Below are 57,671 nucleotides of genomic sequence, written 5' to 3'. Positions count from 1 at the left end.
CTGAACACCTACGGCCGGACCTACGCCGACGAGGCCGGCATCCGGATCAAGGACACACCCCAGCCGCTGTATCAGCTGCTGGTGCTCTCGTGCCTGCTCAGCGCCCGCATCCAGGCCAATATCGCGGTGGCGGCGAGCCATGCGCTGTCCAAGGCCGGGATGCGGACCGCGCAGCGCATGAAGGACGCCACCTGGCAGCAGCGGGTGGACGCCCTCGGCGAGGGCGGATACCGCCGCTACGACGAACGCACCTCGACCCAACTGGGCGACGGCGCCGAGCTGTTGCTCGACAAGTACGGCGGCGACCTGCGCCGGATGCGGGACGCGGCGGACGGGGACACCGGCCGGCTGCGCTCACTGCTGCGCGAGGTCCCCGGCCTGGGGCCCGCCGGTACGGACATCTTCCTGCGGGAGGCCCAGGCCGTCTGGACGGACCTCGCGCCGTACCTGGACGCCAAGGCCATACAGGGCGCGGAGCGGGTCGGCCTGCCGTCCTCCCCCGACGCGCTGCTCAAGGCCGCCGGAAAGACGGACCCCGCCCTGCTGGCGGCGGCCCTGGTGCGCGCGGCGCTCGACAAGAAAGGCGCCGAGGAGATCCGTAAGGCCGGGTGAGCGGCCGGTGGCCCCGGTCCCGCAATGGGGACCGGGGCCACCGGCACCTGCCCCTACGCCTGCCCGCGTGTCTACGGCGTCTCGGTGAGCAGCCCGCGGGCCGTCGCCGCGATCGCCTGTGCGTCGATCCCGGCCGCCCGCAGCTGCTCCTCCGGCGACGCGGAGCCGGGCATGGTGCGCACCGCGAGCCGGGCCAGGCGGGGCACCGGGTGGCCGTCGGTGAAGGCGTCCAGCACCGCGTCGCCGAGGCCGCCCTCGGGGTGGTGGTCCTCGACGGTGATGATCCGCCCGGTGACCTCGGCGGCCTCCCGCAGCGTGGGCAGGTCCACCGGCTTGAGGGAGTACAGGTCGATGACCCGGGCGGCCACGCCCTCGCCGGCCAGGGTGTCGGCGGCGGCCAGCGCCTCGTGGACGGTGATGCCCGCGGCCACGATGGTGACCCGGTCCTCGGGCGTCGAACGCAGCGTCTTGCTGCCGCCGATCGGGAAGTCCTCCCCCGGTCCGTAGATGACCGGGCTCTCGCCCCGGGACGTGCGCAGATAGCGGATGCCGCGCGCGCCGGCCATGGCGGCGGTCAGCCGGGCCGCCTGGTTGGCGTCGCACGGGTACAGGACGGTGCTGCCGTGCACCGCGCGGAACGCGGCCAGGTCCTCCAGGCCCATCTGCGACGGCCCGTCCTCGCCGATGGCGACGCCCGCGTGCGACCCGACGAGGTTGAGGTCGGCCCGGCTGACGGCGGCCATCCGCACGAAGTCGTAGGCGCGGCTGAGGAAGGCGGCGAAGGTGGTGGCGTACGGCACCCAGCCGCGTACCTGCATGCCGACCGCGGCGGCCACCATCTGCTGCTCGGCGATGTAGCACTCGAAGTACCGGTCGCCGTGCGCGTCGGCGAAGAAGGCGGCGCGGGTGGAGTCGCCGACCTCGCCGTCCAGCGCGACCACGTCGCCGCGGGCGGCGCCGAGCGCGGCGAGCGCCTCGCCGAACGCGTTGCGGGTGGCGACCGCGTCGCCGACCTTGTAGTCCGGCAGCTCGGGCTCGCCGCCGCCGGACCGCAGCCGCGACTCGGCGTCCCGCGGCCCGTGCACCTGAACGCTCAGGTCGCGGACGCCGCCCAGCTCCTCGATCGCCTCGGCCGCGTCCTTCAGCGGCTTGCCGTGCTTGCCCTCCTGGTCGGCCACGGCCCGTACGCCCTGGCCCTTGCGGGTCCTGGCGATGATCGCGGTGGGCCGGTCGGTGGTGGCCTCCGCCTCGGCGTACGCGCGGTCCACCGCCGCCACGTCGTGGCCGTCCACCTCGATGGTGTGCCAGTCGAAGGCCCGGATGCGGCGCGCGTAGGCGTCCAGGTCCCAGCCGTGCCGGGTGGGTCCGCGCTGGCCGAGCCGGTTCACGTCGATGATCGCGGTGAGGTTGGCCAGCTTCTCGTACCCGGCGTGTTCGAACGCCTCCCACATCGAGCCCTCGGCCATCTCGCTGTCGCCGCACAGCACCCACACCCGGTACGGGACGCGGTCCAGGTCGCGGCCGGCCAGCGCGAGGCCGACGCCGATGGGCAGCCCCTGGCCGAGCGAGCCGGTGGCCACGTCCACCCACGGGATGCGCGGGGTGGGGTGCCCCTCCAGCAGGCTGCCGTTCTTGCGGAAGGTCAGCAGCTGCTCGTCGGTGAGCGCCCCGGCCGCCTTGCCCATCGAGTACACCAGGGGCGAGGCATGGCCCTTGGAGAAGATGAGGTGGTCGTTGCCGGGGTTCTCGGGGTCGGCGAAGTCGTAGCGCAGGTACTCGCTCAGCAGCACCGCGGCCAGGTCGGCCGCGGACATCGAGGAGGTCGGGTGGCCGGAGCCGGCCGCGTCGGCGGCGCGTACGGAGTCGACGCGCAGCTGTTGTCCCAGCTCGCGCAGCCGGTCGTACCGGGCGGTGTCCGCACCCGGGTCGTTCTGCTTGGTCATCAGCTTCCTTCCGCTTTTCGGGACTTTTCCGGCGCGGTCTCGGACGTTTCCTTCGGCGTTTCCTTGGGCGTGTCCTCGGGCGTCCCGTCCGCCGTCCGCTCCCCCTCGCGTCCGTCCACGGGTATCCGGGCCAGTTCGGGCGCCGCCGTGTCCAGCGGCACGGACCAGGAGCGCACCAGGCCGAGCTGCACGCCCTGGCGCGGCAGCGCCGCGTCCAGCAGCCAGTCGGCGGCGACCCGGACGCGGTTGCCGGGCATCGCCATCAGGTGGTAGCCGCGGGTCACCGCGTTGGCGACCGGGCCGGACAGCGGCACGTGCAGCGGGTTGGCGGCGGCCTGCACGCCACCGAGGTCGACCATGAAGCCCAGGTCGTGGTGCTTGTAGGCGCGGGGCTCGCCCTGCCCGTAGGAGGCGGCGACGTTGTGGGCCGCGACCTTGCCCTGGCGCTGTGCGTGCTGGGCGGTCATCGGCGTCACCTGGCCCGGCCGGGTCAGGTCCGGTACGGCGGCGGCGTCGCCGCAGGCGAGCACCTCGGGGTGGCCGGGCACGGCGAGGAACTCGTCCACGCACAGCCGGCCGCGTTCGGTGGGCAGTCCCAGCGACTCCACCAGCGGGTCGGGCCGCACGCCGACGCACCAGATCAGCGAGCGGGTGTCGACCGACGTGCCGTCGTCCAGCAGCACCCCGTCGGAGGTGGCCTCCTTGACAGAGGTCCTGGTACGGATCTCCACGCCGCGCTTGCTCAGCACCCGGTGCGCGGTGCGCGACAGCCGCTCGTCCAGCTCCGGGAGCACCCGGTCGGCGAGGTCCAGCAGGATCCAGCGGGGCTGCGGCTCACCGCGCAGCCCGGCGTTGTGGCGCGCCAGCGACCGGGTGAAGGTCACGCCGTGCGCGGCGACCTCGATGCCGGTGTAGCCCGCGCCGACCACGACGAAGGTGGTGCGCGCGGCCCGTTCGGCGGGGTCCTCGGCGGCGCCCGCCAGCTCGATCTGCCGGGTCATGTGGTCGCGCAGGTACAGCGCTTCGGGCATGCCGCGGAAGCCGTGCGCGTGCTCGGCGACGCCCGGGATGGGCAGCAGCTTGTTCACGCTGCCGACGGTCAGGACGAGGCGGTCGTAGCCCAGCGAGCCGGTGCGCCCCTCCGGGTCGGTGTACTCGACGCGGCGGCCCGCGAGGTCCACGCCGCCGACCTGGCCGAGGACCAGCCGGACGCCGGGCAGCGTGCCGGTCAGCGACACCGACACCCGGCGCGGCTCCAGGATCCCGGCCGAGACCTCGGGCAGCAGCGGCAGGTAGAGGAAGTAGTCGTTGGGGTTGATCAGCACGATCTCAGCGGCGCCGCGGGCCTTCTTGGCGAGCGTGCGGGCGCATTCGTACCCGGCGAAGCCCGCCCCCACGATCACCACGCGCGGCCGCCTCCCGTTACGGGCCTCCGCCACCATCTGCGTCTCCTCTCACCTCGGGGTCCTGCCCTGATCGGCCCGGGTGCCCGCATTCCGCGCGGGTATGTACGCCGTCCGGCCCAGCCGCGCGGTACCGGTCATCGCCCGGACGGCGGGTCCGACGGCGGGTCCGGCGCGGGCAGAAGGTCCCGCGCCGGCCGTTCAGTCCGGCAGCGCGAGCAGGACGCGGCCCGGGGCCCTCGGGTGCTCGACGGCCTCGTGGGCGGCGGCGATGGCGTCGAGCGGATGGACGGCCGCGACGGGATAACGCAGCGCGGCAGCGGCGGCCGCCGCCGTGATGTCCGGTACGGCCAGGCGCACCGCCTCGCGCGGAAAGTCGTCGTAGCCCAGCAGCCGTACGGTCGCGTTCTTGAAGGCCAGCGGCCAGAAGGGCAGCGCGGGGGCGGGGTCGCCGGTCGCGTAGGCGGCGATGGTGCCGCCGGGGGCGAGCAGCCGCGCGTCGAGGTCCGCGTCGGCGTCGAAGGCGACCTCGACGACGCGGTCGGCACCGCGTCCTCCGGTCAGCGCGAGCACGGCGTCCATCACGTCGTCCCCCGCGCTCGCCGCCCGGTCCACCCCCAGCTCCCGCAACTCGCCGAGCTGGTCCGGGCGCGTGACCGTGCCGATCACCAGGGCACCGGCCCGGCGCGCCAGGACGGCCGCCGCGCGGCCGACGCTGCCGAGCGCGCCCGCCACCACCACCGTCCGCCCGGTCATCGGACCGTCCGCGAACAGCGCGCGGTGCGCGGTGATACCGGGGATGCCCAGGCAGGCGCCCTGCTCGGCGGACACGCCCTCGGGCAGGGCGCCGACGCAGCCCTCGGGGACGACCGTGTACTGGGCGGCGGTCCCCTGCGGCCGGTAGCTCTGCGCGTACGAGCACCAGGCGCGGCGGCCCACCCAGGCGGCGGACACCCCGTCACCGACCGCGTCCACCACCCCCGCACCGTCGCTGTGCGGCACGGTCAGCGGGAAATCGGGCGTGGCGGCGCCCAGCCAGACCTGCCGTTTCTTGACGTCCCCGGGATTGATCCCGGAGAACGCCAGCCGGATGCGCAGTTCACCCGGGCCCGGCTCGGGAGTGGGCAGTTCCCCCACCCGGAACACCTTTCGCGCCGGGCCCCTTTTCTCGTACCAAGCGGCGCGCATACGAGGCACGATACGGCGTCCGCCGTCGGCGTGGACAACCCCCGACGCGCGCAATACGTTCAATGGCACTGGCACCGCACGACGTTCCCGGGGGTGCGCGGTGAAGACCGAGGTCATCGAGAAAGACGATCAGTACGTACTGAATCACTGCACGAAATACCTCGCCAGGGAGAGCCGGGACGCGCGCCATGATTTCGGGCAGTACGCGCCCGGTGACGACCGCGCGGCGATCTGCGAGGCGTGGCGCTTCCCGGTCGTGGACGCGCACTGGGACGGGGTGTCGGCGGCCGCCTCGTATCCGTACAACGACGTCACGTTCGTCTACGACGGCCGCCGCGCCGCCCCTGCCTCGGTGGCCGTACTGGGCACGTTCGGGCCGCTGCACGCGCCGGTCCCCTTGCGTCCGCTGGTCTTCGCGGGCGAGCCGACCGGCTTCTGGGCCGTCACCGTGCGGGTGCCCAAGGGGCAGGTGCACACATACAAGTTCGCGGTGGACGGGGCGTATGTGCTCGACCCGGTCAACCCGCAGCGCGCCGTGCTGGACAACGGCGAGCCGTGGTCCCGCTTCTTCACCGACGCCTGCACCGTGCCGCTGACGCTCAGCCGCACCGAGCGCGAACTGCTCGGCCGGCTGGTGCGCCATCTGCTGCCCTTCCGGCTCGACGAGAACCGGCGCTTCATCCGCGGGGTGTACGAGTCGCTGGACCGCGCGAGCCGGGACGAGGAATTCCCGCTGGCCTACCAACTGGACGACGAGGTGGGCACGGTCAACTACATCGACAAGCTGATCGCCCGCCAGGAACAGCACAACGCCGATGATTACCACACCTGCCTCAAAATCATCGGGGAAATCCTGCGGTCACGGTTCGGCGGGCTCGATCCGGCGACCGCGCCCCCGGAGATGTTCGCGGATCTCTACCGGCAGATGGAAACCGAGAAGGTGGACGGCTGGGACTACTCCCGCTACGGAAGTCCGCGGTACTTCCTGCTGCTCCTGCGCCGGCATGCGATGACCGGCGCGTTCGTGCACCCGAAACACGGCGGGAATTCCGGCGCGGCGGGCTGGATGTATCTGGAGAGCCGGTTCCGGGACGCGCGGGACGCCACGCTCTTCGACTGGCGGCGGGCGCTGGAGTCCCCGCTGGGCCACAACACCGACTACCGCGGCTGAGCGGGGGGACGGCATGGACGGGGAGAGTGCCACGGTCGTCGTCATCGGCAGTGGCGCGGGCGGCGCACCGCTCACCCACACACTGGTACGGGCCGGCCACCGGGTGGTCGTCCTGGAGAAGGGGCCGCTGCTGCGCACCCAGGCGCAGAGCCCCGGCGGCCTGTCGGACTTCAAGCGGGACGAGTGCTTCGCCACCGGCTCGGAGAAGCGCATCACCGTCCAGGGCGTGGCCAACACCGGCGAGCCGTTCTTCTCCAGCCATGTGGAGCCGGACCTGAACGACGAGCCGCACGTCTACCGCGACAGCGACGGCCGGGACCGCGTCACCATCGAGGGCTACACGGCCCAAGTGGTCGGCGGCGGAACGCAGTTGTACGGCGGGGTGTCGCCCCGCTTCACCCCCGAGGACCTGCGGCTGGCCACCCTGAACGCGTCGCGGGGCGACCTGCGCGACGACCCGGGCGGCGAGGTGCGCCGGGAGGCCCGCGACTGGCCGCTGGACTACGCCGCGCTGGAGCCGTACTACACGAAGGCCGAGGAACTGGTCGGCATCAACGGGACCTGGGAGGGCCAGGCCAAGATCCCGTCCCAGGACCGCTACCAGCCGCCGCTCGACCCCAACCCGATCAGCGCGTACGCCGCCGCCGGGATGGACGCGCTCGGGATGCGCCGCTACCGCACCCCGCTCGCGGTCATCACCCGCGACCACGCACCCAGCGGCCGTACGGTGCCCGCCGACGCCGACAGCATCAAGACGGCGTTCGTCAACCGCTACGGCGACCCGCTGGGCCTGAAGTCCAACGTCTGGGTGTCGCTGCTGGCGCCGCTGCGCGAGGTGAACGGCAGCGGCGGCCTGGACCTGCGGGCCAACTGCACCGTCACCCACCTGGAGGCGGACGGCCCGCGTGTGACGAAGGTCCACTACCGCGACCCGGGCGGCCGGCCCCGTACGATCGCCGCCGGGACCGTCGTCGTGGCCTGCTCGGCGATCGAGTCCGTACGGCTGCTCCAGCTCTCCGGCCTGCTGGACCAGGCCTTCGACAAGCGGGTCAACGCCAACGGTCTGCTGGGCCGCTACTTCCTGACGCACTGCTTCGGCGGCGCCCAGTGCATCGTCCCCGAGCGCGCCGACAAGTCCAGGACGCTGGACTCGGACTGGGCCACCGACCACTGCGCGCGCCCCGAGTGGTTCCGCGCCCAGGGACTGTGGGCAGGTGGCGTGATCTACAACAACACCTCCGACGGCGCCCTGCCCATCTCGCTCGCCCGCACCTGGCACGCGATGGACATGGACAACATGTGGAAGGGCTACCTCTACGACACCGGCCTGGTCGGCAACGGCTTCGAGGACTACCTGGAGGACAGCTTCGGGCGGCGCCTGTCGGTGGCGTTCATGGCCAACCAGGTGCCGCAGCGGGAGAACCGCATCGAGCTGCACCCGAGCGTGACCGACAAGTGGGGCCGCCCGGTCGCGTACATCATCAAGACCTGGCACCCGCACGACCGGGCGCTGATGGACACCCTCGCCGAGCAGTGCCGGCAGATCCTGGTGCGCGGCGGTGACGTGCGCGACGTCAGCGCGGGGTCGGTGGGCGGTTCGGTGGTACGGATCGCCAACCACGTGCTGGGCGGCGCCCGGTTCGGCACCGACGCCGCGGACTCCGTCCTCGACCCCGACTGCCGGGCCTGGAACTTCGACAACCTCTACGTCACCGACGGGGCGTTCATGCCGACCTCGGGCAGCGCCAACCCGACGCTGACCATCGAGGCGAACTCCTTCCGCGTCGGCGACGTGCTGCTGGACCGGCTCGGGAGGGCGTGACATGGACAGCCGCTTCGACGAGGTCTTCACCCACCCCGAGAACGAGATCTTCCGCGTCGTCTTCTACCCCGACCGCATCTACCACGCCCGCTACCTCAACGCGACCCGCTCCTCGCGCTACCGCTACTACGTCGCCGAGGTACGCGGTTCCGCCGACGGCACCGCCATCAAGGGCGACGTCTTCCTCGGCGGCACCAAACTCTGCCCGATGCTGCGCATCGAGTATTCCGGCATCCGCCTCGTGGAGCAGGCCAGGGAGTTCAACCGGCGCCTGGGGCCGCGGACGAAGGCGTGGCTGAAGGTCACCGGCGAGGACCCCGCGGACTCCGCCGAGGCCATCGTCACCCTGCACTGGGACCCGGTGATCGGCGCGTACGCGGCGGAGATCTGGGAAACGCTGGAGCCGCCGGACGGCACCGCCCACGACCACCGGGTGCTGCCGCTGATGGGCCGCAACGCGCCCATCACCCGGGTGCCGCAGCTGTCCCCGCTGCTCGGCTCGGTGACCGAGGTGGCGATGGCGTTCCGCGAGGACGGCGTGCTGTACCCGACGGGCCAGCGGCTGGGCAACCCGCAGTGGGACAACGCCTACCTCCGTTCCCACCAGGAACCACGCACCCAGGAGCCCAGCGACCCCCGCAACACCGTCGCGGACAGCAACTACCTGCTCGACTTCCGGCGCGGCTTCTTCATCCCCGACGCGTCGCAGATCCAGCCGGTCAACTACCGCAACGCCATGACCGACGAGGGCAATCCGGAGCGCCGGGAGGACAACATCGTGCAGATGCGCTGGCTGTTCCAGCGCGAACTCGGCAGCGACCTGGTGTTCTTCCACGAGGTGACGGTGCCGCCCGGCGCGGTGGAGGGCACCCACCGGCACATCGGCTCGGAGGAGCTGTACTACGTCGTCTCCGGCACCGGCACCGCGTACATGAGCGACGGCGACGACCCGACGACCGCCGCCTATCCGCTGGTCGAGCGGCCGGTCTTCGGCGTCGGCCCGGTCAAGTGCCGGGAGCTGCCGGTCAAGCCGGGCAGCGTCCTCTACACCAAGAGCGGCGGCGTGCACGGCATCCGCAACCCCGGTACCGAGCCGCTGAAGTTCGTCGCGTTCCTCTACCACACCACCTGAGGCGGTCCCGCGATGCCCAAGATCGTGCACACCGACTCGGTCTTCCGCGTCGACCCGGTCAAGCCCCCGGACTACGCGGAGGCCAACCCGCTGCTGAAGCTGCTGGGCCTGGTCGAGCGCACCCGGTTCGCCGCCGAGCGCGAGCACTACGAACCCGCCTCGCTCCAGCACCTGTTCCCGCTGCGCACGCTCCAGCTGTACGGGCCCACCTCGCCCGACCAGGACCAGCTCGCCCCGGAGCAGCAGGACAACAAGAACGACTTCCAGAAGCAGAACGTCCGCGACTTCACCCTGGCCGACACCCGGGCGGTACGCGGCTGGGCCGAGATCGGCGACTGGCGCGGCCCGTTCCTCCAGCTGTCCTACCGGGGCGGCCCGGACTCGGCGCTGTGGCGCGAGGCGGGCCGGCTCGGCGACGCCATCGGCTGCGTGCTCTCCGTCCAGGGCAGCCGCCCGCTACCGGTCCGTGTGCCGTACGACGAGGAAACCGACTTCTACACCATCGAACTGTGGGGCCGGGTCGGCGACGGCCTCCGCGACCTGCTGGGCCCACGTGGCCGGTCGGCCCTGGACGCCGGGCTGCTCCAACCCCGCCCGGACATCGTCACCGGCCTGGGCCAGGACTTCCACCGCGACCAGATGACCAACCAGGACCTGCGCCTGGTCGCCCCGCGGCACGCCATGCACCCCGTACTCCCCTGCTACATCGACCTGCGCTGGACCGCGAGCCCCGACGGCGCCGGCTCGGCCGACCCGCCCTCCGGATCCGTACGCCTGGGCTTCGAGATGAGGATCCGCGGCTGGGACAACTACCTCGGTGTCGGCACCAGCGCCAACCCGCACGGCGGCGTCGGCTTCCTCGAATACCGCACGCTCTTCAGCGAGTACGGCCGCTGGGCGGGCAGCGACGACCTGCGGCGCACCCTGGAGCCGTACAACCTCGACGCGTTCGGCCGCAAGGGCCACGCGAGCGGCGACGTGGAGCCCTTCCTCGCCGTCACGTACATGGACCTGCACGTCCTGGACCCGGCCTGCGGCATCGGCCTGCACCGGCACCGGGACAACCAGGAGGTCTTCCTGATGCTGGAGGGCGACGGGCTGATGGTGATCGGCGACTGGGCCGACTCCGGCAGCCGGGTCCGCTCCTTCGAGGTCCGCCGGCTGCCCGCCGGGCACCTCGCCCTCCTCAAGGGCGGCAACCTGCACGGGCTGATGAACCCGGCGGACCAGCGGGCGTCCCTCTTCATGTTCGGCGGTTACGACTGATGGCCGCTCCCCGCGCGAACCCCGTGCCCGGCGACCCGTACCGGCTCGGCGCCCACTGGGACGGCTCCGGCACATCCTTCGCCGTGTACTCCTCGGCGGGCGCGTACGGCGGCTCCGTCGAGCTGTGCCTGCTCGACGCGGGCGGTGAACGGCGGGTCCCGATGGCGGTGGACTGCGACATCTGGCACACGTACGTACCGGACGTGCGGCCGGGCCAGGGCTACGGCTACCGCGCGCACGGCCCGTACGCACCCGAACGGGGCCTGCGCTTCGACCCGTCCCGGCTGCTGCTCGACCCGTACGCGAAGATCCTGAAGCCGACGGGCCCCCGGACCCTCCTGCCCCTGGTCGCCGACACGGCGTACGACTGGGGCGACGACCGGCCGCCGCGCCACCCCTGGTCGCGGACGATCCTGTACGAGACACACGTCAAGGGCCTGACGGCTCGTCACCCCGACGTCCCGCCGACGCTACGGGGCACCTACGCCGGCCTGGCACACCCCGCCATGACCGGACACCTGACGCGCCTGGGCGTCACCGCGGTCGAGTTGATGCCTGTACACCAATTCCTCTCCGAACCGTTTCTCCTCGACCGCAACCTGACCAACTACTGGGGCTACGCCACCATCGGCTTCTTCGCGCCGCACGCCGCGTACAGCTCGACGGGCCACGAGGGCGGCCAGATCACCGATTTCCGGCACATGGTCAAGGCCCTCCACTCCGCCGGCATCGAAGTCATCCTCGACGTCGTCTACAACCACACCGCCGAGGGCCCGCCGGGCGACCCGACGCTGTGCTTCCGCGGCCTGGCCAACGAGATCTACTACCGGCTGGACCCCGCCGACCCGTCCCGCTACCTCGACACCACCGGCACCCGCAACACCCTCAACGCCGGCCGCCCCGAGGTACTGCGACTGATCATGGACTCGCTGCGCTACTGGGTCACCGAGATGCACGTGGACGGTTTCCGCTTCGACCTCGCCGCGACCCTGGCCCGCCAGTACGGCTACGTCGACCGCCTCGCCGCCTTCTTCGACCTGCTCTACCAGGACCCGGTCGTGAGCCGCGTCAAACTGATCGCCGAACCCTGGGACGTGGGCGCGCCCGACAGCTACCAGGTGGGCCGCTTCCCGCCCGGCTGGAACGAGTGGAACGACCGCTACCGGGACACCGTGCGCGACTTCTGGCGGGGCCGCCCAGCCGTCGCCGACCTGGCGAGCCGGATCGCCGGATCCTCCGACCTGTACGCCCCCGAACGGCGCGGCCCCGACGCCTCCATCAACTTCGTCACCTGCCACGACGGCATGACGCTGACGGACCTGGTGACGTACGCGCGCAAGCACAACGAGGCCAACGGCGAGAACAACCGGGACGGCACGGACGACAACCGCTCGGCCAACTACGGCGTCGAGGGCCCCACATCCGACCCCGCCATCGTCTCCGTCCGCGAACGCCAGCGCCGCAACCTCCTCGCCACACTGCTCCTGTCCCAGGGCTGTACGATGCTGTACGGCGGCGACGAACTCGGCCGTACGCAAGGCGGCAACAACAACGCGTACTGCCAGGACAACGGCACGAGTTGGTACGACTGGTCGTCCCCCACCCCCCTCACCGACTTCGTGAGCCGAGCCGTAGCCCTCCAGCGCGCACACCCGGTACTCCAGCGCACCACCTTCCTGACCGGCTCCGGCGACCCACCCGACATCGCCTGGTACGACCGCGACGGCCGCCCGATGAGTGTGTCCCGCTGGCAGGATCCGGCGACCCGCTTCCTGGCCTTCCTGCTGGCCGGAAACCACACCCTGGAACCGGGCACCGACGTCCTCGCACTGCTCAACTCCGGCGCGGACGCGGTGGCTTTCCCGGTGCCGGGGCGGTCCGGTGCGGTGTACGAGGTGGTGCTGGACACCACGGCGGCGGACGGCGCGCCGACGGCGTCGGCCACGCTGAAGGCGGGGGACGTGTGCACGGTGCCGGCTCGTACGGTACTGGTGGCCACCGCTTAGGGGCGGGCGGTTGACGGCCCTCGTAACCCTCGTAAAGTGCCTGCGACACCACTCCACCGCAGGCCAGGGAGACCGGAAATGCCCGCCACCAGACGACCGTTGCAACCCCTGCCGCTCGCGGCTACCGTGCTCACCGGCACGGTAGCGCTCTACATGGCACTCGTCGCGTTCGGCAACATCACCGACTTCGGCACCAACCAGGCGTTCGTGCAGCATGTCCTGGCTATGGACACCACGTTCAAGGACCCGGACCTGATGTGGCGCTCCATAGAATCGCCCACCCTCCAGAACATCGCCTACGTCCTGATCATTGTGTGGGAGACGGTGGCGGCGGTGCTGCTGATCGGGGGGACGGTGCTGTGGGCGCGGGAGGTGCGCGGGGGCGCCGGATATGCGGGGCCACGACGCTTGAGCACCATCGGCCTGCTGATGGTGCTGCTGCTTTTCGGCGCCGGGTTCATGGCGGTCGGCGGGGAGTGGTTCGCGATGTGGCAGTCGAAGAGCTGGAACGGGTTGGATGCGGCGGCGCGGAATGTGGTGCTGGCGGGGGTGGCGTTGGTGGTGGTGCAGCTTCGCGGTGCCGACGAAAGGTAGCGCCCGGCACTGTAAGGCACAGCCCTCTACTGCCCTCTTCCGAATGGTGTGCGGAGCCCTTGCACCGGGTCGCCGTTCACGTCATGCCCGACGCGCCAGTCCGATCCACCGGTCGTCCTGGAACTCCGCGGGAATCTCATCCTCGTCCGGATCGATCCCACGGCTTTCCAGTTCGGCGAACCAGTCGTCGCGCCGCGATGCGGGAAGCCGCCGCCCGCACCACGGGCAAAACCCGATCCTGACCTTGGCGCTGCCGCCATCATGGATGATCAACCCGTATTCCTGGAACTTGGGGATGAACAGGACCAGCGCATCCGGGCAATCGAAGGCGGAGGAGTGTTCATCGCAGGACCAGTTGACCTGGCTCCTCATCATCGCGCAGCAGTGCTCGGTCATTGCTGTCCTCTTCCTTGCATCGGGAGTCGGGTCCCGGCCCGGCCGCCCTGCCCCCACGCCAGGAGACAGTGAAGCGCCGAGTCGGGCTCCGGCCTGATGCCGGAACCCGACTCGGACAGACCTGCACGGGCAACCGGCCGATTCTAGCCCGCTACGGCTTCGATGAAATACTCGTAGCCGTCCGGATCGAATGTCTCTCCTGTGAGCCTCCTCAGAGAATCCAGCTGCTTCTCGTTCAAGGGATACACGTGAACGAACCTTTCGCCCGGGACACCCACCAGATCGGCGGCAGCCGACAGGCCGATATGCGTAACATCCATCTGCCGCTCCGGGAAATCGGAGTCCTTCCGGCATTCAGTAACGATGATCTTCACTTCTCCACCTTGCCATGCTGGAGGCCCCATTCGTAGATGAGCCCCTCCGGGCCCTTCCACCCCTTAGGCCTCCACCGCCCTGGACGGGCGTCTTCGGCTTGGCCTTTCGCGCCTTGGGGAAGGCGGAGAGTTCACCCGGAATATCCGTAGGACCGGGATCGGTCTAGGATCGCCGAGCCGTAGGTCGCGACCGTATCCGCGAAGTCACCGGCCTTGTCCTCCACGGCCCCCGGACCTTCAGTGCCGGCAGCGCAACCTTGCGCCCCTGAACCGCCTCGACCGACGCCACTGCCCAGCCTGCGTGTCGATCCGTTCGGTCTGCCCGGCCTGTTCGCTCTGTTCCATCCGTATGTTCCGTCCGCTTCCGTTGCCGCGGTACGAACGTTCTCACCACTCCACGCGATAACCGGTCAGCCACTCATCCGCCCCGTCTCCCCCACGTTCGATACTGCGCGGCAGCATCACATCGCGCACCAGCCGCCGTACCGTCCCCGGCGCCGACCGGCGGGCCATCCGTGCGCTGTGGGCCACGACCCGCTCCACGCGGGTGCGGCGGAGTTCCTCGTACGCGGTGAAGGCCCGGCGGGGTTCGTGCTGGTCGCGCAGGCACTTGGCCAGGGTTATGGCGTCCTCGATGGCCATCGAGGCGCCTTGTGCGGCGTTGGGCGCGGCCGCGTGGGCCGCGTCGCCGATGATCACCATGGTGTCGGAGTACCACTGCGGGGTGACGGCCAGGTCGTAGGCGTGCGAGGCGACGATGTGCTCGCCGGTGGCGCGTACGACGGCGGCGGCCGGGGTGTGGTCGCCGTCGAGGAGTGTGGCGGCGCGGTGCCGCCACTGGTCGGGCGTGACGGCGGCCAGGTCCTGCCGCGACCGCTCGGGGCCCGGCGCGTTGGTGAACCACCACACCTCGCCGTCCGGCGCCGCCGTACAGCCGAAGAAGGCCCGCCGGCCATAGATCATGGTGTAGGTGTCGGGCGCGGACGGCGGTTTGATGTCGCGGGTGTAGCCGCAGACGGTGTTCTGGCCGGTGTAGCGGGGGCGGGGCGCCGCCGGGTCGATCAGCTTGCGGACGACCGAGTGGATGCCGTCCGCGCCGATCACGAAGTCGCCCTCGGCGCGGCTGCCGTCGGAGAACGAGGCCACCACCCGGCGGTCGCTGACGGTCTCGGCGGCGACGAGCCGTTTCCCGTGCCGTACCGGAATTCCGCGCCGGCGCGCCTCCTCGTGCAGCACCCGGTAGAGGGTGGCGCGGGTGAGCGTACGCGGGCCCATCGCCGTCTCGTCGGCCGTACCCGCGAGGGCGCGCTCACCGAGCCGCTTGCCTGTGCTGCTGAGGAACTCCACCCGCTCGGCGGGGAAGGAGTTGGCCACGACCGGGCCGTGCGCGCCGATGACACGCAGCGCCTCCAGCCCGTTGGCGAACACGACGAGGAAGGCCCCCACGTCGTCGGCGCCGGTCTCGTACGCCTCGAAGACCTCCGCGTCGATGCCCGCCTTCTGCAGAGCCATCGCGGTCACCGCTCCCGCGATCCCACCACCGATGATCAGGGCGTTGGTCATGGCGCTCCCCAGGTGAGTCACCGTACGGCGGTACGCGGAGGCGTGCCGCCACTGTCCACGATGCCGGTGGCGCCCGACGGGGGCCAGACCCTGGGTGAGGGCCGATATGTGTTGTACGCGGCTGCCCGGTAGGAGATTTCCCGGGCAGCCGCCGCGGGGCTCAGGCTCCCGTGGTCATGGCCTCGCCCCGCGCCCGCGCCGCCTGCCTCCACGGGCAGGTGGTACGGAGATCAGTGACCGGTATCGCGCCCGACGAGGGCGGGACGAGTCCGGTCGTCCGACTCGTCGAAGGTGGTCGCGCAGTGGCCGCCGGCCTGCGCCACCCGCTGCTGGAGCGCGCTTCGCAGGGCGCTGTCATGGGCGAGCCGGCCCCAGGAATGCACCAGACAGATCACCGGCCGGATGCGCACCTCCCGGTTCATGAGCTCCAGGAGAGCGCCGAACCGGGGGCGGACCGCGTTGATGGCATCGTCGCCACGATCGACCCATTGGCCGGCGACCTGCCAGCCGCGTCGGGCGGCATAGGTGCGGCAGCCGTCGAGGCGCATGTCGAGGATGGCGTGGGAGCGGGTGGCGTTGCGGTCGTAGAGGAAGGCGAGGGGAGACGGCGTGGGGCGGTTCATGCCGCACTCCCTGCGGCGGGGTTCAGCGGATACGCGATGTGCCGGGTGGGGCCATCCTTGTCCTTTCCTGTGCCGTGGATGCGGCCCCGGTCGGTGATGTGCATGCCGTATTCGATGAGCCGACCGCTGAGCGGGTTGCGTACGCTCAACCCCGACGGACCGGTCCCAGTGATGGAGAACCACCTCGCTGCCGTACGACGTGCGGCGAGTGTGGCGAGCACGTTGGTCATACTCCGATCTCAGCCGACCGGGCACGTCCTGGGGATATGACAACATGCGACATGGAGTCGATCATGCGCGGAGTGACGGTCACGGGCACGCGTGAGACCAGTCATCGAAATCCGACCTGGTATGCCGATCTCTTCACCTCCTACCTGGGCCCCTTCGCCACTGACGAAGCTCACTTCTACGTGGGCGGCGCAACGGGGATCGACAGTCTGGCCGTGCTGTGGCTGGCTGGAAATACAAAGTCAGGTATCACTGTCGTCGTCCCCGGGACCATAGCCGAGCAGCCGGCCGATGCTCGACAGGCGATCGGGCAGTCCCGGGATCGGCTGACATCGGTGGTCGAACTCGCCGCTGCCTCGCTGCAGACGTCGGCATATCACGCACGAAACCGGTGGATGGTCGACCGTAGTGAGCTGGTGATCGGTTTTCCTCTGGAGGGCACCGGCGCTTCCGGTACCTGGTACACGATCAACTACGCGGCTGAACAGTCAAAACCACGGTTGGTCGTGCCGGTGTAGCGGGCAAGATGGCCCCATGAACGCGCAATGCCGACTTGGCGCGGCCACGTTGAAGAGGCTGCGGCTGTCCCGTGGCTGGTCTTTGGCGGGCACCGCCCGGGCGATTCTCGCTGCCGCGGATGACCTGGGACAGACGGTCGGCACGAGTGTGGCCAGTGTGCAGCGGTCCGTCGCCCGGTGGGAAAGCGCGAAGCCGACTCTGCCCGGTGATCGGTATCAGCTTCTCCTGGCGCATCTCTACGGCCGCGACACCACCGGGGAGTACAGCCTGGGCCCCGGCAGCGACTTCACCGAGCTCATGGATGCTTTGGCGCGTCTTGGGGCCGGCTCGATCCAACTCGATCAGCTGCGCGCTCTGATGGTGCGCCTTGCCACCGATGCCGGCGGGGGCTTCGTCCTGCTCGGTCCGGCGATCCGGCCGCTGATAACGCAGGCGATGACCAACCCGTCCTCAGTGTCCGAGGTGCTTCTGGAAGGGCTGGACGGCACCGTGGCGACTGTCGACGCGCAGATCGGCTCCGTGCCGTTTGTACGGTTGCGGATCCTGCTGGACCCTGTGGTCCACGCCTGCGACCGGCTCATCGGTACGGGTGCCCAACGTGAACACTGTCGGCTGTCTTCCGTGGCCGCGCGGGCCTACACCCTGGCGGCGCGCCTGGCCTTCGAGACTCGGGACGACACAGCCGCGCATGCCCTGTACGAGGCAGCCACACGTTCGGCGGCTCACCTGCCGAAGTGGCGCCGTTCGGTGGTCCACATGAGCCGTGCCCTGGTGTCCCTGTACTCCTCGTCCGGTCCGGCCGTGGCAAGTCGCCTGATCGAAGCGGCGGTACGCGACGCCCGGGCCGGGGAGAGCGGCCTCACGCGGGCGCGGGCGCACGCTCTGCAGGCGGAGATGGCAGCCCGGGCCGGGTTGGACCGGCCGACACGTACAGCTCTCTCGCTGGCCTGGTACGACACCGATCGCGACCACTCCGGTGATCCGTCGGCGTCGAGCTTCTCGGCTGATCACCTGCGTGGTTTCGAAGGAGTGTGCCAGCTGTTCGTAGGAGAACCCACGGCGGCGCACGACTACTTCGAGGGCGCGGCCGCCGCGCTGAGGGCACCACGCGAACAGGTGCAGAGGACGATCGTCACGACCGATCAGGCACTCGCGCGGATCCGGATGAACGCTCCGCGCGAAGCTGCCGATCTGTTGCACGGGTGCATCGACACTGCGGACTCCACGGGCAGCCGAGTGGCCCGGCTGCGCCTGCGGATTGCCCGGGAAGGACTGCGGCCCTGGCATAGCGAGTCCTGGGTGAGGGATCTCGACGATCACATGATCAGTGCCATGTGAAACAGCCTGCTGGGCCGGACCGAACCCCGGGCCCGACCCCCCACACCTCACCCCGTCACATAAACATCCTCCACATACCGCCCACCCGCCGTGAGCTCCCGCAGCCAGGCCTCGGACTCCTCCTCCGTGGCGCCGGTGCGGGCCGCGTACAGCTCGCGGAAGGCCGCCCGTACGCCCGGGGCCATCCGGTTGCCGTCGCCGCAGACGTACACCCGCGCGCCCGCGTCCAGCAGCGCCCCCACCTCCTCTGCCTCCGCGGCGATGCGGTGCTGGACGTAGCGGCAGTCGTTGACCGGGCGGGCGCTGAACGCGGGGCGCAGGGACACGGCGCCGGCTGCCTCGGCCGCCCGCAGCTCGTCGGCGTGGAGGTAATCGGCATCCGGGTCGTCGCAGCCGAAGTAGAGCAGCGCGGGCGCCGGTTCGCCGTTCGGAAGAGCGGACAGGCGGTCGGCGACCGTGCCCCGGAAGGGGGCCAGGCCGGTACCGGCGGCGATCAGGATGACCGGGGCCGGGTCGGCCGGGTCGAGGCGGAAGGCTTCTCGGCAGGGCTGGATGCGGGCCAGGACCGTGTCGCCGGGCCGCAGTGTGTGCAGGTGGGTCGAACCGGTGCCGCCGGGGAGCAGGGAGACCATCAGGTCGGCGTGCCGGGGGTCGGCGGCGGGTGAGGAGGAGAGGGAGTAGTGGCGGATGCGCAGGGCCGGGAGGAGGTCGAGGAGTACCGGCCAGGGCAGTGCGCCGCGCAGGGCCGGGTGTTCCTCGATGAGTTCCAGGGTGGTGCGCGGGTCGTCCTCGGGGATTGCCTGGAGGGCGGCGCGCTCGGGCGGGCAGGGGTTGTGGTCGGCGAGCACCGCCCGTTGTGCAGCGGTCGGGCGGGCGTTCAGTTCCAGGTGCCGGGTGAGGAGCTGACGTACCGTGAGCGGGCGGTCGACGGGGAGGGTGTCCCGTGCGGCACGGCCCGCGCCCGCGCGGATGTCGAGGGTGGCGTCCAGGGATACGCCCAGTACCTGCGCCGCGCGCTCGACCGCCGCTGTGCCGTTGGCCGGGAGTACGGCCAGGTGGTCGGCCGTGCGGTAGGTGACGCCTTCGGGGAGAGCGAGGCGCAGGAAGCGCTTGACGCGCGGGTAGCCGGGGGCGGTGAGGTCGTACGCCTCGGTGACGGTCATCGGCTGGAGGCCGTGGCGGGCGGCGAGCGTGTCCAGCGGGCCGCCGGTGACCTCGCGGACGGTGTAGGACGTGTTCGCCGCGTCGGCTGCCGGGCTCGCGCCGATGCTCGCCGGATCGCCGTAGCGCACCATCAGCTCGGTGCGCAGGGCGGCCGTGAACGCCTTGACGGCGCCGTTCAGGTCGCCGGACGCGTCGGCCTCGCCGCGCGGGAGGAGCCGCTCGGCGCCGAGGGCGGCGAGGCGTTCGTCGAGCAGGGTCGGTACGCGCTGGTAGGTGGCGGCCCAGTTGCGGTCGCCGACGCCGAGGACGGCGTACGGGACGCCTTCGGCCCGGGCGTCGGCACCGGAAAGCCACTCGACGAAGCGCGCCGCGTCGTCGGTCGGCCGGCCGTTGTAGGAGGCGGTGACGATCACGACGGGGCGGTCCGTGGGGAGGGCGCCGGTCGCGGCGTCCAGCGGGGCCACCTCGGTGGTGAAGCCGAGGCCGGTGGCCTCGTCGGCGATGCGTTCGGCGAAGTCGCGGCAGGTGCCGTAGTTGGTGCCGTGGAGGAGGAGCAGGGCGGTGTCCTGGCGGGCCCGGGTGGGCAGGCCGTCGGCCGTGCCGGGCTCCGTGCCGTCCGGCTCCGCGGTCCCGCCGGGCAGTACGGCCAGCGCGGCGCGTACGGCCGCTCGGTCGGCGGGGGTGCGCCGGGCGAGGGTAAGGGTGAAGTTGTCCGGCTTGAGGGTCAGGGTTTCCTTGACGGTCAGCTGGTAGTCCGCGTGGTCGATGAGGCGGTAGCGGTGTACCAGCATGGCGAGCAGCATCGTCGCCTCGTGCAGCGCGAACTGCCGCCCGATGCAGGCCCGTTCACCCGTACCGAACGGCTTGTACGCGTGCGGGGAGCGGGCCGCCTCGGCCTCCGGCGCGAACCGGGTGGGGTCGAACAGCTCCGGGTTGTCGCCCCAGACGGGGTCGCGGTGCAGCATCGGGGTGAGGACGGTGACCAGCTGGCCCGCCTTCACCGGGACACGGCCGCCGAGCAGGGTGTCCGTACGGGCCTGGCGGCTGAAGGCGGCGGCGGTGGGCCACAGGCGCAGCGCCTCGTTGAGGACCTGGCGGGTGAAGGGCAGCCGGCCGATGTCCTCGAAGGACGGGTCCGGGTCGGTCTCGTCGCCCCACAGCTCGTCCGCCTCGCGCTGTGCCATGCGCAGCGCGGCCGGGTCCTTGAGCAGGTGGTACAGGGCGAAGGACAGCGCGCCGGAGGTCGTCTCGTGGCCCGCGATGAGGAAGGTGATGACCTGGTTGCGGATGTTGGCGAGGTCGAGCGTGGTGCCGTCGGCGGGGTGGGTGGCGCCGAGCATCAGGCCCAGGAGGTCGTCGCCCGCCGCCTCGTCCGGGGCGCCGCCCGTGCCCGTACGGGAGGCGATGACCTCGTCCACGACCGAGGCGAGGTAGTCCGCGTCGGCCCGGAAGGCGGCGTCCTGCTCGCTGTAGTCGCCGTCCGGCTTCCGGCCGAGGCGCTTCATGCTCCACTCCAGGCAGCGCACCATCGCCTCGACGAAGGGGTGCATGGTCGCGCGGGAGAACGACTCGAAGTCGAAGCCGAAGCCCGCCAGACCGATGGTGTCCAGCGTCATGCGGGTCATGTCGTCCGGCACGTCGACGGGCGTGCCGTCGGCGGCGCGCCGGTCCCAGCTGCCGATCACCCGGCGGGCGACCTTCAGCATCGCGGGGTGGTACGTGCGCATCGAGCCGAGCGCGAAGGCCGGCATGAGGATGTCGTGCGCCTTGGCCCAGTTCGGTTCGTCGTTGTACGCGGTGAACAGGCCGTCGCCGGCGAACTCGCGGACGTTCTCCAGGGCGATGGAGACGCCCTTGGCGAAGCGGTCCTCGTCGGCCAGTTCGGTGACCAGGTCGAGTGAGGACACGAACACCGCCTCATGGCCGTGCAGCCGCCGCCGGTACACCGGGCCGTGCTCGCGGGCCAGGGCCATGGCCTGCTGGAGGGGGGTGCTGGTGAGGCCGGTGGCCGACAGGTCGACGACCGGCACCTCCTCGGACGGGCGCACCTCGGCGCCGGCTGCTGCGAACGGGATCGTGTCGGTCATGACTCAAGCGTGACCCGCTCCGGGTACCCTGCGACGCCGGGTAACTGCATGATTGTGCAGTGGTTTGTGGCTGTCCGCTCTTGCGGCCGGACCGGAGAAGGGGCAATGGACGACGCGACGGCGGACGGCTCGGTGAGCCCGTGGCGCAACTACTTCCTGATCCTGCTGGACCGCATCCCCGTGCCGATCGCGGTGTGCAAGGCGGACGGCGAGGTGCTGATCGCCAATCCCGCGATGGCGGCCGAGTGGGGCGCCGCGCCCGGACAGCTGCGCGGCCGCAATCTGCTGGACCTCCTCCGGCCCCGCTCCCAGGCGCAGATAGACCGCGTGATCGACGCGCTGCGGGCGGGCCGCAGGTCCCGGTACCCGGTGGAGGTCCGGTGGCGGGCCGGCGGGGACGGCGCCGAGCGGGAGGGCGAGCTGACGGTCGATCCGGTCGGCGACCCGTCGGAGACCCCGCCCGCCCTGCTGGCACTGCTCCGCGTCCACGAGGAGCCGCCGCCCGGCCCGGCCCGGGACCGTGAGGCGGCCAGCCCGGTCGAGACCCGTATTCTCGCGCTGGCCGCCTCCGGCGCCACCACCGCCGCCATCGGCAGCCACCTCGGCCTGACCGTCGACGGCGTCAACTACCACCTCACCCGGCTCGCCCGCCGCTGGCGCGTCCAGGGCCGTACCGCCCTGGTGGCCAAGGCGTATGTGCTGGGGGTGCTGGCTCCTGGCGTCTGGCCGCCGGCGGCTCCGGGAGCGGCCGACGAGGGGCCGAGGAGGCCGCGGGACGGGGCGCCCGAGGTTCCGTCCGCCTCCGGCTGCTCCCTTCGCAAAGATCCATGATTCCGCCCGAAACACCCCTGTCCGCCCACCCGGGAGGCGAGTAGCGTCTTGCGCCCTTCTTCCGTACGGAGGGTGTCCTGCCATGGCCGACACCGTGAGTCACACGCAGTACGAGACGTACGAGGGCGGCAGTCCGGAGGCCGAGCGGGTGGTCTTCGACGAGCTGGCGCGGCAGTTGATGGCCGTGCAGCTGAAGAACAGGGGCAGCGGGGCGCACGGGGTCGACCGGGCCTTTCACGCGAAGGCGGTGCTGGGGGTGGAGAACGCCCGGGTGCGGTTCGACGAGTCGCTGCCCGCGGCGCTGGCCTCGGGGTGGGTGCAGCCGGGCGCGCAGTATCCGGCGGTGGTGCGGCTGTCGAACGCGAGCGGTACGGCACAGCCGGACATCTCGCCCGATCTGCGGGGAATCGCCGTACGGGTGGAGGTCTCCGCGGAGGAGACCCACGATCTGCTGGCGACGAACTTCCCGGTTTCGCACGCGCGTGACGCGCGGGAGTTCGTGGCGTTCGCCAAGGCGATGGCGGGGGCCCGCAACCCGGTGCAGAAGGCGTTCGGGCTGCTGGTGAAGCTGCCGCTGGCGGTGGGCTGGAGTACGGCCGCGCGGATGCGCCGCAACGTGCAGACCGCCACCCGGCACGTGGTCGGGTCGCTGGCGCGGGAGACGTACTGGAGCCGTGGCGCGATCATGTGGGGCGAGGCCGGTCCGGTCCGCTACCAGCTGCGGCCCGCGCCGGGCGGCGCCCCCGCGCCGCGCCCGGACCGGCACGACCCCGATCTGCTGCGCCATGAGCTGGCGGGGCGGCTGGCGCTGGCCGACGTCGAGTTCGAGCTGTGCGTACAGCGGTTCGTGAACGAGAAGCGCACGCCGGTCGAGGACGGCGCGGCGCGGTGGCGGGAGGCGGACGCGCCGGTGGTCCCGGTGGGGCGGCTGGTCATTCCGCGGCAGGACGTGACGACCGCCGAGGCCCGGGCCGCGGCCCGCCGGGTGGAGGCGTCGGCGTTCAACCCATGGCACACGACGGACGAATTCCGCCCGCTGGGCAACCTGAACCGGGCGCGCAAGGCCGCCTACCGGGCGAGCGCCGGGCACCGGCTCGGCACCCGGTTCCGTACGGAGGAGCCGCTGCGCAACACCGTGCTGGGCGTGCCGGTGCGGGCGGCCTTCCGGGCCGTCAACCGGTACGTGCCGTGGCACCGGCTGCCGCTGAACCTGAGCCTGCTGAACCTGGTCGCGCTGCGGCAGGCGCTGCGCCGGTTCAACCTCATCGACACGGAGATCCCCGAGGCGCCGCCGCAGGCCGTGCCGGTGCCGGAGACGGTGGACGAGGGCGCGCGGACGGCCCGTACGTACGACGGCTCCTCCACCGACCTGTCCGAGCCGCGGATGGGCGCGATCGGCTCCACCTTCGGCCGCAACCTCGCGCCGGTGCACCGGCCCGACCTGTACGACGTGCCGAACCCGGTCACCGTCGCCCGTGAGCTGCTGCACCGCACGTCGTTCCGGCCGGCGTCCTCGCTGAACATCCTGGCCGCCGCGTGGATCCAGTTCCAGGTGCACGACTGGGTCAACCACCGGCGGTACAAGACGGGCGACCGGTCGGTGGAGATCCCGATGCCGCCCGGCAGCGCCTGGACCAACACGCCGGGCGGCCCGCCCGAGGACGTGATGCGGTTCGCCGAGAACATCGGTGTACGGCGGCCGGGTGAACCGCCGCTGCTGTTCACCAACACCACCTCGCCGTGGTGGGACGGCTCGGAGGTGTACGGCGGCGACGAGGCGACCGCGCGGTCGCTGCGCGAGCCGGACGGCCCGAAGCTGCGCCTTGAGGACGGGCACCTGCCGCTCGGCGGCAACGGCATCCCGCTCACCGGCTTCAACGAGAACTGGTGGCTGGGCCTGAGCGTCATGCACACGCTCTTCGCGCGGGAGCACAACGCGCTGTGCGACGCGCTGCACGCCGAGTACCCGACCATGGGCCAGGACCGGATTTACCACACCGCCCGGCTGATCGTCTCGGCGCTCATCGCGAAGATCCACACCGTGGAGTGGACCCCGGCGATCCTCGCCACCGAGGCCATCGATGTCGGTCTGAAGACGAACTGGCAGGGCCCGCCGGACAACTGGCTGAGCAAGCTGGGCCTGTGGCTGGTCGAGGCACACGCGCTGCGCGGCATCCCCGAGACGCTGCCGGACCACCACAAGGTGCCGTACTCCCTCACCGAGGACTTCGTCACCGTCTACCGGATGCACCCGCTGATCCCCGACGACTACGAGCTGCGCGAGCACCGCTTCGGGCAGCGCCTGGAGAGCGTCACGTTCGACGACATCCAGGGCACCGCGGCCGAGGGCATGGCCCGCAAGACCGGCCTGACCGACACGCTGTACTCGCTGGGCATCGCCCACCCCGGCGCGATCACGCTGCACAACTACCCGAAGGCGCTGACCCACTTCGAGCGGGACGGGGAGATCATCGACCTGTCGGTGGTCGACCTCGCCCGGACCCGGCGGCGCGCGGTGCCGCGCTACAACGACTTCCGTGCCGGGCTGCACAAGGGGCGGGTGCGCCGCTTCGAGGACATCAGCTCCGATCCGGAGACGGTGGCGCGGCTCCGGGAGGTCTACCGCGACGTCGACGAGGTCGACACGATGGTGGGGCTCTTCGCGGAGAACCCGCCGGAGGGCTTCGGCTTCAGCGACACCGCCTTCCGGATCTTCATCCTGATGGCGACCCGCCGTATCCAGTCGGACCGGTTCCTGACCGTCGACTTCCGGCCGGAGCTCTACACCCCGCTCGGCATGGACTGGATCGCGCGCGGCGGGATGAACTCGGTCATCCTGCGGCACTGCCCCGAGCTGGCGGCGATGCTGCCGCGCGACGCGAGCGCCTTCGCGCCCTGGCGGCCGGTGCTGCCGGAGCGCGGCGACGGCGCGGGCGCGTGACCTGACCGGCGCGCACCCCGGCCGCGGTGGCCGGGGTGCGCGGGCCCGGCGGGAACCCAGCGGAAAAAGGGCAGGAGGCGCCCGATAACCTCCTCCCGTGGAGGAGAACACGCCCGCGCGGTTCGAGCGCGGTACGGACGGCCCGAAGGTCATCGTCGTCGGCGTCGACGGGTCGGACTCGTCGTGGCGCGCCGCCGCCTACGCGGCGGGGCTGGCCCGCCGGCAGGGCTCCAAGCTGGCCCTGGTGTACGTACAGCCGGTGCTGCCGGCCGGGGCCGCCATGGGGGCGCCGGTCGTGGACGCCACCAACGAGGTCGCCGAGGAGCTGATGACGGAGATCCGCGCGGCGACGGAGCGGGTGCGCGGGACGTACGACCTGCGCTGGGAGTTCCACACGCTGCGCGGCGACCCGTACTCGGGCATGGTGCAGATGGCCGACGAGCTGACGGCGGACGCCGTGGTGGTGGGCGCCTCGGAGTCCGCCGGGCACCGGATCATGGGATCGGTGGCGGTACGGCTGGTCAAGGCGGGGCGGTGGCCGGTGACGGTGGTTCCGTAGCGGCACTGCGGAGCAGCCTGGCCTCAAGGGCGAATTCCAGCCACCCCGCCGACCGAAATGCAAACCTCAACCATATTGGTCTGGACCACACGGGCAGGGGCGGTCTAGGGTCCCTTCCGTACGGAGCACCCGGCCGTACGGTTCCCGCTTTGCTCCCCCGCCAGCTCTGCCCCTGGGACCGGTCCATGATCGAAATCGTGGTCGTACTCCGGGTCGAGGACGCCGTCCTCGACTTCCTCTCCGTCCTGACCGACCCCGACCCCGGCGGCGGCCCGGCCGCCGTGGTCCTCGCCGACCGCGGCGACATCCTCCCGCTGCCCGCCGGGCTGCCGCCCGCCGAACGCCTCGCGCTGCTCACGCCGTACGTACGGTCCGCCGAGGACGACGCCGCCTCGCCCGGCCCCGACGCCCTCGCCGACCTCGTACGCCGCGCCGCCGACGGCCACTCGGCGCGCGTGTGGACCCACTCGCCCGCCGACAACCGGCGCAGCCGGGGCCGCGTCGGCCGGGACACCGCCGTCGCCTGCGCCGGACTGGCGGACGCCGCCGGGCAGGCCGGCAGCACTCCGGTGCTGACCGTGCGGCACGCCGTCGGCTACTCCCCCTTCCTCCAGTTCGTCAGCGACCTCGACCGCCCGCTCGGCCGCGCACAGGTCGCCGCCAAACTCGACTTCGTCAACAGCGCGGCCGCCGGGCTGCTCGACACGCCGTCGCCCCAGTTCATGGTGCAGACGCCCCGCATCCCGGCCGCCGAGCGGTTCTTCGCCGCCGGTCCCGACGAGCGCGAACGGCTCTTCGCGCTGCTGGCCAGCCTGGACGACGAGGCCGCCGCGGTGGTGGACCCGTGGGAGTTCGCCACGTCGCCGTACGAGGCCCGGCGGCTGGACGCGACCGCCGCGTGGGTGCGGCGGCACTGCGCGCCCGGCGGGCCGCCGCTGGTGGAAGTCGGCGCCTGTGAGGGCGCGTTGACGTCCCGGCTCGCGGCGGACGGCTTCTCGGTATATGCCACCGAGCCCAACCCGCACTTCCGGTCGCGGCTCACCGCCGCGCAGACCGGCGCCACGGCCGTCCGGATCGGCGCCGAGGACCTGGCGGAGCTGGCCAAGGGCGGCCCGGCCGGGGCCGCGTACTTGCTGATCGAGATGCTCTACTACGGCCAGGACCCGGCGCTCCTCGACGACCTGCCCACCGACCTGCTGTTCCTCGCCCTGGAGCCGGAGGCGCTGGAGACGCGGCTGCGGCCGTGGCTCGCCGCCTCCGCGGTGTGGCGGACGGTCGAGGAGACCCGGCTCGTCGCGCCCCGGGTGGAGACGGTCTGCGGCGGCCGGGCGTACCTGAGCAAGCGCGGCAGCGTCGGGCTGGTGCTGCGCCGCACCGACGGCTGACAGATCCCCCACCGGGTCGCACCCGACCGCCGTCCCGTTCCGCACGGCTGCCGCCGTTCCCCCGTACCGGAAGGCCCTCCATGCGCGCCGACACAGCCCTGGTCAACGCCTGCCTGCTCCCCGCCTACGCGGGCCGTTCGCCCGCCGACTGGATTCTGCGCGCGGCGGACGAGGGACTGGCGGGCGTCGGCCTGTTCGGGACCAACTTCCCGCCGGGCGCCGGGTCGTTGCGCGAGGAGGTCACCGGGCCGCTCCGCGCGGCCCGCCCGGACCTGCTGATCGCGCTGGACGAGGAGGGCGGTGACGTGACCCGGCTCGACTACCGCCGGGGCAGCGTCCACCCGGGCAACCACGCCCTCGGAGCCGTGGACGACGTAGCGCTCACCCGGCAGGTGGGCGCGGCGATCGCCCACGACCTGCGGGCCGAGGGCGTCAACCTCTGCCTGGCGCCCTGCGCCGACGTCAACTCGCGCCCGGACAACCCCATCATCGGCGTCCGCTCCTTCGGCGACCGGCCGGACCTCGTGGCCCGCCATACCGCCGCGTGTGTCCAGGGCCTCCAGGAACTGGGCGTGGCCGCCACCGTCAAGCACTTCCCGGGCCACGGCGACACCCGTACCGACTCGCATTCCGCGCTGCCGGACATCGACCGGGACGCCGCGTCCCTGGAGGCGCTGGACCTGCCTCCGTTCCGCGCCGGCATCGCGGCCGGTGTCAAGGCGGTGATGACCGGTCACATCCGGCTCTCGCGCCTGGACGGCCTGCCCGCGACGCTGAGCCGCCGGATCGTCACCGGCCTGCTGCGCGAGCGGCTCGGCTACCGGGGCGTGGTGATGACCGACGCGCTGGAGATGGCGCCGATCGTGCGGCGCTGGGGGTACGGCGGTGCCGCGGTCGCCGCGCTGGCCGCGGGCGCCGACCTCGTGGTGCTCGGCGCGACCGACGGCGAGAAGCTGCTGCCCGAGGTGCACGACGCCGTCCAGGAGGCGCTGGTCCGGGGAACGCTGACCCTGGAGCGGGTGGCGGAGGCCGCCTGCCGGGTGGCGTCGCTGCGGGCCTGGGCCGACCCGGCCCGGCGCGCCGGAGCGTACGCCGGGCCGCGGCTGTCCGGCGGCGCTCCCGTCGGTCTGGTCGCCGCCCGCCGCGCCCTGCTCGTGCACGGCGTCCCCCGGGCGGCCGACGGGCGCCGGGTGCACACCGTACGGCTGGCGACCGTGGCCAACATGGCGGTGGGCGAGGCGCCGTGGGGGCTGGACGCCCCGCTCCGGGGCCTCGGGGCGCTGGCCTCCGCCACCGACGTGGCGCCGGGCGCCGAGCCGTCCGCGGCCGGTCTGCCTCCGGACGACGGCGGCGCGCTCGCGGTGGTGGTCCGGGACGCGGAGCGCGACCCCTGGCAGCGCGCCGTCCTGCGGGCGCTGCGGTCCCGGCGCCCGGATCTGATCACCGTGGACATGGGCCTGGCCCCGGCCCGGCCGCTGCCCGACGACGTCCCGACGACGCTGTTCACCCGGGGCGCCGGGCTGGCCAACGCCACCGCGGCGGCGGAGTACCTGTCGGGCCGCACCTGGCGCGGCCCGCTGCGCACATGACCGGCGTCCGCCTCCCGGCCGGGGGCACGGACCGCGCGACCGGGCGCGGACAGGGGACGACCGGGTGCGGACAAGGGGCGACCGGGCACGGACAAGGAGTGAGCAGCGTGTACGACCACTGCGTGGGCCTCGGCTACCACTGCGAGTCCACGTACCAGATCCGCCGTATCACCGGTGTCACCCGCGCCCACTTCTTCGACTGGCTGGACCTCGACTTCGAGTCGGTGGTGGAGGCCGTCGCGGACGACTTCCGCAACGTGCTGCGCCCCGGCCTGGTCGAGCCGTTCGACGAGGGGCGGTGCGCGCTGGACCGCGGCAGCGACATCCGCTTCTACCACGAGTTCCACCCCGCGGCCGGAGCCGGGACACCCGTCACCCAGCGCGACATCGACGACCAACTTCCGCGCGTACAGGCCAAGTTCTCCGCACTGGCCGGGCGCTGGCGGGAGCTGGCCGGCTCCGGCGCGCGGGTGCTGTACGTCCACCACGACGCCTGGGACGAGCTGACCGCCGCCGACCTGCGCCGGCTCCGCGCGGTGCTCGCGGCCCAGCACCCCGGCCACCGCTTCGACCTGCACTGGCTGCGCCGCACCGCACCGCCGGACGCCGGCCGGCTCGGACCCGGCATCACCTGGGGCACCGTCGCCGCCGCGCCCGGCCGCTGGCAGGGCGACGACGCCGCGTGGGACGCGGCCCTCGCCCCCGTACTCACCACCGCACCGCCCTCGCACTAAGGAACCCGCACCAAGAACCTCGCGCTAAGGAACCCGCATGACGCCTCCCCCGCCACGCACCGTCATCCTCTCCCCGCACTTCGACGACGCCGCCCTCTCCCTGGCCGGTCTGATCCCCCGGCTTCCCGCCCCCGTCACCGTGGTGACCGTCTTCGGCGGCGCGCCCGCCGCCCAGCACGCCGTCTCCTGGTGGGACAGCACCTGCGGCTTCTCCACCGCCGCCGAGGCCCACCGCGCCCGGCTCGCCGAGGACGCGCGGGCCGCGGACCTGCTCGGCGTGGACCAGGCCGTCCTGGACCACCCCGACGGCCCCTACGGCACAGGCGACGAACTGACGGGCATAGACGCCTACTTGAGCGCCCTGCCGACACCTTTCCCGCTCGTCCTGCTGCCCATCGGCACCAACCAGCCCGACCACACGCGGGTGCGCGACCGCGCCCTGCGCGTCCTGGACGGGCTGGGCGCGCCGCTGCCGCTGCTGTACGCCGACCTCCCGTACACCGGCCACCTGCCCGAGTGGGGCACCCCGGACACCGACCGCGCCCTCGGCGACGACCCGACGTACGGGCTTTCCTACCAGGACCTGCTGACCCGCTACGACCTCGATGTCGCCCACGATCTCGTGCTGGACGATGCCGAGTGGGCCCGCAAGCGGGAGGCGGTGCTCTGCTACGGCTCGCAGCTCGCGCCGCTGGCCGCCGACCACGGAAGTGTGCTGGCCCGGCGCGGGCCACTGCGCGCCGAGCGCGTCTGGTCGACGGTACGCCGCCCGCAGCCCGCCGGGGCGGACGCGTGACCGCGCCGCCGCCCGTCCTGGAGGCGCACGGTCTGGTCAAGGAGTACCGCCGGGGCCGGGTCGTGGACGGCGTGCGGCTGGTCGTGCGCGAGGGCGAGCGGGTCGGTCTGCTCGGCCCGAACGGCGCGGGCAAGACCACCACGCTGCTGATGTGCCTGGGCGCGGTCGAGCCGGACGCCGGCAGCGTCCACGTCCTGGGCCACCGGGTGCCCGCCGGGCGGTCGGCCGCCATGCGCGGCGTCGGCTTCGCGGCCGGTTATCTGCCGCTGCCCGACCGGCTGCGGGTTCGCGAGTACCTGCGGCTGTACGCGGACCTGTACGGGCTGCGCGCCCCGCGCGCGGCGGTGGAGAACGCCCTGGAGCACTTCGGCATCGGCCACCTGGCCTCCGCCATCGGCACCGAGCTGTCCAGCGGCCAGCGCACCCTGGTCGGCATCGCCAAGGCGTCCCTGCACACACCCCGGCTGCTGGTCCTGGACGAGCCCACCGCGGCGCTGGACCCGGACATCGCCCTGCGGGTACGCACCGGCCTGCTGGACCTGTGCGCCCGGCACGGCACCGCGCTGCTGGTCACCAGCCACGACATGGTCGAGGTGGAGCGGCTGTGCGAGCGGGTGGTGTTCCTGGCGGCCGGGCGGGTGACCGCGGACGGCACTCCGGAGGAGGTGGCGCGGCAGTACGCGCAACAGGACCTGGAAGGAGTCTTCCTGCACTTGGCGGAGGAACGGGACCGCGAGCGCGCCGGGCGGGACCGGGAAGGGGCCGGTGCCGTATGAGTGCCACCGAGGCCCCGGACCTGCGCGAGCTGCGCGGTCCCGCCGCGGCCAGTGCGCACCGCGTCGGCGCGGTCGCCCGCCGCCACTGGCTGGTGCTGCGCCGCAGCCCGCACCGGATCTTCGACGTGCTGGTCTGGCCGGTCGTCGACACGCTGCTGTACGGCTCGATCGGCCTGTTCGCCGCGAAGGCGGCCGGCGGCGGTACGGGGGCGGGCGGGGGCTCCGCGGAGCTGGGCACCGCCCCCACGCTCGCGGTCTTCCTGCTCAGCGGCACCGTGCTGTGGCACCTGGTCCACCAGACGCAGATCTCCCTGGCCACCGGCTTCCTGGAGGAGACCTGGTCACGCAATGTGATCGGGCTGCTCACCACCCCGCTGCGCGGCTGGGAGTACCTGGCCGGGGTAGGCCTCTTCGCCCTTGTCCGTACGGCGCTGAGCACCCTCGCCGTGGCCTCGCTGGCCTTCGCCGCGTACGCCTTCGACGTGACGACGCTGGGGCTGGGCTTGATCCCCGTCGCGGCGCTGCTGCTGCTCTGCGGCTGGGCGGTGGCCCTCGCGGTGGTGGGTCTGGTGCTGCGCTACGGCAGCGGCGCCGAAGCCCTGGTCTGGGGCGGGCTGTCGGTGGTGATGCCCCTGTCCGGGGTGTTCTATCCGGTCTCGACCCTCCCGGCGCCGCTCCGCCCGGTCGCCGAGGCCCTGCCGACCACCCATGTCTTCGCGGCCGGGCGCGCGCTGACCGGGGACGGGCCCACGCCGTGGCACGAGCTGGCCGTGGCCACCCTGGGCACCGCCGCGCTGCTGGTCCTGGCCCTGTTCTTCCTGGGCCGGATGCTGGCCTCGTTCCGCCGCCGGGGCCTGGTCACCCGGTACTCGTGACCCCGGGTCTTCAACGGCACGGCGCCCGCCCGGCCCCAGGTCCGGGCGGGTGCCGCGGGCCCGTGTCAGCCCTGCTCGGCGTCCTCCAGCCGGAAGCCGACCTTCAGCCCGACCTGGAAGTGCTCGATCGCCCCGTCGACGATGTGGCCGCGCACCTCCTTGACCTCGAACCAATCAAGGCCGCGCAACGTCTGGGCCGCGCGCTGGACGCCGTTGCGGATCGCGGCGTCCACGCCCTCCGGGGACGTGCCCACGATCTCCGTCACCCGGTACGTGTGATTCGTCATGACCGCTCCTTCAGCCTGCCGGTGTACGAGCCGACTGTCCGTGCTCACGCCCCGGGTGCCCGGATTCCCCGGTTCCACTCCGCCCCGCCGAAGGATCTCCTTCCCCTGCCGCCCCCGAAGGGCCATGATGATCGGCCGTCGGGGGACGACGGAGAGGAAGTGGTGTGGGCATGCGCGCGGGGCAGGGAGTGTGGCGGCGTAAACCGATCGAACTCATCCAGGAGACGGAAGGCGGCTCGGGCGAACAGCTCAACCGGGTGCTCGGGCTGTGGCAGCTGACGGCCATCGGCGTCGGCGGCATCATCGGCGCGGGCATCTTCACGCTGGCCGGGACCGTCGCCAACGGCAAGGCGGGACCCGCCGTCCTGCTGTCCTTCCTGGTGGCGGGCGTGGCCAGCGCCGCGGCGGCGTTCTCGTACGCGGAGTTCGCCGGACTCATCCCGAGGGCGGGCTCGGCGTACACCTACGGTTACGCGGTGCTCGGCGAGCTGGCGGGCTGGTTCATCGGCTGGGACCTGCTGCTGGAGTACACGGCGATCGTGGCGGTGGTCGCGATCGGCATCTCCGGCTATTTCAGTTTCCTGCTCGGCGAAATGGGGGTGGAGCTGCCCGCCTGGATGCTGGGGGCGCCGGGGACCGGCGAGGGGCACCGGGTGGACCTGTTCGCCGCGGCACTGTGCCTGCTCATCGCGTATCTGCTGACCCTGGGCATCAAGAACGCGGCGCGCTTCGAGACGATCGTCGTGGGCCTGAAGGTCCTGGTGGTGCTGCTGGTGGTCGGGGTGGGCTTCTTCCACATCAAGACGGGGAACTACACGCCGTTCTTCCCCTTCGGCGTCAGCGGTGCCTTCACGGGCGCGGCCACGGTCTTCTTCGCCGTGTTCGGGTATGACGCCATGAGCACCGCGGCGGAGGAGTCGAAGGACGCCCAGCGCCATATGCCGAAGGCGATCCTGTACTCGCTGCTGATCTCGATGGTGCTGTACGTGCTGGCCTGCCTGGTGCTCACCGGCATGCAGAACTACCGGGACATCGACCCGGAGAGCGGCTTCTCCACGGCGTTCAAGTCGGTGGGGCTGAGCAGCCTGGCCGATGTGATCGCGGTGGGCGCGATCATCGGCATTCTCACGGTGATGTTCACCTTCATGCTGGGTGTTACCCGGGTGTGGTTCTCGATGAGCCGCGACGGGCTGCTGCCGAAATGGTTCGCCAAGACCCATCCGCGGCGGCACGTGCCCACCCGGGTGACCTGGATCGTGGGCGTGGCCTCCGCCGCCATCGCGGGCTTCCTGCCGATCGGCGAGGCCGCCGAGCTGACCAACATCGGCATCCTGCTGGCGTTCGTGGTGGTGTGCGTCTCGGTGATCGTGCTGCGCTACAAGCGGCCCGACCTGCCGCGCACGTTCCGCACGCCCGGCATGCCGGTGGTGCCCGCGGTCGGGGTGGTCTTCTCGCTCTGGCTGATCACGTTCCTGGAGTGGCAGACCTGGGTGCGCTTCGCGGTGTGGTTCCTGATCGGCCTGGTCATCTACTTCGGGTACTCCTACCGGCGCTCCGAGCTGGCGGGGGCGGAGCGGGGGACCGACACCCCGGAGGACCGCGGAAAGCGGCTGTGACCTGCCCGTACACGGCTTTGCCGGATACGACGGAGCGCCCCGGGACCGTGGTCCTGGGGCGCTCTCGCGTGGGGCTGCGACCGTGGCCGTCCCGGCCCGGGCGGGTGGTCCCGGGCGGTGCGGTACGGGGGTCGCGGGTGCCGGTTCACCGGGCTCAGTACGCCGAGTTGACGTTGTCCATGGAGCCGTAGCGATGGGCGGCGTAGTTGGCGGCGGCCGTGATGTTGGCGACCGGGTCGAACAGGTCGTTGGCGGTGCCGTCGACGTGGTACTGCTCGAACGTCGGCTGGATCACCTGGAGCAGACCCTTGGACGGGATGCCGTTCTTGGCGTTGACGTCCCAGTCGTTGACGCTCTTCGGGTTGCCGCTGGACTCGCGCATGATGTTGCGGTGCAGGCCCTCGTAGGAGCCGGGGATGCCCTTCTCCTTCATGATGGCCAGCGACTCCTTGATCCAGCCGTCCAGGTTGTTCGCGTACTTCGGCTTGGCGGGCTCGACCGGCTTGCGGTCGGCGGCGCGGCTCGCGGCCTCCTTGGCCGTGTGGCCCTGGGCGGCCACGGCGGTGACCTTGACCGCGTCGGCGAGGGTGGTGGTCTCCTCGGCGTCCTTGGCGTCGCCGGGCTTCGACTCGGCGGCCTTGGCCTTCGCACCCGCGGGCTGGCCGTTCGCGGAGACCTTCTTGACGGCGGCCGGCGCGGCGGCGGCGTGCGCGTCACCGGTCGCGGCGGGGACCGTCAGGGCCGCGGTCGCACCGGCGGCGGCCAGCACGACGGCGGAGAGCTTGTGGGTCTTGGTCACGCGGACGGAGCGGAGCAGGGTGGGAGTGGGCATGCGGGGATTCCTCTTCCAATCACTGAAATGGACGGGCGGCAGCCATTGGCATGAGGTACGAGCAGGAAGCCACTGGCGGCACATGAACCGAGTGGCCTGACCGCGTATCCCCCGAGGGATTTACGCGAGCTCCATCCCGGCGCCTCACCAATGATTAGCGACGCCGAAATTGGAAAGCAATAGCGTCGTTCCGGGCCCGGGCTACGGCCCGCATACGTAGAAAGGACCGTCCGGCACCGTCTCAGTCCATGAGGCCCGGCCACGGCCGCCCGGCGCCCTTTTACTAAGCAGGGCCGTAAGGGACTGAAGTCCCGTGCCGCGCGTCACTTTCCGGGCCGGGCCCGGCAGTCGCCGAAACCCGCTTGAAATCGGGCCGTGCGGCGTTTTCCGGCTTTGTCGCGGAAGCCGTTGTGGTCCGCGTCACCCAATACCGCAGGGCGGCCCGAAAAGGTGGCGCCGGTCACTGGGAAAGGGTGGAAAGTGGCGCCGGTCACGAGCGGGAAAGGCATTGATCGGGGAAATCTATGAGCGCAATAGGTGCTCGGTAATGAAAAACGCGGCCGGCCTGGTGGCCGGCCGCGTGTGCGGCCCGTGCGGACTCCCCCGGAGGGCGTCCCGAGGCAGGAAACGGGCTCTCAGCCCTGGAGCGAGGTCCAGAACTCCTCGAAGGAGAGCTTGCCGTCCGCGTTCGCGTCCTTGGCCGCGATGACGGCCTCGGCGACCGGGCCGGTGACGTAGGGGTCGCCCATCTCCGCCATGGCCCGCTTGTACTCGTCCGCGGTGATCAGCCCGTCGCCGTCCGCGTCGAACCGGCTGAACGCGGCCTTGGCCGCCTCGATGTCTGCCACGGGGTGCCCCCTTGATGTCGGTGTCGCTGCATTGACCTGGGTACATTAACCGACTGTCACCGGGCCGCCGACCGCGCCCCGGCCCGCTCCTGCGCCGCAGGTCAGCCCGGGAGGCGCCGCGCCAGGTAGGCCGCCGTACGGCTGTCCGGCGACGCCGCCACCTCCGCCGGGGTGCCGGCCGCCACGATGCGCCCGCCCGCCGTGCCGCCGCCGGGACCGAGGTCGATGACGTGGTCGGCGCCCGCCACCACCCCCATGTCGTGCTCGACGACCACCACGGTGTTACCCGCGTCCACCAGCCCGTGCAGCTGCCGCAGCAGCACCTCGGTGTCGGCCGGGTGCAGGCCGGTGGTGGGCTCATCCAGCAGGTAGAGGGTGTGGCCGCGGTGGGCGCGCTGGAGCTCGGTGGCGAGCTTGATGCGCTGGGCCTCGCCTCCGGACAGCTCGGTGGCGGGCTGGCCCAGCCGCAGGTAGCCCAGGCCCACGTCCTGGAGTGTGCGCAGGCTGCGGGCGGCGGCCGGTACGTCGGAGAGGAAGTCCGCGGCGGTGTCCACCGTCATGCCGAGCACGTCGGCGACGGTGCGGCCGCGATAGGTGATCTCCAGGGTCTCCGGGTTGTAGCGGGCGCCGTGGCAGGCGGTGCAGGGCGCGTACGTACCGGGCAGGAAGAGCAGCTCAACGGCGACGAAGCCTTCGCCCTGGCAGGTCTCGCAGCGCCCGCTCGCGACGTTGAAGGAGAAGCGGCCCGCCGTGTAACCGCGGGCGCGGGCTTCGTCGGTGGCGGCGAAGACCTTGCGTACGGCGTCGAAGAGGCCGGTGTAGGTGGCGAGGTTGGAGCGCGGGGTGCGGCCGATGGGCTTCTGGTCGACGCGTACGAGGCGGTCGACCGCGTCCAGGCCCTTGGCCCCGGCGAGCCGGGCCCGGGTGGCGTCCTCCTCGTCCTCCTCCGGACCGGCGCCGAGGTGGTCCGTGACGGCGTCCGCGAGGACCCGGGTGACCAGCGTGGACTTGCCGGACCCGGAGACGCCGGTGACGGCCGTGAAGACACCGAGCGGGAAGGCGGCGTCCACGGACTGCAGGTTGTGCAGGGTGACGCCGTGCAGGGCCAGCTCCCCGGCGGGCTCGCGGGGCGGGCGCGCGGCCGGCGGCGCGTCGTCGAAGAGGAAGCGCCGGGTGGCGGACTCGGTGACCTGCGCGAGGTCCGCGACCGGCCCGCTGTGCAGGACCCGCCCGCCGTGCTCGCCCGCCTCGGGCCCGACGTCCACGATCCAATCCGCCTGCCGCACGACGTCCATGTCGTGCTCGACCACGAACAGCGTGTTGCCCGCTTCCTTGAGGCGGCCGAGGACGGTGAGCAGCGCCTCGGTGTCCGCCGGGTGGAGGCCCGCCGAGGGCTCGTCCAGGACGTACACCACGCCGAAGAGGCCGGAGCGGAGCTGGGTGGCCAGCCGTAGCCGCTGGAGTTCCCCGGCGGAGAGGGTGGGGGCCGCGCGGTCCATGCTGAGGTAGCCGAGGCCCAGCTCGGTGAGCACGTCGATACGGGCGACCAGGTCCCGGGCCAGGGCGGGCGCCACCCCTTCGTCCGCGGCCTCTGCCGTAGGCCGCAGCAGCCGGGTGAGGCCGCTGAGCGGCAGGCCGGACAGCTCGGCGATGTCGTGCCCCGCAAAGGTGACGGCCAGCGCTTCCGGCCGCAGCCGCCGCCCGCCGCAGGCAGGGCAGGGCGCGGAGACCAGGTACCGCTGGACGCGCTTGCGCAGCGTCTCGCTCTTGGAGTCGGCGAAGGTGTGCAGCACGTAGCGCTTGGCGCTCTGGTACTGGCCCTGGTACGGCCGGTGGATGCGGCCCGCTTCCCGTACGGGATGCACGGTGACGACGGGCTGCTCGTCGGTGAACAGGATCCAGTCCCGGTCGGCGGCCGGAAGGTCCCGCCACGGCTTGTCGATGTCGTGGCCGAGCGCGGCCAGCACGTCCCGCAGGTTCTTGCCCTGCCAGGCGCCGGGCCAGGCGGCGATGGCGCCGTCCCGGATGGACAGCGACGGATCCGGTACGAGGGACTCCTCGGTGACCCGGTGGACGCGGCCCAGGCCGTGGCACTCCGGGCAGGCGCCGGCGGCGGTGTTCGGGGAGAAGGCGTCCGAGTCCAGCCGTTCCGGCGCGTCCTGCGGATATGTCCCGGCGCGCGAGAAGAGCATGCGCAGGGTGTTGGAGAGGGTGGTGACGGTGCCGACGGAGGACCGGGAGGTGGGGGCCGAGCGCCGCTGTTCCAGGGCGACGGCGGGCGGCAGTCCGGTGATGTCCTCGACCTTCGGGGCGCCGACTTGGTGGATCAGGCGGCGCGCGTAGGGGGCCACCGACTCGAAGTAGCGGCGCTGCGCCTCGGCGTAGACGGTGCCGAAGGCCAGCGAGGACTTGCCGCTGCCGGACACACCGGTGAACACCGTGACGGTGTCCCGCGGGATGTCCACGTCGACGTTGCGGAGGTTGTGCTCACGGGCGCCGCGCACCCGGACGTACGAGTCGGTCATGCCTTCCATGATCGGTCACCGTCCGACGGCGGCGCGCGGGCCCGTCCCCGTGGTCGGGGTCGGGATCGGGGACGGGCCCGCGGCGGCCGTCACGCGAGGGCGTTGCGCAGGCCCTCGCGGGCCTCTTCCCACGGCGCGGGCGTGGCGATCAGCGCCCGCAGGCCCCTGACCAGGCGCGGCGGCAGGCCGATCGCCAGCACGCCGGTGGCCAGGCCGTCGCGCCCGTAGAGGGCGACGGCCTTCCTGGAATCCGGGTCCACGACCGTGGCCTCGGACCGGTCGGCGCCGGCGAGCACGCCGTATGCCTGGAGCTTCAGGCCGTACTGGTCGGACCAGAAGTACGGCACGGGCGTGAAGGGGCGGCGCTCGCGGCCCGCGGCGGGGGCCAGTGCCTCGTCCCCCTCCAGGGCCTCCTCCAGTTCGGCGAGGAGGTTGCGGGCGGCGGCCATGCCCTGCTCGGTGGCGTTCATCCGGTGCTCGACGCGCAGGTCGCGGCCGTGCACCGGGTGCTGCCAGCGGGCCACGTCACCGGCGGCGTAGACGCCGGGCGCGGCGGCGCAGTACGCGTCGCAGCGCAGGCCATCGGTGGTGTCCAGGGCCGGGTCGCCGTGCAGCCAGCCGACGGCGGGCTCGGAGCCGATGGCGACGAGGACGGTGTCGGCGGGCAGCCGGGTGCCGTCGGCCAGCCGTACGGCGGTCACCTGCCGCGCCGGACCGTCCCCGTCCGCCTCGAAGCCGTCGACGGCCGCGATGCGCAGCTGGACGCCGCGCTCCCGGTGCTCGGCCGCCAGCAGCTCGCCGATCTCCGTACCGACCGTACGGGCCATCGGCAGCGCCTCGCGCCCGACGAGCGTGACCTCGTGGCCCAGCTCGCGGGCCACCGCGGCGGCCTCGCAGCCCAGCACGCCGTTGCCGACGACGACCAGACGGTGGCCGCCGGTGCCGGACAGCCGCTCCTTGAGGGCGAGCGCGTCCTCCAGGGTGCGCAGCGTGTGCACGCCGTCGAGTCCGGCCGCCTCCGGGAGGGTGCGGGCCGCGACGCCGGTCGCGACGATCACGCCGTCGCAGGCCAGCCGCTCGCCGCCGTCCAGGGTGAGGGTGCGGGTCGCGGTGTCCAGGCCGGTGGCCCGGGTGCCCAGGCGCAGGTCGAGGCCGAGCGCGTCGAGCTGGTCGGCGGCGCGCAGGTGCAGCTTGTCGGGCTGCCAGGCGCCCTGGAGGAGCTGCTTGGACAGCGGCGGACGGTCGTACGGCGGGTGGGGCTCGTCACCGACGAGGGTCAGGGTGCCGGTCCAGCCGAAGCGGCGCAGGGCCTCGGCGGCGGCGAGACCCGCCGCCGAGGCGCCCACGACGGCGATGCGGCGGGGGCTCACTCGTGGACCTGGATGACCGCGGCCGGGCAGATGGCGGCGGCCTCGCGGACCGCGTCGTGCTGGTCGGCGGGCGGTGCGGCGTCCAGGAGGACGACGATGCCGTCCTCGTCACGCTGGTCGAAGACCTCGGGGGCGACCAGGACGCACTGTCCGGCGGCGCAGCACTTGTCGGCGTCGAGGGTGATGTTCATGGCAGGGGACTCCTGACGGCAGGCGGGGCGGGGAAGAAGGGGTGTCACCAGGTGACGGGCAGGGTGTGGCAGCCGTAGATCGCCATGTCGCTGCGGAACGGGATCTCGTCCACGGGGACCGCGGGCCGCATCTGCGGGAAGCGGCGCAGCAGGGTGGCGATGACGACCTGGAGCTCGACGCGGGCCAGGGCCTGGCCGAGGCACTGGTGGATGCCGTAGCCGAAGGCGACGTGGTGCTGGGCGTTGGGGCGGCACACGTCGAGCGCGTCGGGGTCCGCGAAGACCTCGGGGTCGCGGTTGGCGGACGGCACGGCCGCCACCACGCCCTCCCCGGCCCGGATGAGCTGTCCGGCGATCTCGATGTCCTCGGTGGCGACGCGGCGCGGCCCGTTGCGGATGATGCTGTGGAAGCGCAGCAGCTCCTCGACGGCGCCGCGGATCAGCTGCGGCTCGGCGCGCAGCCGGTCCGCGGTCTCCCGGTCGCGCATCAGGGTCAGCGCGCTCAGGCCGATCATGTTGGCGGTGGTCTCGTGACCCGCGACGAGCAGCAGGCCGGCGAAGGCCACCACGTCGTCGTGGGTGATCTCGCCCGGGACCTGCTGCTCGGTGATCAGGCGACCGAGGATGTCGTCACCGGGCGCCGCCTCCTTGGCGCTCACCAACTGGTGCAGGTAGGCGCGCAGTTCGGCCCGCGCGCTCTCCCTCTCCTCGTGGCCGACCGTACGGGACAGCAGGGTGCCGGTGAGCCGCTGGAAGACCTCGTGGTCGTCGTACGGGACGCCGAGCAGCAGGCTGATGACGAGCGAGGGCACCGGCAGGGCCAGCGCCTCGACGAGGTCCACTTCCTGGCCGGCGCGCTGCTCCATGGCGTCGCACAGCTCGTCGGTCAGGCGCTGGATCTCCGGGCGCATGGCCTCGACGCGCTTGACCATGAATTCCCGGGTGACCATGCGGCGCAGCCGGGTGTGCTCGGGCGGGTCCATGCGGATGAAGCCGCGGTGTTCGGTGGTGGCGCCGCCGGTCATGCCGCTGAGCGGGTAGCCGGGGCGGGTGGTGTCGGAGCTGAACCGGGTGTCGCCGAGGATGGCGCGGATGTCGGCGTAGCGGGTGGCGAGCCACGCCTCGGTGCCGTCCGGCAGGGAGATCTTCGACAGCGGTGCCTCGGTGCGCAGCCGCGCGAACTCGGCGGGCGGGTCGAACGGGCAGCCCTGCGGCGGCTGCACGGGCAGCGCCGGGGCGGCGGCTGCGGGGGCCGCCACGGAGGGCGCCGTGGGGGCGGGGGAAGCGGGAGAGGGGGTCATGTCGCTCCTTGGGAGCACGCGGGCAGGGGCGTGCGCCCGGTGTCGGACGTTCACCTAACGCCCGTAAACTTACATGCGTAATGCACGGGCGCGACGGCCGGGGGTGGGGTGGGTGCGCGGGCGCCGCGGCGTCCGGCTCAGCACACCTTCCGGTACGGCACTTCGGGGATGTAGGTCTCCCAGTCCGCGCGGGACAGCGAGCCGCCCGCGCGGCGGCACACGTCGGCGACGAGGGCGTCCGGCGCGATGCGGTACGTCGTCAGCGGGACGTGCTGGCCCGCCGCGTACAGCGTCGTGCCGTCCCGGCCGAAGGTGAGGGCCAGGATCTTGTCGCCCGATGTCGGCAGGGCGGAGCCGAGCGGCTGCTGGGAGGGCACGTCCCACAGCTGGAGGCTGCCGTAGGCCCCGGCCACGGCGAGCGTCTTCCCGTCCGGGGAGAAGGCCAGCGCCGAAATGGCCTCGTGCCGCGGCTGCTGCTTCTCGGTGAAGGCGGGCAGCCGGCCGAACCGCCGCTCGATGCCGCCGTCCCACACGGCGACGTGGCCCGTTTCCTCCCCCACCGCCAAGGAGTTCCCGGTGGGGCTGAACGCGTACGCCGTGTCCTGCCGGGTCAGCCGGCGCGGCGCCACGGCCCCCGCCGGCAGCCTGACGATCTCGCCCCTGACCACGAGCAGCCGCCCGTCGGGGCGGACGGTCATGGGAGAACCGCCGGAGACGGCCACGGACTTCTCGCGCCGCCCGCCGCCGATGTCCCACACCTGGACGGAGCGGACCGACGACGTGATCAGCCGGGAGCCGTCCGGGCTGAGGACGGCTCCCTCGGTGGGGCTGTTGTCCTGGCCCCCGGCGACGGCGGCGAGATCGCGGTGTCCGGGGACGTCCCGTATCGCGCCCCGGCCGGGGTCCAGGTGACCGTCCTCGGCGTAGTCTCCGCTGACGCCGTACGCCAGCCGCGTGCCGTCGGCGCTGAACGACAGCAGCTCGTCCGGCTCGATCCGCAACTGGCCCTCGCGGCGCGGAGTCTGAGGCGGCAGCCGCATGCCGGGCGGGCGGTCGACGACCGCGCCGTCGCGGGTGCCGCGGGTCTCGAAACGGGCCGTGGGGCCCGCGGACCACACCAGGCCCAGCAGGCGGGCGTCCGGGCTGAACGCCGCGTTCTGCGCCGCCGCCGCGGCCCACCGGGAGGTGACCGCGGCGCCGAGGTCGAGGGTGCGCACCTGGTTCGCGGCCAGGTAGCGCAGCGTGCCGCCGTCGAGGACGATCTCGGCCGTCCCGTCGGCGGTCATGGCGCCCCGGAACACCGGGTGATCCGGCTGGCCGGCGCGCCACACCAGGATCTCGCCGGGGCTCCGGCCGACGAGGAACCGCCCGTCCCGGCTGAACCCGATGGCACCCAGCGGGGACTGGGCGATTCTCGGGAGTTCCCGTTTCGCCGCCAGGTCCCACCGGCGGACACCGTCGCGGGTGACCAGCGCGAAGATCCGGCTGTCGGGGCTGAAACGGGCGTTCAGAGGGCTGCACGGGTCGCCCGTGCCCTCCCCCGCCCACGGCGCGGGCACCCGCTTCCGGCTCGGTATGTCCCACAGCTCGATCCCGCCGCGCGGGGAGCACACCGCCAGCAGCCGGTCGTCGGGGCTGACGGTCGCGACGCTCTCCCGTTCCCGGACGCGCCGCGGTGCCACCGGGCGCTCGAAGACGAGGCGCTGTTCCCGGGTGTCCCACACCTGGACGGTGCGCGTGGTCTGCATCGTCAGATGGGCGCCGCTGGGGCTGAACTCGACGCTCGCCTGTTCCCTGGCCTCCAGGGGCCGGCCCAGGCGCCGCGCGGCGATGTCCCACAGGGCCAGACCGCGGTCCGGGAGCTGGAAGAGGACCAGCCGGGCGTCCGGGCTGACGGCGATCGCCGCCATGACCCGGTCGCCGGGCCCCGGAGACGTACTGGTCTTCCGGCGGGTGCGCACGTCCCAGGTGGTGATGTGGCCGGGGGCCGCGGTGACCACGGTGCGCCCGTCGCCGCTCAGATACGCCAGGGCGTCGCGGTCGGCCACGTCGAGGCTGTCGGCCAGCGGCTGGGCCCAGGCGCCGGTGAGCGCCGAACGGGTCTCGGCGGTTTCGGCGATCTTCCACGCGGCGACGGACAGCTGGCGCGCCTTGCCCGGCTCGTAGGCGCGCAGGCTCTCCGCCACCGCCGCGATCCGGCGTGCCGCGGCCTGCACCTGGCGCGCCCGGCCCGCCCGGCTCTGCTGCCAGGCCAGTACGCCCGCCACCAGCGTCAGCGTCACCAGGACGGCCACCCCGCCGACGACGGCCTTGCGGCGCCGGGCCTCGCGGCGCCGGGCGGCGGCTCCGGCGGTGAGGAAGTCCCGCTCCGAGGCGGTCAGGTCGGCCGGGTCGGCGAAGGCTTCCTGCGCCGCGGTCAGCTGCGTGCCCCGGTACAGCGCGCCCGCGTCCCGGCCCAGCCGCTCCCAGGTACGGGCCCCCTCCGTCAGCTGCCGGTGCAGCCGCAGCCGGTCGCGGTCGGCGTCCACCCAGGACCGCAGGCGCGGCCAGGCGGTGATCAGCGCCTCGTGCGCCAGGTCGACGGTGTCCTCGTCCAGGGTGATCAGCCGCGCCCTGGCCAGGCGTTCGAGGACGACGGTGATGCCCGGCGAGGTCGCCGCGTCCAGTTCGGCGCGGTCGGCGGGCCGCCGGGTGTCGTGCGCGCCCTCGCCGGGCGTGACCAGCCGCAGCAGCGCCCAGCGGGCGAGACGGGCCTGCTCCGGGGAGAGCTGGGTGTACAGGGTCTCGGCGGTCCGGGCAATGGCACCCCGTACGCCGCCGACGGCCTCGTACACCTCCAGGGCGAGCGTCCGGCCGCGGCGGTGGCGCCAGGTCTCCAGCAGGGCGTGCGAGAGCAGCGGCAGACCGCCGGGCTGGTCGGCGGTCTCCTCGATGAGCCGGTCGGTCAGCGCCCGCTCGACGATCAGGCCGTGCGCCGCGGCGGGTTTGACGATGGCCTCGCGCAGCTCCGCGGGGCTCATGGGCGTGACCGGCACGCTGGTGTGGCGCAGCGCCTCGGCCAGCATGCGGTGCTGGAGGCAGTGGCCGTAGAAGTCGGCCCGCAGGCCCAGCACCACGCGCAGCCGGCGCGCGGGGTCCTGCGCGTCGAGCAGCAGATCGAGGAACCGGGCGCGCTCGGCGGGATCCCGGCAGAGCGTGAACACCTCCTCGAACTGGTCGATGACCAGCCAGGTGTCGCCCGGCCCTTCGGCCGCGGTGAACAGCTGCCGGTGGGCGGCGGACGGCCGGGCGCCGGGGGTGAACGTCCGGATGGCGGCCGGGCGCGGGGCGTCGGCAGGCGGCTGCTGGAGGCGCGGGATGAGCCCGGCGCGCAGCAGGGAGGACTTGCCGCTGCCGGACGGGCCGAGGACGGCCACCAGCCGGTGCTCGCCCGTCAGGCCGAGCAGCTCCTCGGTGAGGCGGTCGCGCCCGAAGAACTTCTCCCGGTCGCCGGGCTCGTAGCGGGCCAGTCCCTGGTAGGGGCGGTCGGTGTCGCCCTGCGCCGTACGGACGAAGGTCTCCTCGGCGAGGCGGTGCCAGCGCGCCGACCACTCCTCCACGTCACCGCCGCACGCCTCCACGTACGCCCGGGTCACCGCGAGCGAGGGCAGCTGCTCGCCGGAGGCCGCCCGGGACAGGGTCGCCACCGAGTAGGGCACGCGCCCGGCCATGTCCCGGTAGGTGAGCGGGCCGGCCTTGCGCCGCAGCTCCCGCAGGTCGGCGGCGAAGCGCTGCACGGGCCCCGCGTCCGGATCCAGCGGCCTCTCCTTGCGCCCCATCCGGCCCTCCCGCCCGCAAGCCCGCACCCCCCGGCGGACGTCACGTTAGGCAGCCCGCGAAGCGCCCGGCAAGAACCTTCCCCGCCGAACCTGCGGCACCGGCCCGGCCGCCGGCCCCTCCGCGGGGCCCTCAGCTGTAGCCGTTCATGGCGCGGCGCACCTCGTCCAGGGTGGCGTCGGCCATCGCGTTGGCGCGGGCCGCGCCCTCCCGCAGCACCTGGCGGACGTACCCGCGGTCCCGCTCGTACGCGGCCCGGCGGGCGCGGATCGGCGCGAGGCGTTCGTTGACCGCCTCGGTGACGCGCTTCTTCAGCGCGCCGGCGCCCGCCGTGCCGATCTCGTCGGCGACCTGCCGCGGGTCGCGGTCCTCGCAGAGGGCGGCCAGCAGGACGAGGGAGGACACCTCGGGGCGGCCGGCCGGGTCGTAGGTGATGTGCCGGTCGGAATCGGTCCTGGCGCCCTTGATCAGCCGGGCCGTCTCGTCGACACCGGCGGCCAGCGCGATGGCGTTGCCGCGGCTCTTGCTCATCTTCGTGCCGTCGGTGCCGAGCAGCAGCGGCGCGGACGACAGCAGGGCCTCCGGCTCGGGGAAGACGGCGGTGCCCCTGCCGTAGCGGTCGTTGAAGCGGCGGGCGACGGTCCGGGTGACCTCCAGGTGGGGCAGCTGGTCCTGGCCGACCGGGACGAGGTTGGCCTTGCAGAAGAGGATGTCGGCGGCCTGGTGGACGGGGTAGGTGAACATCAGGCCGCTGACGGCGGACTGCCGCGAGTGGGCGATCTCGTCCTTGACGGTGGGGTTGCGGTTCAGCTCGGCGACCGAGACCAGGCTGAGGAACGGGAGCAGCAGCTGGTTCAGCGCGGGCACCGCGCTGTGCGGGAAGACGGTGGCCCGGGCCGGGTCGATGCCGGCGGCGAGGTAGTCCAGGGTCAGGTCCTCGACGTGCCGGGGCAGCTGGTCGGCCACGTCCCGGTCGGTCAGCACCTGGTAGTCGGCGATCAGCACGGTCATCTCGACGCCGAGGTCCTGGAGGCGGACCCGGTTGTGGAGGGTGCCGAAGTAGTGGCCGAGGTGCAGCCGGCCGGTCGGGCGGTCCCCGGTCAGCACCCGGAAGCGCCCCGGGTCCTCGCGGACCAGCTTCTCCAGCTCCGCACTGCGGGTCCGCGCGGCGGAGGTGCCGAGCGCGTCGGCGGGGGCGGCTTCGGCGGGGATGGCTTCGGTGGGGATGGTGCTCGCGGTGGCGTACGGCGTACGGTTCACGGTTTCTCCTGGTGGGTGAGTGCCGCCGGAAGGACGGCGGATGCACCCCGGTCCAGGGAACGCGAAAGGGCCGTCCATTCGAACGGCCCGGTCATGCTGAGGGGTGGCCGCTCCTACGGGGAGCGCCACCAGGTCAGACACGACGAACGATGCATGGGACAACTGTAGCCGGTCGGGCACCGGCCCGTACGGCGGCCCCGGCGCCGCCTGCGCCTCAGTCCGCCCGCTCCACCAGCAGATGCAGGATCTCGTCCACGAAGCGGTACAGCCGCCCGGCGTCCTTGCGGCTGGGCATGACCTGCCACAGCATCACCCGGCCGTGCACCGACGCCCACAGCACGTACGGCGCCTCCTCGCGGGCGCCGCGCACCCGCCACCCGGCGGCCTCGCAGGCGGTGAGCGCGTCGTGCAGGCCGCGCACGAGCCGCCCCGCCGGGTGCCCGGCCAGGCGCTCCGGTTCGACGGGCGTCTGCCGGGTCTCGTACAGCAGGCGGTACTTGGCGGGGTGGTCGACGGCGTAGCGGCAGTACGCGTGCAGCTGGGCGCGGAGCAGGTCCAGCGGGTCGTCGGTGCCGGCCGCGGCGGACGCCTCGGCCATCGCCGCCGTCAGCCGCTCGTAGCTGACCTCCAGCGCGGCCCACACCAGCTCGGTCTTGTCGGCGAAGTGCCGGTAGATGCTCGGGGCGGCGACGCCCGCCTCGCGGGCCACCGCGCGCAGCGACAGCGCGTCCTCGCTGCCGACCTGTTCGAGGAGGCGTTCGGTGGCGCGCAGCAGCTCCTCCCGCAGGCGCTCGCCCTGTCCGCGCGGATTGCGGGGCCGTACGGCCGCACTCTCACCCACCGCCGTTACGCCCCTTCCGCGTCCCGCACCGTCGTCACGTCGTCGCCGTCCGCCGGGCGGAGCGGCCGCCCGGCGCGCCCGCGTCCGTCGTGCGTACGTCCGGTGCGGGCCGTACTCAGGGTTTCACATCGCGGAACGGTCCCGGGCCCGGCCGGGGCCGGACACCGGCTCTCAGCTGCCCTCCGTCAGCCCGGCCGCCGCCGCGCCCCGGCTGAGGACCGCCTCGCGGATGCCCGCGCGTACGTCCTCGTGGCCGTCGGTGGCGGCGAGGTTGAGCATGCGCAGCGGCGGCCCGTGGGCGGAGAGCTGGGGAATGAACTCGGCCTTGGTGACCCGCCAGCGCTGCCCCTCGCCCGCGGGCGGCTCGAAGCGGAAGCGGGCGATGGTGCCCCAGTTGCCGCGCGGCTTCTCCATCTTTCCGGCGATCTGGTCGCCCATGCCGTAGACGACCCAGGTGCCGGCCAGCTTCTCGTACGGCTGCGGGGTGTGCGCGTGGGTGCCGATGACGAGGTCGACGTCCGGGCGGCCGCCGGTCCGCGACCCGGTGAGCGCCTTGGCCACCTTCAGCTGCTGCGCGTCCGGCTCGGTCTGGTACTCGGTGCCCCAGTGCGGGCTGACCACGACGACATCGGCGCCGGCCCGGCGGGCGGCCCGCGCATCCGCGATGATCTTGTCGGCGTCGATGACGTCGACCGACCAGGGCTTGCCCTGCGGGAGCGGGACGCCGTTGGTGCCGTACGTGTACGAGAGCTGCGCCACGCGCGCTCCGCCGGGCGCCTTCAGCAGCGCGGGCCGGGCGGCCTCGGCGGCGTCCCGGGCGGAGCCGGCGTGCTTGATCCCGGCCCGGTCCAGTTTGTCGAGGGTGCGCCGGACGCCGTCGGCGCCGTCGTCGAGGGTGTGGTTGGAGGCCGTGGAGCAGGAATCGTAGCCGGTGGCCTTGAGCGCGTCGGCCACCTGGGGCGGCGCTTTGAAGGCGGGGTAGCCGGTGAACGGCCCGCCGTCCGGCCCGAAGGGCGTCTCCAGATGGCAGATCGCCAGGTCGGCGCCCTCGATCACCGGTTTCACACCGTTCAGGACGGGCCGGTAGTCGTAGCCGTCGCCCCCGGCGTCCCGGCGGGCCGTGTCCAGCACCGAGGGGTACGAGGCGATCACGTCCCCGGAAGCGGCGAGGGTGAAGCCCGCGGAGGCCCGGTGGCCGGAGTGCTGGGGCGCCGCGTGGGCAGGGCTTCCGGGCATCCGGGCGGCGGGCCGCCCGGCGTTCTGCTGGGCGGCGCAGCCCACGGCCAGGGACACGAGCAGGAGGGCGGCGCCGTACGGTCGGTGCAGGCTCATGCTCACACGCATAACAGCACAAATGACGTAATAAACCGATTAACCGACCGGGAGACACCGCCGGCCTCGCCCCGTCCCCCGGCCGGCGGCGCGCCGGCTCACGCGCCCGGCCCCCGGCAGCCGCGGACAATCCGTTCGAACTGGGCCCCGCCTCGCGGTTACGCTGCCCGGATGGCCCGACGAGCCCCGCTGAGCGCAGACCTCTTCCCCGCCGGCCTTCCCGTGTACGCCACCGTGGGACGCACCGCTTCCGGGCGTGCGTGGCTGGACGGGCTGCCCGCCACCGTCCGGTCCGTCCAGGAGGAGTGGGGCCTGCGGCTCGGCGCGCCCCTGCACGGCGGCAGCTGCTCGTGGGTGGCCCCCGTGGAACTGCCGGACGGCGGCGAGGCGGTGCTCAAGGTGACCTGGCCGCACCGCGAGGCCGCCGGGGAGGCCGCGGCCCTGCGCGCGTGGGACGGCGACGGCGCCGTACGGCTGCTGCGGCACGACCGGGAGCGGTACGCGCTGCTGATCGAGCGCTGCACACCGGGCGAGGAGCTGGACGACAGTACGCTCCCTCCGGCCGAACGGCTGTTGCTGGCCGCCGGTCTGCTGCGCGGCCTGTGGGCCGCGCCCGCACCGCCCGACGGCGCACTGGAACGGGTCGCCGACGTGTGCGGCGAATGGGCCGACACCGCCGAGGAACGCATGGCGCGGCTGCGGCCCGGCTACGACCCCGGGCTGGTCCGGCTCGGCGTCCGCCTGCTGCGCGAACTCCCCGCCACCGCCACCCGCGAGGTCGTGGTGCACGGCGACTTCAACCCCGGCAACGTCCTGTCCGCCCGGCGCCGCCCGTGGCTGGCCATCGACCCCAAGCCGATGGTCGGCGACCCCGGTTACGACCCCTGGCCCCTCCTGGAACAGATCGACGACCCCTTCGAGCACCCCGACCCCCGCCCGGTCCTGCGCGAGCGCTTCGCCCTGGTGGCCGACGCCCTGGGCGAGGACCCGGCCCGCCTGCCGGCCTGGGCGGCGGCCCGCACCGTGGAGAACGCCCTCTGGTGCGCCGACCACGGCGACGTGCCGGGCGGGGCGGAGGAACTGGAAGTGGCGGCGGTGCTGGCGTCGTTGGCGGGGCTGTGAGGGACCTCGCCACCGCCGTACGCGTCCGTGCCCGGCTCAGGCGACCTCGATCCCGTACTCCTGCACCAGCGCCTCCAGCCCGCCCTCGTACCCCTTGCCGCCGATGACGAAGTCCCAGTCGCCGTTCGCGCGGCGGCGGAACGAGCCGAGGACCAGCGCGGTTTCGCCGGGGCGGCCGTCCGAGACCTCCAGCTGCCCCTGTTCCGCGCCGGATTCGTCCACCAGGCGGATCCGGGCGTCGGTGAAGCCGGACAGGTCGGCGTGCGGGTCCGCCTCCGGGTCGATGGCCGCGACGAGGACGAGCCGGTCGGCGGTGGCGGGCAGGGCCTCGAAAGCCACCTGCATCGCGGCCCGGTCGGGGGCGAAGCCGGAGAGCATGCGGACGGTGCCGTCCGGGGTGCGCGGGTTGTTGTAGAAGACGAAGTGGTCGTCGCTCAGGACGCGGCTGCCCCGGCAGACCAGCGCGCAGACGTCCAGGGCGACGCTGCCGGACCAGTTCATGCCGAGGATGCTGCCCGCGGCGCCGTCCTCCTCCGGCGGCTCGGGGGCCCGCCCGGCGCTCTCCCCGTCGTTCTCCTCGGCGGGCGCCGGCCGCTGGGCCGGGACCGCGGCGTCCCCCAGGCGTCCGCGCAGCCCGTGGCGGGCCAGCAGGTCGACCAGTTCGGGGCCGCTGACGAGGGTGAGCGGTTTGCCGTTGGCGAAGGCGTGCGCGCCGGGGCCGAAGCGGGACGTGGTGACCAGGACGCCCTTGTTGGCGCCCTCGGACTGCACGGTGCCGAACAGGTCGCGTACGGCGGTCGGCGGCACCGTGTTGCGGTAGCGCTTCACCTGCACGATGATCTTGCCGCCGCGGATCGGGTCGGGGTCGAGCGCGTCCACGTCCACGCCGCCGTCCCCGGACCGCTGCGTCGTCAGGGCCTGCATGCCCATCGCGCGGAACAGCTCGGCGACCAGCCCCTCGAAGGCGATCGGGTCCATCGAGAACAGGTCGGGCTCGTCCTCACCGCCGTGCGTGACCACACCGCCGCCCACGTCGCCCGGCTGCCGCGCCGGACGGACCGCGGCCCGCTGGTCGGGGCGCGCCGACAGCTGCCCGCGCAGCCCGTCGGTGAGGCATTCCACCGCACTGACCTGCGCCAGGTGCAGCTGCTGGAACGCGGTGCGGGGCGCGCTGACGGTGGCCAGGAAGATCTGTGCGGGACGGCCGGTGGCCGGGTCCACGTCGTCCACGAAGCCGTTGACCGTCACCGAGTCGAGCGTGCCGGAGGCGTCCGCCGCGAACAGGTCGTGCAGCACGAGCAGTACGGACTGGGCGAGCACGTCGCGGTAGGCCGTGCGCCGCTGGGTGACCGGCCGGGCGACGTCCTTGTCCTGGTCGGCCGCGTACATGTACCGCACGGCCTTGGCCTCGGGCACGATGTCGAAGCCGGGCAGCTCCCAGTCCAGTACGAGCTGGCGCGCGGCCGGGTCGTAGGCGGCGCGGACGCGGCGCGGGAAGCCCTGCGGGCGGCCGGTGGCGGCGTACAGCGCGGCGGAGAAGTACTCCACCACCGCTTCGGGGTCGCCGTCGCGCAGGCCCCTCAGCAGGTCCTCGACGGCGGCGTTGTGGCTCCTGACCTCTGCCAGCTGCCCGGCGGCCCACTGGTCGTACTGCCGCCGGTAGTCCTCCAGTTGGCGCAGCCGCTGCGCCTCGGCGGCCTGCGCGGCGTGCCAGTCGTGCTCGTAGCGCGCGCGGGCATCCTCCTGCGCGCGGCGGCCGCCGCCGAGGCCCCAGCCGCCGGCCTGCGGCTGGTAGGCGGCGGGGTCGGGCATCGGTACGGGAACGGCCAGCCGGCCGGGCGCGAACGGCTCGACGCGCTCGGGGCGGCGCAGCGCGGCGGGCGTGAAGGCGGGAGCCCGGCAGCCGTCGGCCAGCAGGCCGGACAGCTCGGCCATGCGGGCTTCCAGTTCCTCGGTGCGGCGGCGGGCGTCGGCCTCGCGCTGCTGGCGGTACGCGGTCTGCCGTTCGCGCTGCATCCGGGCCATGGCGCGCTCGGTGTCGCGCTGCTGCCGCTCCTGGTCGCGGCGGGCCTGTTCACCGGCCCGCCGCTGGGCCTCCTGCCGGCGCTGCTGCTGACGCTGCGCCTCGGCCCAGACGGCCACTAATCCGTTGGAGCGGCGACTCATGCGGATCTACGTCCTCCCCTGGGGCACCCCGGCCCCGACCATGGGGCGCCCGGCCCCCGACCGTGGGGCACGCGGCCCCCGAACCCCGGGGCACGCAGCCCCGAAGCACCCGCACCGGCCCATTCACCAGCGGGTATTCATCCGACTTTAGCGGGATCCCGACGGGGTGTACCCCTCCGGGGCCGTCCTGGAGCACGGCTTCAGGATCTTGCCGCGGCCTCAGCGGTCCAGAAGCGTGCCGAGGCGTTCCAGCAGCGGGAGCAGAGCGGTGCGTTCCTCGGGCGTGAGGGCCTGGAGCGCGTCGTGCACCGCGCGCATATCGGCGCGTACGCGACGGGCGAGCGCCCGGCCCTCCTCGGTGGCGGTGACCACCTTGCTGCGCCGGTCCCGCGGCGCGGCATCGCGCCGTACGAGTCCGCGCTCCCCCATGCGGGCGATGAGCCGGGTCGCGTTCGAGGCGTCGCAGACCAGGTGCCCGGCGAGCGCGCTCATCGACAGCGGCTCCTCCAGGGCGATGAGCGCGCGGGCCTGCGCGGTGCTCAGGCCGTGCCGGAGAGCGGCGGCAGCGAGGTCGTCGTAGTAGCCGCGAACCGTGCGGGCGAACGGTTCCACGAGGTCGTCGGGGGTGGGCGGGGTGGTGTCGGACACCCGGCCAGGATAGCGGCTTACTTGACTTAGGCAATTGTTGGCATTTACATGGAAGGCGACTCCTTGACCTTGTCAAGCGACGCCGGGCGGCCCGCTCCGGTCGAGGCACCCGCCCCCGGGCCCGTCCGCCCCGCACCACCCCGTACGCATCGGAGACACCATGACCAGCAGCACCCCCGAGCAGCCGGCCGCCGTGGCCGCACGGCTGCGCGCCACCTTCCGCACCGGCCGCACCAAGCCCCTGGAGTGGCGCACCGACCAGCTGCGGCAGCTGCGCGCGATGCTCACCGAGCACGGTCCGGACTTCGCCGCCGCCCTGCGCGCGGACCTGGGCAAGGGCGAGGCCGAGGCGTACCGCACGGAGATCGACTTCACGCTGCGGGAGATCGACCACACCCTGTCCCACCTGGAGGAGTGGCTGCGGCCCGAGCCCGCACCGGTACCGCCGCACCTCGACGGCGCGGAAGCCTGGACGGTGTACGACCCGCTGGGCGTCGTCCTGGTCATCGCCCCCTGGAACTACCCCCTGCAACTGCTGCTGGCCCCGATGGTCGGTGCGCTGGCGTCCGGCAACTGCGTGGTCGCCAAGCCCAGCGAGCTGGCGCCCGCGACCTCCGCCGCGGTGGCCCGCCTGCTGCCCCGCTTCCTGGACACGGACGCCGTCGCCGTGGTGGAGGGCGCCGTACCGGAGACGACGGCCCTGCTGGAGCAGCGTTTCGACCACATCTTCTACACCGGCAACGGCACCGTCGGCCGGATCGTGATGAACGCGGCGGCCAAGCACCTGACCCCGGTCACCCTGGAGCTGGGCGGCAAGTCGCCCGCCTTCGTGGACCGCGGCACGGACCCGGACGCGGTCGCCGCTCGCCTCGTGGCCGGCAAGTTCCTGAACGCGGGCCAGACCTGCGTGGCGCCCGACTACGTCCTGACCGACCCGGAGACGGCCGCCCGCCTGGAGCCCGCCCTCGCGCGCGCCGTCACCGCGCTCTTCGGCGACGACCCGGCCGCCGCGCCGAACTACGGCCGGATCATCAACGAGCGGCACTTCGACCGGCTGACCGGACTGCTCGGCTCGGGCCGCACCGTCGCGGGCGGTACGCACGACCGGGACCGCAAGTACATCGCGCCGACCGTGCTCGGCGGGGTGGCGCCGGACGCGCCGGTGATGGGCGAGGAGATCTTCGGCCCGATCCTGCCCATCGTCGAGGTGGCGGACCTGGACGAGGCCATCGATTTCATCAACGACCGGGACAAGCCGCTGGCGCTGTACGCCTTCACGGAGTCCGCGCAGACCCGGCGGCGGCTGACCGGGGAGACCTCCTCGGGCGGCCTCGGCTTCGGCCTGCCGGTGGCCCATCTGACCGTCTCCGACCTGCCGTTCGGCGGCGTCGGCGAGAGCGGGATGGGGCGCTACCACGGCCGGTACTCGATCGAGACGTTCAGCCACCGCAAGGCCGTCCTGTCCAAGCCGCTGGCCTGACGCCCCTTTCTCACCCCACTCCCACACACCACAGAAATCTCGCAAACCTGGGGAACATAACGTCTTGATCTGAGAACTTCACATGTGCTTTTGTTTGAAGCATCATGAACGACGTGATCCCTGAGAACGCGACGTCGGCGGCGGCCCGGCCCTCCGGGGCCCTCGGGCCCCCGGGAGCGGGCCGCCGCCCGGTCGTCGGCGTATCGCTGAAGCTCTACTTCGGCCTGGCCGCGACCAGGAAGTGGCTCGCGGACGTGGCCGCGCTCCAGGACGCGCTGGCGGAACTGCCTTGCCCCGTCGACCTGTTCGTCCTGCCGGCCTTCCCCGCCCTGACCGACGCCCGGGAACTGCTGGCCGGTACGGGTATCGCGTACGGCGCCCAGGACGTGCACTGGGCCGAGACCGGCGCATGGACCGGCGAAGTGTCCGCGGGCATGCTCGCCGAGACCGGCGCACGCTACGTCGAGGTCGGCCACGCCGAGCGGCGCCGGCACTTCGGCGAGACGGACGCGACCGTGGCCGCCAAGGCGGGCGCCGCCACCCGTGCCGGGCTGGTGCCCGTCATCTGCGCGGGCGAGCGCCACGACGCCGGCCCCGAGCGGGCCGTCGAAGAGACGCTGACCCAGGTACGGGCAGCCCTCGGCGGCACCGGACCCGGCAGCGAGGTGATCGTCGCCTACGAGCCGGTCTGGGCCATCGGCGCCCGCGAACCGGCGCCCGCACAGCACGTACGGACGGTGGCCTCGGCCATCGGCACCTGCCTGCGCGACCACGACGTCCGAGGCCGGGTCATCTACGGCGGTACCGCTGGACCCGGCACCTTCGGCCGGCTGGCCGGCAGCGTGGACGGCCTGTTCCTGGGCCGCCTGGCGCACGACACCGCCAACCTGCGCCGGGTCCTCGAAGAAGTCGCCGCGGCCACCGCCCCCGCCCCGCTTCCCCTTAGCCCCTAGGGAGTCCACCGTGCAGGACACGTACCGCATCGCCCTCGGCGCCGACGACGCCGCGATCGCCATGAAGGACGCGATGGCCGCGTACCTCACCGAACGCGGCCACCAGGTCACCGACCTGAGCGCCGCGGACGGCGAGGACTACCCGGACGTCGCGGAGCGGGTGGCGCGCAGCGTCGCGCGCGGCGAGCACGAACGCGCCGTCCTGGTCTGCGGCACCGGCATCGGCATGGCCATCGCCGCCAACAAGGTGCCCGGCATCCGGGCCGCCCAGATCCCGGACAGCTACAGCGCGGAGCGCGCCCGCAAGTCCAACGACGCGCAGATCGCCTGCTTCGGCAGCCGCACGATGGGCGTCGAGGCCGCCCTGGTGTGCCTGGAACACTGGCTGGTCTCGGACTTCGCCGGGGGCGGTTCGGCACCCAAGGTGGAGAAGATCAAGCAGGTCGAGTCGCGCAACCTGACGTCCCCGGGCGTGCCTGCGGCCTGAGCCCCCGCCCTCTCCCCTCCTCCCCTCCTCCGAAAGGCGGTAACGACCATGCGCGCAGTTGTCATCGAGGAGCCGAACAAACTGTCCGTCAGCCGGCTCCCCGACCCGGTGCCCGGCCCCGGCGACGTGGTCCTCAAGGTCACCGCCGCCGGGCTGTGCGGCACCGATGTGCACATGCTGGCGGGCGAGTTCGGGCCGACGCGGTACCCGGTCGTCCCCGGGCACGAGTTCTCCGGCGAGGTCGTGGCGGTGGGCTCCGCGGTGACCGGCTTCGCCGAGGGCGACGCGGTCGCCGCCGACCCGGCCGTCTACTGCGGCACCTGCCACTTCTGTTCCATCGGCCACGGCAACCTCTGCGAGAAGTGGGGCACCATCGGCATCACGATGGACGGCGCCGCCGCCGAGTACGTCCGGGTCCCGGCCGGCAACTGCTACCGCCTCCCGGAAACCGTCGACCTCCGCCACGCCCCGCTGATCGAGCCGCTGTCCACCATCCTGCGCGGCTTCGACCTCGTCGGCCCCAAACTGGGCGACCACTTCCTGATCTACGGCGCGGGCACGATGGGCCTCCTCTACCTCCAGGTGGCGCAGCGCGCGGGCGCCGCCTCGGTCTCGGTGGTCGACATCAACGAGGACCGGCTGGCGGTCGCCCGGGAACTGGGCGCCGACGCCGTCGCCACCAGCGCGGACGCGCTGACCGCCGACCACCCACTGGGCTGGCAGGTGGTCACCGACTGCACCGGCAACGTACGGGCCATCGAGGACGGCCTGACCCGCCCGATCCGCGGCGGCACGTTCCAGCAGTTCGGCTGCGCCCCCGACCAGGAGACGGCCCGGTTCTCACCGTTCCGCATCTACAACGACGAGATCCGCATCGTCGGCAGCATGGCGATCCTGCACACCTACGGCCGGGCGGTCGAGATGCTGGGCAAGGGCATCATCGACTGCGAAAAGATGATCACCCACCGCTTCGGCCTGGACCAGTACGCCGAGGCACTGCAGACTTTCGAACTGGGCACGGGCCGCAAGCTGCAGATCGTTCCGGGTGGGGAGGCGGGGTGAGAGCGGGGTGCCTGTTCCCTCGCCCTCACCCCACCTCCCCAAGAATCCCTGCGTGGGAAGGGCCGCGACACCGAAAGCCATGGGTTGCACATCCGGGGCAGAGTCAGCCGTCACCAGCCTCGCCGGAGCTGACGGTGATCATCCGCGCCGCTCGTCGGCCTTATCGGTTCGGTACGCGGCAATTCGGCCCCGCTCCCTGATCACCACCTCACCTCCTCTCCTCTGCGCCGGTCCACACCGCGAGTTCACCTCCCGGCAGCGAGACGAAACGTCGGCCTTCCGGCCCTGTCAATTGCCAGGCTTCAAAGGAAGAGTCGGCCTGACAATCAAGGTGCAGCCCGTTGTCGAAGACCAGCCGCAGTGAACCTGTCTTGAAGGCCACAGCCGACACGACCTCGGCCCCGAACAGAGCCAGCGCATCAGCTACATCCTGCCGTTCCGGAACCAGCACGGCATGCGGGCCCTTTCCTCCGGCGGCCCCGTGGGAGAGTCGGCAAGGGCCCTCCAGGACCACCCGGAAATCCGTTCCCATCAGAAACGACAACTGGTGATCGACGCAGATCTTGGTGACAGTCAACCCCCGCAGGCCCAGGATCCAGCGGTCATCATGCTCGGCGCAGACGAATTCGTTCACCCCAGCACGATGCTCTGTCACACACCTGCACGCCAGCCAAATTCATCTCAGAAGCCTCGCGGGCTGCACCGGGCGAGGCGGAGGCACCATGGGTGTGCAATGCGTGAGCGGATGCTCCGGCACGGGGATTTACGAGCAGGAGCGCGACGCCACTTGCTCCAGCCGCAACCATTCAGCCCGGTCCGAACCCCAGCTCCTGTGTCGAGCCGGTCCAGGGTGGCCGCCACAAGGAAGAGGCGCGGCGGACGTATCGCTTCCCTATTTCCCCGGCACCCTCCACAGAAGCGGAGACCTCAGCCCTTCGGGCTCGAAGATGATCAGCTCCGGACGCTTGTCGCCCGCGATGGCGAAGGGAATTTTCCCGCTGACGCAACGGCCGACCATGACCGTGGTGTCGTCGCTGGGAAACTCGGGCTTGGGGAGGTCGCCCCCGTTGAGGCCGGTGACCTTCACCTGGCTGCCGTCCGCGAAGGACAGTTTCCAGGGGGACTGACTGGTGGTGAACGGAGCCGTGCCCTTGTTGCAGACCTTGGCCTCCACCTGCGCCCAAATGGCCCCCTTCGGAAGGCCCAGACCGTCTCCTGGTGGGGTGATACCGGTGACGGGCTGCGTATAGCTCAACGCGGTCGCGGTCGCGGAGATCTTCTCTTCCGTTCCTGCCTCGGCGAACCGCGTACCCGTCCAGGGCTGTTCAGCGCCGATGGCCGCGGGTTTCGCGGGCTTCGCAGGTGACTCGTCACGGGCGGACGGAGCGCTGCCGTCCGCCTTGCCGGGGGACGGCTGCGGCGCGGAGGAATTCCCGCAGCCTGCAATGGCCAGGCACACGGTCAGGACGAAGGCGGTGGCAGGCGCTGTTCTGCGCACGGGTCCCCTCACTGGTTCAGGTCGTGATCATCGCGTGGGGGGGACAAGGAATATAGCGCGCCCGAAGCCACCGCCTCCTACGCCGTCACCCCTTCCCCACCCCCTCCCCGAAGTAGCCCCC

The 57,671-nt window shown here is 72.7% G+C and carries 48 protein-coding genes and 1 pseudogene (1 of these 49 running past the window's edge); 24 read left to right on the top strand and 25 right to left on the bottom strand.

Annotated elements, in window-relative coordinates; genetic code table 11:
- Positions 1-612 carry the 3' portion of a hypothetical protein gene (locus IH45_RS0123570; RefSeq protein ID WP_030671833.1) on the top strand. Its footprint begins 36 nt before the window's first position, so only the last 612 of its 648 coding nucleotides appear in the window; its start codon lies beyond the left edge, outside the window; its stop codon occupies positions 610-612.
- A 71-nt stretch (positions 613-683) separates the two neighbouring features.
- Here the strand turns inward: IH45_RS0123570 and IH45_RS0123565 are convergent, their stop codons facing one another.
- The 3 genes from IH45_RS0123565 to IH45_RS0123555 all read right to left on the bottom strand — a co-directional run bounded on the left by IH45_RS0123565 (position 684) and on the right by IH45_RS0123555 (position 5,146).
- The gene (locus IH45_RS0123565; RefSeq protein WP_050515108.1) at positions 684-2,555 is read right to left on the bottom strand and encodes a transketolase; all 1,872 of its coding nucleotides are present in this window, start codon (positions 2,553-2,555) and stop codon (positions 684-686) included.
- Positions 2,555-3,997, bottom strand: a complete 1,443-nt coding sequence (locus IH45_RS0123560; protein WP_078897733.1) for an NAD(P)/FAD-dependent oxidoreductase — start codon at positions 3,995-3,997, stop codon at positions 2,555-2,557. The genes IH45_RS0123565 and IH45_RS0123560 overlap by 1 nt, the downstream gene beginning before the upstream one ends.
- A 162-nt stretch (positions 3,998-4,159) precedes the next feature.
- Positions 4,160-5,146, bottom strand: a complete 987-nt coding sequence (locus IH45_RS0123555) for an NADPH:quinone reductase (RefSeq protein WP_030671824.1) — start codon at positions 5,144-5,146, stop codon at positions 4,160-4,162.
- Between the two features lie 100 nt (positions 5,147-5,246).
- On the opposite strand from IH45_RS0123555, the gene IH45_RS0123550 reads away from it, so the two are divergent.
- The 6 genes from IH45_RS0123550 (at position 5,247) to IH45_RS0123525 (ending at position 13,137) form a co-directional block, all read left to right on the top strand.
- Positions 5,247-6,317, top strand: a complete 1,071-nt coding sequence (locus IH45_RS0123550; protein WP_030671821.1) for an early set domain-containing protein — start codon at positions 5,247-5,249, stop codon at positions 6,315-6,317.
- Between the two features lie 13 nt (positions 6,318-6,330).
- Positions 6,331-8,139 (top strand): GMC oxidoreductase, encoded by a 1,809-nt coding sequence (locus IH45_RS0123545; RefSeq protein ID WP_030671818.1) that lies wholly within the window; start codon positions 6,331-6,333, stop codon positions 8,137-8,139.
- Position 8,140: 1 nt separating this feature from the next.
- On the top strand, positions 8,141-9,271 hold the full coding sequence (locus tag IH45_RS0123540; RefSeq protein WP_030671816.1) for a cupin domain-containing protein: 1,131 nt from the start codon (positions 8,141-8,143) through the stop codon (positions 9,269-9,271).
- A 12-nt stretch (positions 9,272-9,283) separates the two neighbouring features.
- Entirely contained in the window at positions 9,284-10,537 is a 1,254-nt protein-coding gene (locus IH45_RS0123535) for a cupin domain-containing protein (protein WP_030671813.1), read from the top strand.
- Positions 10,537-12,543: a glycogen debranching protein GlgX gene (gene glgX, locus IH45_RS0123530; protein WP_030671811.1), complete on the top strand. Its 2,007-nt coding sequence runs from the start codon at positions 10,537-10,539 to the stop codon at positions 12,541-12,543. Before IH45_RS0123535 ends, glgX begins: the two co-directional genes overlap by 1 nt.
- Positions 12,544-12,621: 78 nt before the next feature.
- A complete protein-coding gene (locus IH45_RS0123525; RefSeq protein WP_030671808.1) occupies positions 12,622-13,137 on the top strand; it encodes a DUF2165 domain-containing protein in 516 nt (171 codons plus the stop codon).
- Positions 13,138-13,218: 81 nt separating this feature from the next.
- Here the strand turns inward: IH45_RS0123525 and IH45_RS0123520 are convergent, their stop codons facing one another.
- The 6 genes and pseudogenes from IH45_RS0123520 to IH45_RS1000000148885 form a co-directional block, all read right to left on the bottom strand.
- Complete coding sequence (locus tag IH45_RS0123520) at positions 13,219-13,533, bottom strand: DUF6980 family protein (RefSeq protein WP_030671806.1); 315 nt, start codon at positions 13,531-13,533, stop codon at positions 13,219-13,221.
- A gap of 143 nt (positions 13,534-13,676) precedes the next feature.
- The gene (locus IH45_RS0123515; protein ID WP_030671803.1) at positions 13,677-13,907 is read right to left on the bottom strand and encodes a DUF7683 domain-containing protein; all 231 of its coding nucleotides are present in this window, start codon (positions 13,905-13,907) and stop codon (positions 13,677-13,679) included.
- Positions 13,904-13,986: pseudogene (locus IH45_RS1000000151070) on the bottom strand (colicin E3/pyocin S6 family cytotoxin); the annotation flags it as partial. The gene IH45_RS0123515 and the pseudogene IH45_RS1000000151070, both read right to left, overlap by 4 nt.
- 308 nt (positions 13,987-14,294) lie before the next feature.
- A complete protein-coding gene (locus IH45_RS0123510) occupies positions 14,295-15,470 on the bottom strand; it encodes an FAD-dependent monooxygenase (protein WP_030671796.1) in 1,176 nt (391 codons plus the stop codon).
- Positions 15,471-15,700: 230 nt separating this feature from the next.
- Entirely contained in the window at positions 15,701-16,093 is a 393-nt protein-coding gene (locus IH45_RS0123505; RefSeq protein WP_032918165.1) for a recombinase family protein, read from the bottom strand.
- Positions 16,090-16,323 carry a hypothetical protein gene (locus IH45_RS1000000148885; protein WP_158813241.1) on the bottom strand — a complete coding sequence of 78 codons (234 nt, stop codon included), beginning with the start codon at positions 16,321-16,323 and terminating at the stop codon, positions 16,090-16,092. The genes IH45_RS0123505 and IH45_RS1000000148885 overlap by 4 nt, the downstream gene beginning before the upstream one ends.
- Positions 16,324-16,374: 51 nt before the next feature.
- Between IH45_RS1000000148885 and IH45_RS0123495 the strand changes: the two genes are divergently transcribed.
- Both IH45_RS0123495 and IH45_RS0123490 read left to right on the top strand, forming a co-directional pair.
- Positions 16,375-16,839, top strand: coding sequence for a DNA-processing protein DprA (locus IH45_RS0123495; RefSeq protein WP_030671791.1), 465 nt, complete (start codon positions 16,375-16,377; stop codon positions 16,837-16,839).
- Between the two features lie 16 nt (positions 16,840-16,855).
- The gene (locus IH45_RS0123490; protein WP_030671785.1) at positions 16,856-18,178 is read left to right on the top strand and encodes a hypothetical protein; all 1,323 of its coding nucleotides are present in this window, start codon (positions 16,856-16,858) and stop codon (positions 18,176-18,178) included.
- A gap of 47 nt (positions 18,179-18,225) precedes the next feature.
- On the opposite strand, the gene IH45_RS0123485 is transcribed toward IH45_RS0123490, so the two are convergent.
- A complete protein-coding gene (locus tag IH45_RS0123485; protein ID WP_030671782.1) occupies positions 18,226-21,429 on the bottom strand; it encodes a bifunctional cytochrome P450/NADPH--P450 reductase in 3,204 nt (1,067 codons plus the stop codon).
- Positions 21,430-21,534: 105 nt separating this feature from the next.
- Here IH45_RS0123485 and IH45_RS0123480 point away from each other — a divergent pair, with 105 nt between their 5' ends.
- The 9 genes from IH45_RS0123480 to IH45_RS0123440 all read left to right on the top strand — a co-directional run bounded on the left by IH45_RS0123480 (position 21,535) and on the right by IH45_RS0123440 (position 31,915).
- On the top strand, positions 21,535-22,260 hold the full coding sequence (locus tag IH45_RS0123480) for a helix-turn-helix transcriptional regulator (RefSeq protein WP_078897732.1): 726 nt from the start codon (positions 21,535-21,537) through the stop codon (positions 22,258-22,260).
- Between the two features lie 82 nt (positions 22,261-22,342).
- On the top strand, positions 22,343-25,201 hold the full coding sequence (locus IH45_RS0123475; RefSeq protein WP_030671777.1) for a peroxidase family protein: 2,859 nt from the start codon (positions 22,343-22,345) through the stop codon (positions 25,199-25,201).
- Positions 25,202-25,298: 97 nt separating this feature from the next.
- Positions 25,299-25,760, top strand: coding sequence for a universal stress protein (locus tag IH45_RS0123470; RefSeq protein ID WP_030671775.1), 462 nt, complete (start codon positions 25,299-25,301; stop codon positions 25,758-25,760).
- Between the two features lie 185 nt (positions 25,761-25,945).
- Entirely contained in the window at positions 25,946-27,145 is a 1,200-nt protein-coding gene (locus IH45_RS0123465) for a hypothetical protein (protein WP_030671772.1), read from the top strand.
- An 80-nt stretch (positions 27,146-27,225) separates the two neighbouring features.
- Positions 27,226-28,734 (top strand): glycoside hydrolase family 3 protein, encoded by a 1,509-nt coding sequence (locus IH45_RS0123460; RefSeq protein WP_030671770.1) that lies wholly within the window; start codon positions 27,226-27,228, stop codon positions 28,732-28,734.
- Between the two features lie 107 nt (positions 28,735-28,841).
- A complete protein-coding gene (locus tag IH45_RS0123455; RefSeq protein ID WP_030671768.1) occupies positions 28,842-29,468 on the top strand; it encodes a DUF1796 family putative cysteine peptidase in 627 nt (208 codons plus the stop codon).
- Positions 29,469-29,505: 37 nt separating this feature from the next.
- A complete protein-coding gene (locus tag IH45_RS0123450; protein ID WP_030671765.1) occupies positions 29,506-30,264 on the top strand; it encodes a PIG-L deacetylase family protein in 759 nt (252 codons plus the stop codon).
- Positions 30,261-31,040, top strand: coding sequence for an ABC transporter ATP-binding protein (locus tag IH45_RS0123445; protein WP_030671763.1), 780 nt, complete (start codon positions 30,261-30,263; stop codon positions 31,038-31,040). Before IH45_RS0123450 ends, IH45_RS0123445 begins: the two co-directional genes overlap by 4 nt.
- Entirely contained in the window at positions 31,037-31,915 is an 879-nt protein-coding gene (locus IH45_RS0123440) for an ABC transporter permease (RefSeq protein ID WP_050515106.1), read from the top strand. The genes IH45_RS0123445 and IH45_RS0123440 overlap by 4 nt, the downstream gene beginning before the upstream one ends.
- A gap of 65 nt (positions 31,916-31,980) precedes the next feature.
- On the opposite strand, the gene IH45_RS0123435 is transcribed toward IH45_RS0123440, so the two are convergent.
- Positions 31,981-32,202 carry a dodecin gene (locus IH45_RS0123435; protein ID WP_030597355.1) on the bottom strand — a complete coding sequence of 74 codons (222 nt, stop codon included), beginning with the start codon at positions 32,200-32,202 and terminating at the stop codon, positions 31,981-31,983.
- A 170-nt stretch (positions 32,203-32,372) separates the two neighbouring features.
- On the opposite strand from IH45_RS0123435, the gene IH45_RS0123430 reads away from it, so the two are divergent.
- On the top strand, positions 32,373-33,818 hold the full coding sequence (locus IH45_RS0123430) for an amino acid permease (protein ID WP_030671757.1): 1,446 nt from the start codon (positions 32,373-32,375) through the stop codon (positions 33,816-33,818).
- 154 nt (positions 33,819-33,972) lie between these two features.
- On the opposite strand, the gene IH45_RS0123425 is transcribed toward IH45_RS0123430, so the two are convergent.
- From IH45_RS0123425 to IH45_RS0123380, 10 genes are all read right to left on the bottom strand, one after another.
- The gene (locus tag IH45_RS0123425) at positions 33,973-34,650 is read right to left on the bottom strand and encodes a transglycosylase SLT domain-containing protein (protein WP_030671754.1); all 678 of its coding nucleotides are present in this window, start codon (positions 34,648-34,650) and stop codon (positions 33,973-33,975) included.
- Positions 34,651-35,285: 635 nt separating this feature from the next.
- Complete coding sequence (locus IH45_RS0123420) at positions 35,286-35,498, bottom strand: EF-hand domain-containing protein (RefSeq protein ID WP_030671751.1); 213 nt, start codon at positions 35,496-35,498, stop codon at positions 35,286-35,288.
- Positions 35,499-35,599: 101 nt separating this feature from the next.
- Entirely contained in the window at positions 35,600-38,023 is a 2,424-nt protein-coding gene (uvrA, locus tag IH45_RS0123415; RefSeq protein ID WP_107058702.1) for an excinuclease ABC subunit UvrA, read from the bottom strand.
- Positions 38,024-38,112: 89 nt separating this feature from the next.
- Positions 38,113-39,393, bottom strand: a complete 1,281-nt coding sequence (locus tag IH45_RS0123410; protein WP_030671746.1) for an NAD(P)/FAD-dependent oxidoreductase — start codon at positions 39,391-39,393, stop codon at positions 38,113-38,115.
- Positions 39,390-39,584: a ferredoxin gene (locus tag IH45_RS0123405; protein ID WP_030671744.1), complete on the bottom strand. Its 195-nt coding sequence runs from the start codon at positions 39,582-39,584 to the stop codon at positions 39,390-39,392. Before IH45_RS0123405 ends, IH45_RS0123410 begins: the two co-directional genes overlap by 4 nt.
- A gap of 44 nt (positions 39,585-39,628) precedes the next feature.
- Positions 39,629-40,885, bottom strand: coding sequence for a cytochrome P450 (locus IH45_RS0123400; protein ID WP_030671740.1), 1,257 nt, complete (start codon positions 40,883-40,885; stop codon positions 39,629-39,631).
- 137 nt (positions 40,886-41,022) lie between these two features.
- Positions 41,023-44,703, bottom strand: a complete 3,681-nt coding sequence (locus IH45_RS0123395; RefSeq protein WP_030671738.1) for an nSTAND1 domain-containing NTPase — start codon at positions 44,701-44,703, stop codon at positions 41,023-41,025.
- A gap of 130 nt (positions 44,704-44,833) precedes the next feature.
- The gene (gene trpS / locus IH45_RS0123390) at positions 44,834-45,961 is read right to left on the bottom strand and encodes a tryptophan--tRNA ligase (protein WP_030671735.1); all 1,128 of its coding nucleotides are present in this window, start codon (positions 45,959-45,961) and stop codon (positions 44,834-44,836) included.
- 214 nt (positions 45,962-46,175) lie between these two features.
- Positions 46,176-46,802: a TetR/AcrR family transcriptional regulator gene (locus tag IH45_RS0123385; RefSeq protein WP_030671732.1), complete on the bottom strand. Its 627-nt coding sequence runs from the start codon at positions 46,800-46,802 to the stop codon at positions 46,176-46,178.
- A 171-nt stretch (positions 46,803-46,973) separates the two neighbouring features.
- Entirely contained in the window at positions 46,974-48,134 is a 1,161-nt protein-coding gene (locus tag IH45_RS0123380; protein WP_030671727.1) for a CapA family protein, read from the bottom strand.
- Positions 48,135-48,305: 171 nt separating this feature from the next.
- Between IH45_RS0123380 and IH45_RS0123375 the strand changes: the two genes are divergently transcribed.
- On the top strand, positions 48,306-49,256 hold the full coding sequence (locus IH45_RS0123375) for an aminoglycoside phosphotransferase family protein (RefSeq protein ID WP_030671724.1): 951 nt from the start codon (positions 48,306-48,308) through the stop codon (positions 49,254-49,256).
- 36 nt (positions 49,257-49,292) lie between these two features.
- On the opposite strand, the gene IH45_RS0123370 is transcribed toward IH45_RS0123375, so the two are convergent.
- Together IH45_RS0123370 and IH45_RS0123365 are read right to left on the bottom strand one after the other, a co-directional pair.
- Positions 49,293-51,422: a restriction endonuclease gene (locus IH45_RS0123370; protein ID WP_030671721.1), complete on the bottom strand. Its 2,130-nt coding sequence runs from the start codon at positions 51,420-51,422 to the stop codon at positions 49,293-49,295.
- Positions 51,423-51,641: 219 nt separating this feature from the next.
- Entirely contained in the window at positions 51,642-52,070 is a 429-nt protein-coding gene (locus IH45_RS0123365) for a MarR family winged helix-turn-helix transcriptional regulator (protein WP_030671719.1), read from the bottom strand.
- Between the two features lie 160 nt (positions 52,071-52,230).
- On the opposite strand from IH45_RS0123365, the gene IH45_RS0123360 reads away from it, so the two are divergent.
- The 4 genes from IH45_RS0123360 (at position 52,231) to IH45_RS0123345 (ending at position 56,052) form a co-directional block, all read left to right on the top strand.
- Positions 52,231-53,550: an aldehyde dehydrogenase family protein gene (locus IH45_RS0123360; protein WP_030671716.1), complete on the top strand. Its 1,320-nt coding sequence runs from the start codon at positions 52,231-52,233 to the stop codon at positions 53,548-53,550.
- A gap of 113 nt (positions 53,551-53,663) precedes the next feature.
- A complete protein-coding gene (locus tag IH45_RS0123355; protein WP_234440639.1) occupies positions 53,664-54,503 on the top strand; it encodes a triose-phosphate isomerase family protein in 840 nt (279 codons plus the stop codon).
- Positions 54,504-54,513: 10 nt separating this feature from the next.
- Positions 54,514-54,990, top strand: a complete 477-nt coding sequence (locus tag IH45_RS0123350) for an RpiB/LacA/LacB family sugar-phosphate isomerase (protein ID WP_030671702.1) — start codon at positions 54,514-54,516, stop codon at positions 54,988-54,990.
- Between the two features lie 48 nt (positions 54,991-55,038).
- Entirely contained in the window at positions 55,039-56,052 is a 1,014-nt protein-coding gene (locus IH45_RS0123345; RefSeq protein WP_030671700.1) for a zinc-dependent alcohol dehydrogenase family protein, read from the top strand.
- Between the two features lie 208 nt (positions 56,053-56,260).
- Here IH45_RS0123345 and IH45_RS01000000144010 read toward each other — a convergent pair whose 3' ends face one another.
- Both IH45_RS01000000144010 and IH45_RS1000000148880 read right to left on the bottom strand, forming a co-directional pair.
- The gene (locus IH45_RS01000000144010) at positions 56,261-56,686 is read right to left on the bottom strand and encodes a DUF6188 family protein (protein WP_032918162.1); all 426 of its coding nucleotides are present in this window, start codon (positions 56,684-56,686) and stop codon (positions 56,261-56,263) included.
- 258 nt (positions 56,687-56,944) lie between these two features.
- A complete protein-coding gene (locus tag IH45_RS1000000148880) occupies positions 56,945-57,550 on the bottom strand; it encodes a DUF4352 domain-containing protein (protein ID WP_158813239.1) in 606 nt (201 codons plus the stop codon).
- Positions 57,551-57,671 lie beyond the last annotated feature (121 nt).

The organism is Streptomyces rimosus subsp. rimosus, assembly GCF_000720725.1.
Taxonomy (GTDB): Bacteria; Actinomycetota; Actinomycetes; order Streptomycetales; family Streptomycetaceae; genus Streptomyces; species Streptomyces rimosus_A.
This window is presented reverse-complemented; position numbering and strand designations above follow the sequence as displayed.

What these genes read in the sequence shown, in the direction of transcription:
- IH45_RS0123565 (WP_050515108.1), bottom strand. Translation starts at nt 2,555, where the DNA reads ATGACCAAGCAGAACGACCCGGGTGCGGACACCGCCCGGTACGACCGG.
- IH45_RS0123560 (WP_078897733.1), bottom strand. Translation starts at nt 3,997, where the DNA reads ATGGTGGCGGAGGCCCGTAACGGGAGGCGGCCGCGCGTGGTGATCGTG.
- IH45_RS0123555 (WP_030671824.1), bottom strand. Translation starts at nt 5,146, where the DNA reads ATGCGCGCCGCTTGGTACGAGAAAAGGGGCCCGGCGCGAAAGGTGTTC.
- IH45_RS0123545 (WP_030671818.1), top strand. Translation starts at nt 6,331, where the DNA reads ATGGACGGGGAGAGTGCCACGGTCGTCGTCATCGGCAGTGGCGCGGGC.
- IH45_RS0123540 (WP_030671816.1), top strand. Translation starts at nt 8,141, where the DNA reads ATGGACAGCCGCTTCGACGAGGTCTTCACCCACCCCGAGAACGAGATC.
- IH45_RS0123535 (WP_030671813.1), top strand. Translation starts at nt 9,284, where the DNA reads ATGCCCAAGATCGTGCACACCGACTCGGTCTTCCGCGTCGACCCGGTC.
- glgX (WP_030671811.1), top strand. Translation starts at nt 10,537, where the DNA reads ATGGCCGCTCCCCGCGCGAACCCCGTGCCCGGCGACCCGTACCGGCTC.
- IH45_RS0123525 (WP_030671808.1), top strand. Translation starts at nt 12,622, where the DNA reads ATGCCCGCCACCAGACGACCGTTGCAACCCCTGCCGCTCGCGGCTACC.
- IH45_RS0123520 (WP_030671806.1), bottom strand. Translation starts at nt 13,533, where the DNA reads ATGACCGAGCACTGCTGCGCGATGATGAGGAGCCAGGTCAACTGGTCC.
- IH45_RS0123510 (WP_030671796.1), bottom strand. Translation starts at nt 15,470, where the DNA reads ATGACCAACGCCCTGATCATCGGTGGTGGGATCGCGGGAGCGGTGACC.
- IH45_RS0123505 (WP_032918165.1), bottom strand. Translation starts at nt 16,093, where the DNA reads ATGAACCGCCCCACGCCGTCTCCCCTCGCCTTCCTCTACGACCGCAAC.
- IH45_RS1000000148885 (WP_158813241.1), bottom strand. Translation starts at nt 16,323, where the DNA reads ATGACCAACGTGCTCGCCACACTCGCCGCACGTCGTACGGCAGCGAGG.
- IH45_RS0123495 (WP_030671791.1), top strand. Translation starts at nt 16,375, where the DNA reads ATGGAGTCGATCATGCGCGGAGTGACGGTCACGGGCACGCGTGAGACC.
- IH45_RS0123490 (WP_030671785.1), top strand. Translation starts at nt 16,856, where the DNA reads ATGAACGCGCAATGCCGACTTGGCGCGGCCACGTTGAAGAGGCTGCGG.
- IH45_RS0123485 (WP_030671782.1), bottom strand. Translation starts at nt 21,429, where the DNA reads ATGACCGACACGATCCCGTTCGCAGCAGCCGGCGCCGAGGTGCGCCCG.
- IH45_RS0123480 (WP_078897732.1), top strand. Translation starts at nt 21,535, where the DNA reads ATGGACGACGCGACGGCGGACGGCTCGGTGAGCCCGTGGCGCAACTAC.
- IH45_RS0123475 (WP_030671777.1), top strand. Translation starts at nt 22,343, where the DNA reads ATGGCCGACACCGTGAGTCACACGCAGTACGAGACGTACGAGGGCGGC.
- IH45_RS0123465 (WP_030671772.1), top strand. Translation starts at nt 25,946, where the DNA reads ATGATCGAAATCGTGGTCGTACTCCGGGTCGAGGACGCCGTCCTCGAC.
- IH45_RS0123460 (WP_030671770.1), top strand. Translation starts at nt 27,226, where the DNA reads ATGCGCGCCGACACAGCCCTGGTCAACGCCTGCCTGCTCCCCGCCTAC.
- IH45_RS0123450 (WP_030671765.1), top strand. Translation starts at nt 29,506, where the DNA reads ATGACGCCTCCCCCGCCACGCACCGTCATCCTCTCCCCGCACTTCGAC.
- IH45_RS0123440 (WP_050515106.1), top strand. Translation starts at nt 31,037, where the DNA reads ATGAGTGCCACCGAGGCCCCGGACCTGCGCGAGCTGCGCGGTCCCGCC.
- IH45_RS0123435 (WP_030597355.1), bottom strand. Translation starts at nt 32,202, where the DNA reads ATGACGAATCACACGTACCGGGTGACGGAGATCGTGGGCACGTCCCCG.
- IH45_RS0123430 (WP_030671757.1), top strand. Translation starts at nt 32,373, where the DNA reads ATGCGCGCGGGGCAGGGAGTGTGGCGGCGTAAACCGATCGAACTCATC.
- IH45_RS0123425 (WP_030671754.1), bottom strand. Translation starts at nt 34,650, where the DNA reads ATGCCCACTCCCACCCTGCTCCGCTCCGTCCGCGTGACCAAGACCCAC.
- uvrA (WP_107058702.1), bottom strand. Translation starts at nt 38,023, where the DNA reads ATGACCGACTCGTACGTCCGGGTGCGCGGCGCCCGTGAGCACAACCTC.
- IH45_RS0123405 (WP_030671744.1), bottom strand. Translation starts at nt 39,584, where the DNA reads ATGAACATCACCCTCGACGCCGACAAGTGCTGCGCCGCCGGACAGTGC.
- IH45_RS0123400 (WP_030671740.1), bottom strand. Translation starts at nt 40,885, where the DNA reads ATGACCCCCTCTCCCGCTTCCCCCGCCCCCACGGCGCCCTCCGTGGCG.
- IH45_RS0123395 (WP_030671738.1), bottom strand. Translation starts at nt 44,703, where the DNA reads ATGGGGCGCAAGGAGAGGCCGCTGGATCCGGACGCGGGGCCCGTGCAG.
- IH45_RS0123380 (WP_030671727.1), bottom strand. Translation starts at nt 48,134, where the DNA reads ATGAGCCTGCACCGACCGTACGGCGCCGCCCTCCTGCTCGTGTCCCTG.
- IH45_RS0123375 (WP_030671724.1), top strand. Translation starts at nt 48,306, where the DNA reads ATGGCCCGACGAGCCCCGCTGAGCGCAGACCTCTTCCCCGCCGGCCTT.
- IH45_RS0123370 (WP_030671721.1), bottom strand. Translation starts at nt 51,422, where the DNA reads ATGAGTCGCCGCTCCAACGGATTAGTGGCCGTCTGGGCCGAGGCGCAG.
- IH45_RS0123360 (WP_030671716.1), top strand. Translation starts at nt 52,231, where the DNA reads ATGACCAGCAGCACCCCCGAGCAGCCGGCCGCCGTGGCCGCACGGCTG.
- IH45_RS0123345 (WP_030671700.1), top strand. Translation starts at nt 55,039, where the DNA reads ATGCGCGCAGTTGTCATCGAGGAGCCGAACAAACTGTCCGTCAGCCGG.